57 protein-coding genes and 3 pseudogenes (2 of these 60 cut by a window edge) are annotated in these 56086 nt (G+C 68.7%); 37 read left to right on the top strand and 23 right to left on the bottom strand.

The genetic code is table 11. From position 1 onward, the window contains the following. The 5 genes from SLUN_RS30195 to SLUN_RS30175 all read right to left on the bottom strand — a co-directional run. Positions 1–370: the 5' portion of a cell division protein SepF gene (locus tag SLUN_RS30195; protein ID WP_108153123.1), read on the bottom strand. The gene continues 26 nt to the left of window position 1, outside the view; 370 of the gene's 396 nt are visible here — the first part of the coding sequence; the start codon lies at positions 368–370; the stop codon falls past the left edge of the window. A gap of 124 nt (positions 371–494) precedes the next feature. Next, positions 495–737, bottom strand: a complete 243-nt coding sequence (locus SLUN_RS30190) for a DUF5133 domain-containing protein (protein WP_108153122.1) — start codon at positions 735–737, stop codon at positions 495–497. A 67-nt stretch (positions 738–804) separates the two neighbouring features. Then, on the bottom strand, positions 805–2214 hold the full coding sequence (locus tag SLUN_RS30185; RefSeq protein WP_108153121.1) for an NADP-dependent succinic semialdehyde dehydrogenase: 1410 nt from the start codon (positions 2212–2214) through the stop codon (positions 805–807). Between the two features lie 127 nt (positions 2215–2341). Next, complete coding sequence (locus SLUN_RS30180; protein WP_108153120.1) at positions 2342–2716, bottom strand: hypothetical protein; 375 nt, start codon at positions 2714–2716, stop codon at positions 2342–2344. Positions 2717–2813: 97 nt separating this feature from the next. Beyond that, positions 2814–3005 carry a DUF6381 family protein gene (locus SLUN_RS30175; protein WP_108153119.1) on the bottom strand — a complete coding sequence of 64 codons (192 nt, stop codon included), beginning with the start codon at positions 3003–3005 and terminating at the stop codon, positions 2814–2816. A 430-nt stretch (positions 3006–3435) separates the two neighbouring features. On the opposite strand from SLUN_RS30175, the gene SLUN_RS30170 reads away from it, so the two are divergent. After that, positions 3436–4380: a DUF5996 family protein gene (locus SLUN_RS30170; protein ID WP_108153118.1), complete on the top strand. Its 945-nt coding sequence runs from the start codon at positions 3436–3438 to the stop codon at positions 4378–4380. 13 nt (positions 4381–4393) lie between these two features. Here the strand turns inward: SLUN_RS30170 and SLUN_RS30165 are convergent, their stop codons facing one another. Continuing rightward, a complete protein-coding gene (locus SLUN_RS30165; RefSeq protein ID WP_108153117.1) occupies positions 4394–4753 on the bottom strand; it encodes a UBP-type zinc finger domain-containing protein in 360 nt (119 codons plus the stop codon). A gap of 204 nt (positions 4754–4957) precedes the next feature. On the opposite strand from SLUN_RS30165, the gene SLUN_RS30160 reads away from it, so the two are divergent. Continuing rightward, on the top strand, positions 4958–6016 hold the full coding sequence (locus SLUN_RS30160) for a medium chain dehydrogenase/reductase family protein (protein ID WP_108153116.1): 1059 nt from the start codon (positions 4958–4960) through the stop codon (positions 6014–6016). A 177-nt stretch (positions 6017–6193) separates the two neighbouring features. Here the strand turns inward: SLUN_RS30160 and SLUN_RS30155 are convergent, their stop codons facing one another. The 5 genes from SLUN_RS30155 to SLUN_RS30130 all read right to left on the bottom strand — a co-directional run bounded on the left by SLUN_RS30155 (position 6194) and on the right by SLUN_RS30130 (position 12474). Then, on the bottom strand, positions 6194–6928 hold the full coding sequence (locus SLUN_RS30155) for a TetR/AcrR family transcriptional regulator (protein ID WP_108153115.1): 735 nt from the start codon (positions 6926–6928) through the stop codon (positions 6194–6196). Positions 6929–7356: 428 nt separating this feature from the next. Next, positions 7357–9456, bottom strand: coding sequence for an elongation factor G (gene fusA / locus SLUN_RS30150; protein WP_108153114.1), 2100 nt, complete (start codon positions 9454–9456; stop codon positions 7357–7359). 449 nt (positions 9457–9905) lie between these two features. Continuing rightward, positions 9906–10109, bottom strand: coding sequence for a hypothetical protein (locus SLUN_RS30145; RefSeq protein WP_108153113.1), 204 nt, complete (start codon positions 10107–10109; stop codon positions 9906–9908). 117 nt (positions 10110–10226) lie between these two features. After that, positions 10227–11414, bottom strand: coding sequence for a serine hydrolase domain-containing protein (locus SLUN_RS30135; protein ID WP_257153816.1), 1188 nt, complete (start codon positions 11412–11414; stop codon positions 10227–10229). A gap of 163 nt (positions 11415–11577) precedes the next feature. Beyond that, a complete protein-coding gene (locus SLUN_RS30130; protein WP_108155012.1) occupies positions 11578–12474 on the bottom strand; it encodes an alpha/beta hydrolase in 897 nt (298 codons plus the stop codon). 107 nt (positions 12475–12581) lie between these two features. Here SLUN_RS30130 and SLUN_RS30125 point away from each other — a divergent pair, with 107 nt between their 5' ends. From SLUN_RS30125 to SLUN_RS30105, 4 genes are all read left to right on the top strand, one after another. Next, positions 12582–13616: a PucR family transcriptional regulator gene (locus tag SLUN_RS30125; RefSeq protein ID WP_108153112.1), complete on the top strand. Its 1035-nt coding sequence runs from the start codon at positions 12582–12584 to the stop codon at positions 13614–13616. A 537-nt stretch (positions 13617–14153) separates the two neighbouring features. Continuing rightward, positions 14154–14693 (top strand): site-specific integrase, encoded by a 540-nt coding sequence (locus SLUN_RS30115; RefSeq protein ID WP_159100350.1) that lies wholly within the window; start codon positions 14154–14156, stop codon positions 14691–14693. Between the two features lie 34 nt (positions 14694–14727). Further along, entirely contained in the window at positions 14728–15735 is a 1008-nt protein-coding gene (locus SLUN_RS30110; RefSeq protein WP_108153110.1) for a hypothetical protein, read from the top strand. Positions 15736–15847: 112 nt separating this feature from the next. Continuing rightward, positions 15848–16051 carry a hypothetical protein gene (locus SLUN_RS30105; protein WP_108153109.1) on the top strand — a complete coding sequence of 68 codons (204 nt, stop codon included), beginning with the start codon at positions 15848–15850 and terminating at the stop codon, positions 16049–16051. Positions 16052–16065: 14 nt separating this feature from the next. Here the strand turns inward: SLUN_RS30105 and SLUN_RS30100 are convergent, their stop codons facing one another. Beyond that, positions 16066–16635, bottom strand: coding sequence for an NUDIX hydrolase (locus tag SLUN_RS30100; RefSeq protein ID WP_254708298.1), 570 nt, complete (start codon positions 16633–16635; stop codon positions 16066–16068). Positions 16636–16899: 264 nt separating this feature from the next. Between SLUN_RS30100 and SLUN_RS41610 the strand changes: the two genes are divergently transcribed. From SLUN_RS41610 to SLUN_RS30085, 3 genes are all read left to right on the top strand, one after another. Continuing rightward, positions 16900–17097 carry a hypothetical protein gene (locus tag SLUN_RS41610; RefSeq protein WP_254709912.1) on the top strand — a complete coding sequence of 66 codons (198 nt, stop codon included), beginning with the start codon at positions 16900–16902 and terminating at the stop codon, positions 17095–17097. 53 nt (positions 17098–17150) lie between these two features. After that, the gene (locus tag SLUN_RS30090; RefSeq protein WP_108153107.1) at positions 17151–17552 is read left to right on the top strand and encodes a hypothetical protein; all 402 of its coding nucleotides are present in this window, start codon (positions 17151–17153) and stop codon (positions 17550–17552) included. A gap of 72 nt (positions 17553–17624) precedes the next feature. After that, positions 17625–18542 (top strand): IS66 family transposase, encoded by a 918-nt coding sequence (locus tag SLUN_RS30085; RefSeq protein ID WP_159100349.1) that lies wholly within the window; start codon positions 17625–17627, stop codon positions 18540–18542. 74 nt (positions 18543–18616) lie between these two features. Here SLUN_RS30085 and SLUN_RS30080 read toward each other — a convergent pair whose 3' ends face one another. Further along, the gene (locus tag SLUN_RS30080) at positions 18617–19072 is read right to left on the bottom strand and encodes a DUF6326 family protein (RefSeq protein ID WP_217505176.1); all 456 of its coding nucleotides are present in this window, start codon (positions 19070–19072) and stop codon (positions 18617–18619) included. Positions 19073–19302: 230 nt separating this feature from the next. Here SLUN_RS30080 and SLUN_RS30075 point away from each other — a divergent pair, with 230 nt between their 5' ends. From SLUN_RS30075 to SLUN_RS30060, 4 genes are all read left to right on the top strand, one after another. Then, positions 19303–20448, top strand: coding sequence for a sensor histidine kinase (locus SLUN_RS30075; RefSeq protein ID WP_108153104.1), 1146 nt, complete (start codon positions 19303–19305; stop codon positions 20446–20448). After that, positions 20445–21092, top strand: a complete 648-nt coding sequence (locus tag SLUN_RS30070; RefSeq protein ID WP_108153103.1) for a response regulator — start codon at positions 20445–20447, stop codon at positions 21090–21092. The genes SLUN_RS30075 and SLUN_RS30070 overlap by 4 nt, the downstream gene beginning before the upstream one ends. Before the next feature lie 1212 nt (positions 21093–22304). Then, on the top strand, positions 22305–22883 hold the full coding sequence (locus SLUN_RS30065; protein ID WP_108153102.1) for a hypothetical protein: 579 nt from the start codon (positions 22305–22307) through the stop codon (positions 22881–22883). 189 nt (positions 22884–23072) lie between these two features. Continuing rightward, positions 23073–23378, top strand: coding sequence for a hypothetical protein (locus SLUN_RS30060; RefSeq protein WP_159100348.1), 306 nt, complete (start codon positions 23073–23075; stop codon positions 23376–23378). Between the two features lie 514 nt (positions 23379–23892). On the opposite strand, the gene SLUN_RS30055 is transcribed toward SLUN_RS30060, so the two are convergent. Beyond that, a complete protein-coding gene (locus SLUN_RS30055; protein WP_108153100.1) occupies positions 23893–24447 on the bottom strand; it encodes a GNAT family N-acetyltransferase in 555 nt (184 codons plus the stop codon). Then, positions 24444–25442: an NsdA family TPR-like regulatory protein gene (locus SLUN_RS30050; protein ID WP_108153099.1), complete on the bottom strand. Its 999-nt coding sequence runs from the start codon at positions 25440–25442 to the stop codon at positions 24444–24446. The genes SLUN_RS30055 and SLUN_RS30050 overlap by 4 nt, the downstream gene beginning before the upstream one ends. Before the next feature lie 29 nt (positions 25443–25471). Here SLUN_RS30050 and SLUN_RS39630 point away from each other — a divergent pair, with 29 nt between their 5' ends. Further along, complete coding sequence (locus SLUN_RS39630; protein WP_159100347.1) at positions 25472–25804, top strand: DUF6236 family protein; 333 nt, start codon at positions 25472–25474, stop codon at positions 25802–25804. Between the two features lie 78 nt (positions 25805–25882). Here the strand turns inward: SLUN_RS39630 and SLUN_RS41605 are convergent. After that, positions 25883–26136, bottom strand: a pseudogene (locus SLUN_RS41605) (DUF5655 domain-containing protein); the annotation flags it as partial. A 496-nt stretch (positions 26137–26632) separates the two neighbouring features. After that, positions 26633–28417 (bottom strand): sigma-54-dependent Fis family transcriptional regulator, encoded by a 1785-nt coding sequence (locus SLUN_RS30040; protein ID WP_108153098.1) that lies wholly within the window; start codon positions 28415–28417, stop codon positions 26633–26635. Between the two features lie 180 nt (positions 28418–28597). Between SLUN_RS30040 and SLUN_RS30035 the strand changes: the two genes are divergently transcribed. The 14 genes and pseudogenes from SLUN_RS30035 to SLUN_RS29970 all read left to right on the top strand — a co-directional run bounded on the left by SLUN_RS30035 (position 28598) and on the right by SLUN_RS29970 (position 42085). After that, entirely contained in the window at positions 28598–29623 is a 1026-nt protein-coding gene (locus SLUN_RS30035) for an NAD(P)-dependent alcohol dehydrogenase (RefSeq protein WP_108153097.1), read from the top strand. A gap of 17 nt (positions 29624–29640) precedes the next feature. Further along, positions 29641–31239, top strand: a complete 1599-nt coding sequence (locus SLUN_RS30030; protein WP_108153096.1) for an extracellular solute-binding protein — start codon at positions 29641–29643, stop codon at positions 31237–31239. A gap of 80 nt (positions 31240–31319) precedes the next feature. Beyond that, entirely contained in the window at positions 31320–32198 is an 879-nt protein-coding gene (locus SLUN_RS30025; RefSeq protein WP_108153095.1) for a carbohydrate ABC transporter permease, read from the top strand. Further along, positions 32195–33040 (top strand): carbohydrate ABC transporter permease, encoded by an 846-nt coding sequence (locus tag SLUN_RS30020; protein WP_108153094.1) that lies wholly within the window; start codon positions 32195–32197, stop codon positions 33038–33040. The genes SLUN_RS30025 and SLUN_RS30020 overlap by 4 nt, the downstream gene beginning before the upstream one ends. Beyond that, positions 33037–34125, top strand: coding sequence for an ABC transporter ATP-binding protein (locus SLUN_RS30015; RefSeq protein ID WP_108153093.1), 1089 nt, complete (start codon positions 33037–33039; stop codon positions 34123–34125). Before SLUN_RS30020 ends, SLUN_RS30015 begins: the two co-directional genes overlap by 4 nt. Position 34126: 1 nt before the next feature. Then, a complete protein-coding gene (locus SLUN_RS30010) occupies positions 34127–35206 on the top strand; it encodes an ABC transporter ATP-binding protein (RefSeq protein ID WP_108153092.1) in 1080 nt (359 codons plus the stop codon). Between the two features lie 153 nt (positions 35207–35359). Beyond that, on the top strand, positions 35360–36052 hold the full coding sequence (locus SLUN_RS41600; RefSeq protein ID WP_257153815.1) for a thiamine pyrophosphate-dependent enzyme: 693 nt from the start codon (positions 35360–35362) through the stop codon (positions 36050–36052). A 511-nt stretch (positions 36053–36563) separates the two neighbouring features. Continuing rightward, positions 36564–37052 (top strand): sensor histidine kinase, encoded by a 489-nt coding sequence (locus SLUN_RS29995; RefSeq protein WP_254709914.1) that lies wholly within the window; start codon positions 36564–36566, stop codon positions 37050–37052. Further along, positions 36952–37302 carry an ATP-binding protein gene (locus SLUN_RS41595; protein WP_306610720.1) on the top strand — a complete coding sequence of 117 codons (351 nt, stop codon included), beginning with the start codon at positions 36952–36954 and terminating at the stop codon, positions 37300–37302. The genes SLUN_RS29995 and SLUN_RS41595 overlap by 101 nt, the downstream gene beginning before the upstream one ends. A gap of 16 nt (positions 37303–37318) precedes the next feature. After that, positions 37319–37645: a rhodanese-like domain-containing protein gene (locus tag SLUN_RS29990; protein WP_108153091.1), complete on the top strand. Its 327-nt coding sequence runs from the start codon at positions 37319–37321 to the stop codon at positions 37643–37645. A gap of 47 nt (positions 37646–37692) precedes the next feature. After that, positions 37693–38921 (top strand): annotated as a pseudogene (locus SLUN_RS29985) (NAD(P)/FAD-dependent oxidoreductase). Between the two features lie 139 nt (positions 38922–39060). Then, entirely contained in the window at positions 39061–40446 is a 1386-nt protein-coding gene (locus tag SLUN_RS29980; RefSeq protein ID WP_108153090.1) for an MBL fold metallo-hydrolase, read from the top strand. A gap of 92 nt (positions 40447–40538) precedes the next feature. Continuing rightward, positions 40539–41120 carry a rhodanese-like domain-containing protein gene (locus SLUN_RS29975; protein ID WP_108153089.1) on the top strand — a complete coding sequence of 194 codons (582 nt, stop codon included), beginning with the start codon at positions 40539–40541 and terminating at the stop codon, positions 41118–41120. Further along, the gene (locus tag SLUN_RS29970) at positions 41117–42085 is read left to right on the top strand and encodes a sulfite exporter TauE/SafE family protein (RefSeq protein ID WP_254709915.1); all 969 of its coding nucleotides are present in this window, start codon (positions 41117–41119) and stop codon (positions 42083–42085) included. Before SLUN_RS29975 ends, SLUN_RS29970 begins: the two co-directional genes overlap by 4 nt. On the opposite strand, the gene SLUN_RS29965 is transcribed toward SLUN_RS29970, so the two are convergent. Then, on the bottom strand, positions 41987–42487 hold the full coding sequence (locus SLUN_RS29965) for a PIG-L deacetylase family protein (RefSeq protein WP_108153088.1): 501 nt from the start codon (positions 42485–42487) through the stop codon (positions 41987–41989). The genes SLUN_RS29970 and SLUN_RS29965 overlap by 99 nt on opposite strands. 127 nt (positions 42488–42614) lie before the next feature. After that, entirely contained in the window at positions 42615–43463 is an 849-nt protein-coding gene (locus SLUN_RS29960) for an NAD(P)/FAD-dependent oxidoreductase (protein WP_254709916.1), read from the bottom strand. A gap of 276 nt (positions 43464–43739) precedes the next feature. Here SLUN_RS29960 and SLUN_RS29955 point away from each other — a divergent pair, with 276 nt between their 5' ends. Genes SLUN_RS29955 through trxA form a run of 3 tightly spaced genes read left to right on the top strand, consistent with a single transcriptional unit; the run spans position 43740 to position 46301 of the window. Further along, entirely contained in the window at positions 43740–44192 is a 453-nt protein-coding gene (locus SLUN_RS29955) for an OsmC family protein (RefSeq protein WP_108153087.1), read from the top strand. Further along, positions 44189–45883, top strand: coding sequence for an aminotransferase class V-fold PLP-dependent enzyme (locus SLUN_RS29950; RefSeq protein WP_108153086.1), 1695 nt, complete (start codon positions 44189–44191; stop codon positions 45881–45883). The genes SLUN_RS29955 and SLUN_RS29950 overlap by 4 nt, the downstream gene beginning before the upstream one ends. A gap of 49 nt (positions 45884–45932) precedes the next feature. Then, positions 45933–46301 (top strand): thioredoxin, encoded by a 369-nt coding sequence (gene trxA, locus SLUN_RS29945; RefSeq protein WP_108153085.1) that lies wholly within the window; start codon positions 45933–45935, stop codon positions 46299–46301. Between the two features lie 47 nt (positions 46302–46348). Here the strand turns inward: trxA and SLUN_RS29940 are convergent, their stop codons facing one another. Next, the gene (locus tag SLUN_RS29940; RefSeq protein ID WP_108153084.1) at positions 46349–46927 is read right to left on the bottom strand and encodes a rhodanese-like domain-containing protein; all 579 of its coding nucleotides are present in this window, start codon (positions 46925–46927) and stop codon (positions 46349–46351) included. An 83-nt stretch (positions 46928–47010) separates the two neighbouring features. On the opposite strand from SLUN_RS29940, the gene SLUN_RS29935 reads away from it, so the two are divergent. Then, positions 47011–47298, top strand: coding sequence for a metal-sensitive transcriptional regulator (locus tag SLUN_RS29935; RefSeq protein ID WP_108153083.1), 288 nt, complete (start codon positions 47011–47013; stop codon positions 47296–47298). Positions 47299–47319: 21 nt separating this feature from the next. On the opposite strand, the gene SLUN_RS29930 is transcribed toward SLUN_RS29935, so the two are convergent. The 3 genes from SLUN_RS29930 to SLUN_RS29920 all read right to left on the bottom strand — a co-directional run bounded on the left by SLUN_RS29930 (position 47320) and on the right by SLUN_RS29920 (position 49886). Beyond that, on the bottom strand, positions 47320–48066 hold the full coding sequence (locus SLUN_RS29930; RefSeq protein ID WP_108153082.1) for a sulfite exporter TauE/SafE family protein: 747 nt from the start codon (positions 48064–48066) through the stop codon (positions 47320–47322). After that, the gene (locus SLUN_RS29925) at positions 48063–48449 is read right to left on the bottom strand and encodes a rhodanese-like domain-containing protein (RefSeq protein WP_108153081.1); all 387 of its coding nucleotides are present in this window, start codon (positions 48447–48449) and stop codon (positions 48063–48065) included. The genes SLUN_RS29930 and SLUN_RS29925 overlap by 4 nt, the downstream gene beginning before the upstream one ends. 69 nt (positions 48450–48518) lie before the next feature. Then, positions 48519–49886: an MBL fold metallo-hydrolase gene (locus SLUN_RS29920; protein ID WP_108153080.1), complete on the bottom strand. Its 1368-nt coding sequence runs from the start codon at positions 49884–49886 to the stop codon at positions 48519–48521. Positions 49887–50062: 176 nt separating this feature from the next. Here SLUN_RS29920 and SLUN_RS29915 point away from each other — a divergent pair, with 176 nt between their 5' ends. The 5 genes and pseudogenes from SLUN_RS29915 to SLUN_RS29895 all read left to right on the top strand — a co-directional run. Continuing rightward, on the top strand, positions 50063–50467 hold the full coding sequence (locus tag SLUN_RS29915) for a DUF302 domain-containing protein (RefSeq protein WP_108153079.1): 405 nt from the start codon (positions 50063–50065) through the stop codon (positions 50465–50467). Positions 50468–50564: 97 nt separating this feature from the next. Beyond that, positions 50565–51026, top strand: a pseudogene (locus SLUN_RS29910) (hypothetical protein); the annotation flags it as partial. A 1415-nt stretch (positions 51027–52441) separates the two neighbouring features. Continuing rightward, positions 52442–53167 (top strand): ABC transporter ATP-binding protein, encoded by a 726-nt coding sequence (locus tag SLUN_RS29905; RefSeq protein WP_217506055.1) that lies wholly within the window; start codon positions 52442–52444, stop codon positions 53165–53167. Then, positions 53164–54756 carry a sensor histidine kinase gene (locus tag SLUN_RS29900; RefSeq protein ID WP_159100346.1) on the top strand — a complete coding sequence of 531 codons (1593 nt, stop codon included), beginning with the start codon at positions 53164–53166 and terminating at the stop codon, positions 54754–54756. The genes SLUN_RS29905 and SLUN_RS29900 overlap by 4 nt, the downstream gene beginning before the upstream one ends. Before the next feature lies 1 nt (position 54757). After that, a protein-coding gene (locus SLUN_RS29895) for a hypothetical protein (protein WP_108153077.1) crosses the window boundary here: on the top strand, positions 54758–56086 show its 5' portion. 1017 nt of this gene lie beyond the right edge of the window; the window shows 1329 of its 2346 coding nt (coding positions 1–1329); its start codon is at positions 54758–54760; its stop codon lies beyond the right edge, outside the window.

Below are 56086 nucleotides of genomic sequence, written 5' to 3'. Positions count from 1 at the left end.
TCCCCTCGACCTCTGTGCCGACCGGGGCGAGCAGAAAGACATTACGGTCGACGCGGTGCATCCCGCTGCCGAGCCCGAAGACGACACCGCTGCTGAAGTCCAGGATCCGCTTGGCCACTTCGGTGTCGGCGCCGGTCAGGTCCAGCAGCACCGGGATCTGGGCGATGAGGTACTCGGCCACCTCGCGCGCGTCGGCGAAGACCTGCACCCGCAGCACCACGAAACGGCGCTGCTCGACCGCCGCGTAGTCCTGCGGGACCGTGCGGTGGTCGACGCGCGAAGGCCACTCGTTACGGCTGCGCAAGGGGACCACCTGAGCCAGGCCCTCCCACTGCTCGTCGGTGACGTCGTACCTCTCGTACCTACTCATGGGCCCATCCTCCCGCCCCTCACCCGTTCGGCCCAACAGCGACACGGGTGAGTCGCCCACGGAACTTCGGCCTTCGGCGGCCAGGGGCATGACGCGGAGCGCGGGTTCAGCGGTCTGCGCGGGTTCAGCGGTCCTGCGCCCATTCCGCGGCCGAGCCGTCCGACCGGGACAGCCCGAGGTGCAATTCGGCCGCGATGATCGCCTCGCGGGCGGTGCGCCGCCCCATCAGGACACACAGGGTGTACGCGAGGTCCTCCAGCCGACGACGCCTGGCCAGGTTGTTCGGCTGCGCGAGGACCAGACGCTCCCAGGTCCGGTATCGCTGCAACAGCCCTGCGAGCAGAGCCTTGTCCGGCAGAAGAAGCATGATTCCTACTCTCGACCTCCACCCGGTGACCGGGTGTGCGGCCCACCGTCCGGGTCCCCCGGAGGGGTCAGCTGTTGGCGTCCGGCTCGGCGCCGTGCCACACGGTGGTGACATTGCAGAACTCACGAATGCCGTGGCCCGACAACTCCCTGCCGTAGCCGGAGCGCTTGACGCCGCCGAAGGGCAGCGCGGGGTGGGAGGCCGTCATTCCGTTGAAGAAGACTCCACCCGCCTCCAGGTCGCGTACGAACCGCCGGACTTCCCCGTCGTCGCGCGTCCACACATTCGAACTCAGCCCGAAGGGCGAGTCGTTGGCGACGCTCACCGCCTCGTCCAGGTCCCCCACCAGGTAGACCGTGGCCACCGGTCCGAAGGCTTCCTCGTGGTGGATACGCATGCCGGTGGTGATTCCGGTGAGGACCGTGGGCTCGTAGTACCAGCCCCGGTCCAGCTTTTCGGGGCGCTGCCCTCCGCACCGTGCCGTCGCACCGAGGCGCACCGCGTCGTCGACGAGCTCTTCGAGGTCGGTGCGCCCCTGTTCGCTGGCGAGGGGACCGACATCGGTGGATTCCTGCATGGGGTCGCCGACGCTCAGTTGCCGCATCCCCTCGGCGAAGCGCTCGCAGAACGCGTCGTAGACATCGGTGTGGACGATGAACCGCTTGGCGGCGATGCAGGACTGGCCGTTGTTCTGCACACGGGCCGTCACCGCGGTGCGGGCCGCCCGCCCGATGTCGGCCGACGGCATCACGACGAAGGGGTCGCTGCCGCCGAGCTCCAGTACGGTCTTCTTCACCTCGTCGCCCGCGACGGCGGCGACGGAACGGCCGGCCGGCTCGCTGCCGGTGAGTGTCGCGGCGGCGACCCTGGGGTCGCGCAGGATGCTCTCGACGGCGCCGGATCCCACGAGCAGCGTCTGGAAGCAGCCCTCCGGGAAACCGGCGCGGCGGAAGAGATCCTCCAGGTACAGGGCGGTCTGCGGCACGTTCGACGCGTGCTTGAGCAAGCCGACGTTGCCGGCCATGAGGGCGGGGGCCGCGAACCGTACGACCTGCCAGAGCGGGAAGTTCCACGGCATCACGGCGAGAACGACGCCGAGCGGACGGTAGTGGACGCTCGCCCGGGAGGCACCGGCGTCCTTGATATCGGCGGCCGAGGGGTGCTCGTCGGCCAGGAGTTCCTCGGCGTGCCCGGCGTACCAGCGCATCGCCTTCGCGCACTTGGCCGCCTCCGCGCGGGCCGCCACGATCGGCTTGCCCATCTCGGTGGTCATGGTGCGGGCGATGTCCTGCTGGTCCTGTTCCAGCAGGTCCGCGGCGCGGTTCATGAGTTCCGCCCGCAGGCCGAACTCCGTGGTGCGGTGCTGCTCGAAGGCGGTCCGGGCGAGCGCCAGGCGCCGCTCGATCTCCTCAGCTCCGAGCGCATCGAATGTCTTGAGCGTCTCTCCCGTGGCGGGATTCACCGTGGCGATGGGCATGGAACTGTCCTCCTCGAGCTCGGTCCTTCGACACTTGCGCGGTACGGACGGCTTGGCAGCGTTGGTACTGGGCTTGGCAGCGTTGGTACGGGGACCCGCGGCGCGGGTCGGGAGTGTCCGGGCCGTACTACCGGCTTCCGCTCGCGAGCCGCAGCTGGATGTCCTTCTCCTGATCGCCGGCGGCCATGCCCTCTTCCCGGACGTCGAACGCGGCCGACAGCGCTTCCTGAAGCCGGTCCACCGCCCAGTAACCGCCCTGCACATCGGCCCGGACGGACGCGGACAGCGGCACCGGTTCGGCGGGGGCGTGCTCGGGAGACACGTCGAACGTCGCGGTCCACACCGTCGTGTCCGGGTGGGCCGAGTACTGCGGTGCGTCGTCGGCGTCCCGGTCCGAGGCGAACGTCTGCTTCAGGACGCGGAAGACGACGTGCGCGTCCTCTTTCGAGCACTCGCTGAGCGTTACGACGACCGGTGTCGTGTACTCCTGTGTGCTGTTCACGGAGATCTCCGCCTTTCCCAGGCGCCTGCGGACCGGCCCATGGCCTCCAGTCCGCGCCTGGGGACTGGAGGCCATCGGCTGGTGAAGGCCGGCTGCTTCACTCAGGGAGGCGCTGGTCCTGCGTGCCCATCGAGCCCTCTTGCTTCATCTGCTCCTGCAGCCGCTGCGCCTTCTCCTGGAGCTTCTGGCGCTGCTGCGGGTCAGTCGCGCGTTCCGCGGCCTCGGTCAGCTGCTGTGCCTTCTCGCGCATCTGCTGCGCTCGGCCTCGGGATTCGCCTGCGACGCTCATTGTCACTCCTTGGACTGTAGGGAGAGCGGGCTCCATCAGAGAACCAGGGCCGCGCCACGCTCGCACCTCGAAGCGTCACCGTCCGCTACCGCCCGACGAATCCGCAGGTCAGCGGTGCTCAAATATCGTTGAGCCGGCCAGGCAGATCACTGACACCGTCGTGGCGACCGGAGAGTGCCTGTGGCGAACCGTGTGCGCCGTATGACCGACGAGGAGGCTGTGTGACCGACGAGAAGTACGGCTCCCGCGTTCTGTACGTCTACGACTCCGTTCGGTGAACGGAACCTGGTCTCGGGCACCGCTGAGCGCACGACGCCGACAGTCGACCTGCCTGACGGCCGCGGGGTCCGGCGAGGTGCCGTACGTGCCGGGCCGTGGCCATCATGGAATGGCCCGGCCGGTACGAGCGCCGAGCAGGAAGGGGAACGCGATGGAGTTGTTCCCGCCCATACCGCTCGCGGAGTGGCAGGACACCAAAGAGACCCTGCACCGATTCACACAGGTCGTCGGCAAGATCCGCCTCGTCGCGAGTGCCCGGCGCAATCACTGGTGGAACGTGCCGTTCCATCTCACCGGACGCGGCATGACCACACGTCCGATGGGACAGCTCGACGGTAGTCCGGTCTTCACGATCGATTTCGATTTCGTCGACCACCGACTCGTCCTCGCGACGCTGGACGGCGGCGCGAGGTCCTTCCCGCTTGTGGGCCAGTCCGTGGCGTCCTTCTACAGAAACACCCTGGCCGCTCTGAACTCGCTGGGCGTCCAGGTGAAGTTGGACATTCCCAGCCCCTTCGACCTGCCCGATGCCGGCCGGCCGTTCGCCGAGGACACCGAGCATGCGGCCTACGATCCCGTACGGGCCGGCCGCTACTGGCAGGTCCTCAGCCAGGTGGCGCTGGTGCTGGAGGAATTCGCAGCCGGCTATTCGGGAAAGGCCAGCCCCGTACACCATTTCTGGCACAGCCTCGACATCGCCCACACCCGCTTCTCCGGGCGCCGGGTCGACCAGCCGCCGCAGGTCGATCCCGTATCGCGGGAGGCCTACTCCCGGGAGCTCATCAGCTTCGGATTCTGGTTCGGTGACGATACGTACGCCGAGCCGGCCTTCTACTCCTACACCGCCCCCGAGCCTGCGGCTCTGACCGGGGAGCCGCTCGAGCCCGCGTCGGCACTCTGGGTGGCGCGCAACAACACGCACCTGGCCGTGCTGCCCTACGACGCGGCCCGCGCCGCGAGCGATCCCCGGGCCGCCGTACTCGGCTTCTACGAGAGCGCGTACCAAGCCGGAGCCGGACTCGCCGGCTGGGACATCACCCGGCTCGCCTCTCCGGGCGGAATCACGGACCCGCAGCTGGCGGTCCCACGCGTCTGAGCCGACAGCACCGTCAGTTGAGGTGCCGCTCCCAGTCCGCGGGGACCGTGCCCAGCGGGCCCGGGGTCGGCTGGGAGACCGGGTGCGCGGTGGGTGGGGGCAGCTCAGGCCCGTCGTAGTACTGGTCGGTCTCGATATTCCAGAACCAGTTCTCTCCCGGCTCGAAGCTGGTCAGGAAGGGGTGTCCCGCCTCGCGTGCGTGCTTCGTGCCGTGCTGCGACGGTGAGGAATCGCAGCAGCCGATGTGCCCGCACGCGGCGCAGCGCCGCAGGTGGAACCACCATCCCGGCCCGTCGCCGGCCAGGCACTCCACGCAACCGTCTCCGCTCGGAGCCGCGGTGGGATCGATACCTGGGATCTGGTCTTGTGCCATGACATGCCTCGGTTCGGCCTGTTGAGGTCAGCGACCTGACTCTCTGCATCGTAACCGGCCGGGTAGCACGGAGCGCCTCGAGCGCCGCTGCCACGCACCGGGCGCAGCTCCGTTTCCCTGCTTGACCATCCAGCGCGATAGGTGCACACTTAAGTTAGAGCCGATAACCAACGAACCAATGGAAAACCAATCAGGGAGATTGCGATGACCAAGCAGCAGGCAACCGATCGGCTGACGGCGACCGAGGTGGTACTGCCGGGTGCCGTCGAGCCCGACGGCCTCGAGGTACGACGCGGTCCGGTGCCGGCGCCGGGCCGTGGCCGGGTGCTGCTGGCCATGGAGGCGACCGGGGTCTCCTTCGCCGAGCAGCAGATGCGCCGGGGCAAGTACTACGACCAGCCACCTTTCCCCTTCGTGCCCGGGTACGACCTGGTGGGCCGGGTGGCGGCCGTGGGCCCCGAGGCCGATCCCGGCCTCGTCGGCCACCGTTTCGCGGTGCTCACCAAGACCGGCGGGTGGGCCAGCCATGTCGTCGTGGAGGCCGCCGACCTGGTGGAGGTTCCGGACTCGGTCGCCTCCGCAGACGCCGAGACGCTCGTCGTCAACGGCATCACCGCCTGGCAGATGCTGCACCGCATCGCGGCGGTCGAGCCGGGACAGACCGTGCTCGTCCTCGGCGCGAACGGCGGGGTCGGCTCCACGCTCGTGCAGCTGGCTCGGCACGCGGGTGTACGGGTGATCGGCACGGCCTCTCCGCGCCACCACGACACCCTCCGGCAGCTGGGGGTCACGCCCGTCGACTACCGGGACCCCGGCCTCCACGCGCGCCTGCGGGAACTGGCGCCGAACGGGGTCGACGCCGTCTTCGACCACGTCGGCGGCGAGGGCATCGTCGACTCGTTCCGCATGCTCGCTCCCGGCGGCACGCTCGTCTCGTACGGCACCGCCTCCACCCGCGACGCCACCGGATCGTCCAAGGCACCCGTCCTCAAGCTGATCGGGCGCCTCATGCTCTGGAACCTGCTTCCCAACGCGCGGCGCGCGCACTTCTTCAACATCTGGGCCGGGAAGAGGCGGGCCGACGGCTTCCGTGCCCGGCTGCGTACGGACCTCGCGCAGGTCTTCGCGCTCCTCGCGGACGGGGTCATCGAGGCCCAGGTCGCCGCCCGAGTCCCGCTGTCCCAGGCCGCCGAAGCGATGCGGCTCGCCGAGTCCGGCACGGTGACGGGCAAGGTCGTGCTGGTGCCCGACCCGGCGGCCTGACCGCCGTGCGCGACACCGTTCAGTTCGAGGGCCCCGGCGGATGCGCCGGGGCCCTCGAACGTACTCAGGGTCCACTCGCCATGGGACGGCTCACCACATGAAGGGGCCGGGTGCCGGGCAGCAACTGCCCCGCACCCGGCCCCGGTTCGCGTCAGGCCGCCGTGTCAGGGGCGAGCGTCAACCCTTCCCCGCCATCCCCATGGAATCGGCGAGCGCACCCAACTCCGCATCGACCAGGGTCGCCACCCGGTGCCCCATGCCGCTGAACTGCCCTTGCACTTCAAGGCTGACGATGCCGTGGAGACGCGCCCAGACGATGATCGTCCCCGCGAGCGCCGTGGCCGGGTCCGGGTCCGCGTCCGCGTCCGCGTCCGGCATGTTGCTGCTGACCCACTCGACGACCGCCGGGGTCTCGTCGAGCCACCGCCGCATCTGCGCCCGGAGTTCCTCGGCGGCAGGAGGGCAGTGCCCGCCTCCGAGCACGGGAAGGAAGGGCCCGAGGACGGCCCTGGCCCGCTCGACCGTCTCCGCGGGGGCCTGGTAGGAGGGCGACGGCGTACCCGCGAGCAGCTGATAGAGGTGGGGAGCATCGACAGCCCACTGCCGGTACGCCGTACCGAGCGCATGAAGCCGCTCCCGGGGTGACCCGTCCGCCACGCGTACGGCCGCCCGTCGCATCGCCGAGGCGGCGTCGTCGTACGCGTCACAGATGAGCTCGGTGAGCAGGTCGTCGCGGTTCTTGAAGTACTTGTACAGGGCCGGGCCGGTGACGCCGAGCTGCTTGGCCACGGCGTTGAGACTCAGCGCGGGGGCGCCTCCGGTCCGGATCTGCTCCAGCGCGGCCTGCTTGATCTCTCCGCGCACCTGGTCCCGGTACCGCTGACGCGGTGTGGACTTTCCGCTGACCGCCATGCCGTTCGAACCTCCCCATTGCTTGAGTTATAGACACTAACTCAAGCAATAGCCATCGGGAACCTCGCGCGCCAGGTGATGCGACGACGCCGCCAGGCCGTCACGGCGGCGAGTTCCTCGCCTTCGCCGCCTCCGTACGGCAGGAGGCCGCCGACTGGGCGGGTGTGCAGCGCGCCGCACGGCCTCGTCACCGTGCATGAGATGACCGCCGCCGCGCCGGCGTCGTGGGCACGGCACTCGACCACGGACGTTTCACCGTTGCCTGGGGCTGAGTCGGCATGGCCAAGGCTGATCGCGACGGTGCTCGGCAGCGGCTGAGCGCCTGCGCGGGTCTGAGCGGTGGACGGCCCCGCCCACCACGGGCGAAGCCGGCAGCGGGGCCGTCCCGGCCGGGACGGCCCCGCCCGTGGGCGGGGCCGTCCCGGGCGCTACGACGACAGCGTCCCGCCGGACACCGATGCCGGTGCCGGCACGTACCCGGTGGCCCGGGTCGTGAACGTTCCCCGGCCCTGGGTGCGGCTGCGCAGCCGGGACGCGTAGCCGAACAGCTCAGCCAGCGGCACGGTCGCGGTGATCACCGCCGTGCCGGACCGCGCGGCCTGGCCGGCGACCCTGCCGCGCCGTGCCGCAAGGTCGCCGAGCACCGCGCCCACGGCGTCGTCGGGCACGGTGACCGTGACCTCGACCACCGGTTCCAGCAGTGCCATCACGCCGGCGCGCAGTGCCTCACGCAGCCCCAGCCGGCCGGCTGTCCTGAACGCCATCTCCGACGAGTCCTTGGAATGCGTGGCTCCGTCGGTCAGGGTCACCCGCACCCCGGTCACCGGGTGACCGCCGAGCGGGCCCTCGGCCAGGGCGTCCCGGCAGCCGGCCTCCACCGCGCGGATGTACTCCTGCGGCACTCGCCCGCCGGTGACAGTCGACAGGAACTCGAAGCCCTCGGCGCTGCCGCTGCCATCGGCTGCGGCAGGCTTCAGCGGTTCGACATCGAGGACGACATGCGCGAACTGCCCTGCACCGCCGTCCTGTTTGACGTGCCGGTACGCCAGCCCCGACACGCCGCGGGCAACAGTCTCGCGGTACGCCACCCGCGGCCGGCCGACGCCGACCTCCAGGCCGTGGGCACGACGGATCTTCTCCACCGCGACCTCAAGGTGCAACTCGCCCATGCCCGACAGCACCGTCTGGCCGGTCTCGGGATCGGTCCGGACCGCGAGGGACGGGTCCTCCTCGACCAGCCGAGCCAGCGCCGTCGCCAGCCGATCGGCATCGAGGCGGCTGCGTGCCTCGACCGCCACAGTGACCACCGGAGCGGCTGCGGTGGGCGGTTCGAGGAGCAACGGCGCGGCCGGCGCACACAGCGTCGCCCCGGAGCGGGCTGCCTTCAGCCCGACCACGGCGACGATGTCCCCGGCCACCGCCCGGTCCATCTCCGCATGCCGGTCGGCCTGTACGCGCAGGATCCGGCCGATCCGTTCCGAGCGGTGAGCGCCCGCATCCAGCACAGCGTCTCCCTTCTGAATCGTTCCTGCGTACACGCGCAGATACGTCAGCCGTCCCGTGGCGGTCGAGTTCACCTTGAACACCAGCCCCGCGAACGGCGCGGCAGGGTCGGCGGCCCGCTCCTGCACCGCGCCGTCCTGGGTGCCGCGTACCGGCGGCACGTCCAGCGGCGAGGGCAGATAGGCCACGACAGCCTCCAGCAGCGGCTCGATCCCACAGTTGCGGTACGCCGATCCGCACAGCACCACAACGCCCTCACCCGTGCGGGTCAGGTCGCGCAGAGCCCCTGCCAGCGTCTGTTCGGAGACCGCCGACCGCTCGCAGAACTCCTCCAAGGCGGCCGGATGGAGCTCGGCCACCGCCTCCTCCAGCACGCGGCGGCGCCGCAGCGCCTCTTCGCGCAGGGCAACCGGCACCGGGCCTTCCTCGTACGTGTCGCGGCCGGCTGTCCAGATCAGTGAACGCATGCGCAGCAGATCCACCACGCCGGTGAACTCGTCCTCCTGCCCGATCGGCAGCTGGACCACCAGCGGGACGGTGTGAAGTCGTTCGCCGATCGACCGGACCGCCGAGTCGAGGTCCGCTCCGGCCCGGTCCAGTTTGTTGACGAACGCGATCCGGGGCACCGCGTGTCGGTCGGCCTGCCGCCACACGGCCTCGCTCTGCGGTTCGACTCCCGCGACGGCGTCGAACACCGCGATCGCACCGTCGAGTACGCGCAGCGAGCGTTCCACCTCGTCGGAGAAGTCGACGTGGCCGGGTGTGTCGATCACGTTGATCCGGTGGCCGCCCCAGACACAACTCACCGCGGCGGCAAAGATGGTGATGCCACGATCCCGCTCCTGCGAGTCGAAGTCGGTGACGGTCGTGCCGTCATGGACCTCACCCCGCTTGTGGGTGGCGCCGGTGAGGTACAGGATCCGCTCGGTGACGGTGGTCTTGCCGGCGTCGACGTGGGCGAGGATGCCCAGATTCCGGACGCGGGTCAGTGGACTGGTGGATCGGTGTCGCAGGTCGGTGCGCACGGCCCAGGGCCTTTCAGGGTGTTGTGGAGCGGGGCAGCGCAATTCCCGGACGAAACGGCCTCGGTGACAGCGTCTGTCACGGCCTTGGCCTTGCGCCTGCCCGGTGCGCGCAAGCGGCACGGGCGCAGCAGGGCGCACCGGCCGGGTGACTCGGCGGTCGCCGAGGGCGGGCAGGGGTCAGGCGTTCGTCACGGACTTCCGGTGGCGGCCGCGCAGCCGGCACCGGGTGGACCTGGACACCAGGATCACGTCGTACCGTGACCGGGGAGGAACGAGCGCAGTGCGGCAACGCATGGTCGACTCCCCTCGACGGCAGGAACGCGCTGCGATGCCGTTCGCACCGAGCGAGCCGAGTCTAGGGAGACAGGACGGGCTCCCGACACCGGTTTAATGCCCCGCTGCCCTTTCTGCCGGCAGGTTCCTTCCAGTACGCAGCAGTTGCAGGTGAGTCACGCGTTCCATTCGGCTGCGATGGACAGGGCGGTGGCGACGTTCAGCGAGGCCGTCGCGGCTGCCTCACTGGGTTCGCCGAAGATCGCGTTCGCTTCGACGCGGTTATGTGGCTTGTCATGACCGGGCACGTGGCCGAGCTTGTCGTGGCCGGTCTGGCCGGCCGCGACGGCCTCACTTGGCCAGGACGCGGCGGGCTGCACTGAGTTCGGCGATCTGTCGCTGCGAGACCTCGGCGGACAGGATCGCCTGCGACCCGTGGAAGGTGCCGGGCCGCCGTTCATCCAGCGACCTTGGTCGGCGAGCGTGCGGCACTGCGGCTACGGGACGAACGCCGGGACCTGCGAGGCATTCTCGGCCTCGGCGTTTCCATCACCGCACATCGCTTGCCGGTACAGCGTCGACAGCGCGTAGTCGATGGGGTGGGGCTGCGGCTTCCCCGAGGAGTCCGGCTTGTTCCACCTCTGGAGGTTGACCGCGACGGACATCTGACGCTTGCCGTCGGCCCGGGTCAGGGACATCGTCCCGGCCCCCCAGACCGTGCCGTCGTGGCCCCAGAACGTGCCGCAGCCCGTGCCGACCTTGTGCAGGCCGAGACCGTAGTCGATCATCGTTCCGTCCAGGGCGCGGACCGGGACCGTGCGCTGCATCTGCGCCAGCGACGACCGGTTGACGATCTCGCCGTCGAGCAGCTTGGCGTAGAAACGGTTGAGATCCTCCATGGTCGATACGAGAGCGGCCCCCGTCCCCGTCCAGGACATGTTGTAGACGCTGTAGTCGCGCGGCGGGTCGATCAAGCCGTAGAAGGCCTCGTACATCCGCGAGTGCGGTCCCTTGATACGAGTCCCTGCCGGAAACTCGGTGTGCCGGAGCCGGGCACGCTCGATGACGTTCCGGGTGATGTACTCCTCGGCCGGGGTACCGGTCACCTGCTCCAGGAGTTGGCCGAGGAGAAGGTAATTGGTGTTGGAGTACACCCCTGTAGGGGCTCCGGGCTCGCTGGCGGGAGGTGCCGCGAGCCCCATCTGGATCAGCTCGGCCGGGCGGAACTGCCTGAACCGGTTGTCGTCCAGGCTCTTGGGCGAGACGTCCGGCAGGGAAGGGAACGCCTGGAGGGACGGGAATGCATAGGGGATGTAATCGGGGATGCCGCTGGTGTTGTTGAGCAGCATCCGGACCGTGATCTTCCTGCCGCGCTCCCCCGGCACCAGCTGCGGCAGATAGCCGCCGATCGGCGCATCGAGTTGGATCCGGCCCTGCTCGACCTGCTGCATGACGGCGGCGGCGGTGAAGGTCTTGGTGATGCTGCCGACGCGCTGCCGCATGTCGGGCGTGACGGGGCGGCCGGTCGTGACATCGGCGACCCCGGAAGCGCCCCGCCATGTCCGGCCGGCATCGCGCACCTCGGCGTACACCCCCGGTATCCCCGCGCGGTGGACACCGTCCAACGCGGACTTCAGATCCGCGGGATCGAAGCCGGTCGACGGGCTCGTACTGCCGGCCGGCACGTCCCTTGTCCCGTTGGGCGCGGGAGCTGCCGCCACCGTGCCCGCACAAACACTCAGCGCGGCTGCGCTTGCACAGAACACCAGTCGGAACTTCAAGACATCCGTCCTTTCATGATCGATGAGTGCGACGGGGACTCTCCCCGTGCCTTTCGGTATCCACGGGTCACTCGGCCAGGGCGCGGCGCAGGGCGGCGCCGAGTTCGAGGTTCTGCCGCTGCGAGACGTCGGCGGACAGGATCGCCTGCGATCCGTGGAAGGTGCCGGGCCACTGGTGGAGCTCGACCGACACGCCTGCCTGCATCAGGCCCAGTGCGTACGCGATGCCCTCGTCGCGGTTGGGACAGAATTCCGCGGTGGCGATGTAGGCCGATGGCAGGCCGGACAGATCGGTGGCCCGCGCGGGGGTGGCGTACGGTGTGGCGGGCTGGGAGCCCAGGTAGTGCCGCCACGCCGCGGCGAGCTTGTCGCGATTGAACCAGGGCGTGTCGGTGAAGTTCCGCGCCGACCACGTCTCCTGCCGGTCGTCGAGTCCGGGCTGGTTGAGGAGTTGGAAGCGGATCGCCGGCCCCTGCTGGTCGCGGGCCCGCAACGCCACCGCGGCCGCGAGGTTAGCGCCGGCACTGTGCCCTCCGACCGCGATCCGCGCCGGGTCGGTGCCGAGTTCGTCCGCGTGCTCGGCCGTCCAGGTCAGTACGGCGTAGGCGTCGTCCAGGGCGGCCGGGAACCGGTGCTCGGGCGCCAGGCGGTAGCCCACCGAGATCACCACCGCCCCGGAGAGGTCCGCGATCCGGGCGGCCCACGGATGTTCGGTGTCCAGGTCACCGAAGACTCCGCCGCCGCCGTGCAGCCAGACGACGGCACCTCGTGCCCGGTGCGGACGGTAGACCCGGACCGCCACGTCCGGATCGGCGGACACCGTGCGGTCCTCGACCTCCATGTTCGAGGTGTCCGGTGCCGGCGCGGCAGCGGCACGCTCGGCGAAGTCCTTGCGCGAGGTGACCGGGTCATTCATGTCCATGTGCGGGAGGAACGGGATGAACGCTTCGAGTTCGGGATCCATGACGACCATCCTCACGGTCGTCACCCAGGGGGTCATCCGCCATCCGTCGCGCATCCCGCCCCGATCACGCACCGACTGGCGCACCCCTGTCCTTCTATCCTTCTGCCATGGAGGCACTGGCAATACGGCTGTCGGGACTGGATCCGTACGTCGACGGTGCGATCCGCATCATCGCGTTCTACGACACGCTGATGCGCCGACGGGTGGATCTCCCGGCGCTCGTCCGGGCTTCGGCGGGCCTGGCCGAGTGCGTGGCCGGGTTTCGGCTCCACAGCACGGGGCGGGTGATCCGCGTCGCGCCCGACGGCAGGCAAGCGTCCTCCCCGCCGGCAACCGCGTCCACCACGGCGCCGATCACGCTCGACGAGGAGGAGGTCGGCACGGTGTGGCTGGAACGTCCCGGCCCGCCGAATCCGCTCGACGAAGTGCTCCTTGACCGGCTCGCCATCTCCGCCGCGGCGGTCGTCGAGCGGTACGGCCCGGCCCGCACCAGCATGGCCGACCCCGCCCTCGTCGAACTGGCGATCAGCTCCGACAGCGACGAGGCGGCCAGAGCACGGGCGCTACGCCTCTTGGGTTTCTCCGCCGACCTGCCCGTCCGCGTCGTCGCCGTACGCTCGCAGCTCCCGCTCGACCAGATCGGCGCCCTGGTCTGCCCGGCCGGCCCGGTGAAGGCGGCAGCGCTCGCCGACGTGGGCGTCATCCTGACTACGACCATCGACCCGACCCGGTTTCCAGCGGGCGTACGTGCGGGCATCGGCGCCGCCGACAGCCCCGACCGCTCCTGGCGGCAAGCCCGCACCGCCCTCCGCTTCACCAGCCCGCGCGAACCCGTCATCCGCTACGAAGACCTGGGCGCGCTGGCGCTCCTGGCCGAGATACCTCAGGACGCCACACGAGACAACACCGACGTAGCCGCCATCGCCCGAATCGCCGGCAACCCAGAAGACATGGAGACTCTGGACACCTACTGCGCCACCGGCTCCCTGCGCCGCGCCGCCGACCTCCTCCACCTGCACCACAGCAGCGTCGCCCGCCGAATCGAACAGCTCGCGAAGACCCTGGGCATCGAACTCACCGAACCCACCGGACTGATACGGGCCAGGCTCGCCCTCACTGCATGGCGGCTACTCGACCACTGAGGAAGATCCGCCTCGTCTCTCCAGTTACCCGTACACGGTGGTGCGCCTGACCCCGAGTTCGTCGGCGATCTGCTGCACGGTGTAGCGGCGACGGCCGTCGTCCGCGGTCTCGGCGTACAACTTGCGGGCCCGCTGGACGTGGCGCCCGGCGACGCTGCCCGCTGCGCCCTGGCCGTCCCCCGCCGGCGGGCCGCCTGCGGCACGGCCGTGCCCCCGGCGATGGACGCGACCGTCTCCAGGCCGAAGTCGGCGTCGCCGAAGCTCCGGTAGCGGACCAGGTCGATGGTCCGCCGGTGCTCGCGCACGGCGTGGATGTCATAACGGGTGAAGTCGCCAGTCACGCAAATCAGCCGCGGCGCACTCCACCGCACCCCCGCCGCAGCCTCCGCGCCGATCCGGTCACGCACGAGGCGCCGGAACGCGTCCTTATGGTCATGAGCGGGGCCATGTAGAGGAGGCCCCTGGTTGATGACCTGTTGACTGAACTACTGACGGAGTTTTCGCAGGTCAGTGACCTTTGACGTCGTTGAGTCGGCCATGGAGGTATCTCGAGACTTGGCGGCCCTGTCCGTCCCCCTGGTCGGGGAACTGGTGGCCATGGATGATCCGTGGGAGCCCTACCGGCTCATCGACCCGGCCAGAGAAGCGGTCGAGGGAGCCCGCGCCTTCCTACAGGACCTGCAGGGAGCCGGTCGTTCGGCGGCTACAGCCCGTTCCTACGGGATGGACATGCTGCGCTGGTTCCGCTTCCTGTGGGCTGTCGACGTGCCGTGGGACCGAGCGAGCCGAATCGAGGCGAGGGACTTCTCCCGCTGGCTTCAGGTCGCCGGACAGCCGAGGCGTCCGCACTGGCGACGCCCGGGCGAGGCGGGCAGGTGGGCCGCGGGCGGCAAGCCGTACGCACCGTCGGTGCGGGCGCACAGCGAGACAGTGCTGCGGAGTTTCTACGACTTCCACCGCGACATCGGCAGCGGGCCGGTCCTCAACCCATTTCCGCTGGACCGATCACGTCGCGGCCGGCGGGCTCACGCCCACCGCAACCCGGCTCACCGGCCTGCCCCGCTGCGGCGGCTGTGACAGGCGCCAAGCTCACTGCACCGTCTGCGGACGAATGCGTGGCATTCACTCCGGCACCGCCGACGCCCCCGTCTGCGGTCCCTGCACCACGCCGGACGCTGAGCTCTGGCGTCCGTGTCCGACCTGCGGACAAGCCGAGCGGCTGCACGCACCAGGACCGTACCCGCGCTGCACCCTCAAGCAGCGGCTCCGCGAGATCCTCGCCGATGACACCGGCGCCATACTCCCGAAGCTGCAGCCCCTCCATGACGCCCTGGCCGGCACCGAACGGGCCAGCACCGCGATGCGTTGGCTCTCCAAGGGAATCGTCTCCACCGTCCTGTCCGATCTCGGCTCCGGCCGCCGCCCCCTCACCCACGAGGCCCTGGACGAACTCCCCGAAGGCAAGGTCGTCGAGCACATCCGCAGCGTCCTCGTCGCCACCGGAGCCCTGCCCAAGCGGGACGAGCAGATGATCCGCCTCGAACGGCACGTGAAGGACCTCGTCACCTCCCATGCGACGGCCGAGGGACGGAAAATCCTGCACCGGTACGCGACTTGGCACCTCCTACGCCGGCTTCGCCGTCGCAGCCGCGGCAAGGAGATCACGCACTACCAACTCCAGGTCGCCCGGCAACATCTGCGGGCGGCCGTCTACCTCCTGAACTGGCTCGAGAGCCAAAACCTGACCCTTGCCACCTGTCGACAGGCCGACCTTGAACGCTGGATGACCAGCGACGACGTCCGCCTTCGCCAGGAGGCAGGCCACTTCGTGCGCTGGGCCCTCTCCCAGAAGATCACCCGCGATCTCAGCTTCCCGGCCGAGCGATGGACCGGCCCCTCACAGCCGATGGACGACGAAGCCCGCTGGGCCACCGCCCGACGCCTGCTGCACGACGACACCCTCAAGCCCGAAGACCGCCTCGCCGGCCTGCTGTTGCTCCTCTATGCCCAGTGGCCCGCGGCGATCTCGGCTCACCGTCGACCACATCCAGGAGACGGACGGAGCGGTCCGCATCCGCCTCGGCGCCGTCCCGGTCGAACTTCCCGCACCCGTCGCTGAACTGGCCCTCCAACAGGTCGATATTCGCCGCAGCCATGCCGTCCTCGGCCGGACAGACTCGCCCTGGCTCTTCCCCGGCGGCCAGCCCGGCCGCCCGATCAGTGCCTGGGCGATGGGCGAACGGCTCCGCAAACTCGGCATCCGGCTCGCCGAGGCCCGCTCGACCGCGCTGTTCCAGCTCGCCACCGAGCTGCCCGCTGCGGTCCTCGCCCGCACCCTCGGCATCGACATCACCGTCGCCGTCAAGTGGCAGCGAGCCTCCGCCGGAGACTGGGGCGCCTACGCAGCCGAGATCAGCCGAAGGCAAGGCTCCTGAGATGCGCCTTCCGGTCAGCTCTCGCTGACGGCCCCGTTGCGGACATAGCCAAGGTCGATGGGCGTCGCCGGGGCACCGTCTTTCCACACGTCGGCGAGCAATGCGGGCAGCTGCGGCGGCCACAACGGCTCGGAATCACCGGCCAGATCCTCGGGCGACCACCACCTCCATCGGAGGATTTTGTCTGCGGCATGCGAAGCAGCCAGATCGCCGACTGGATCTCGGCGGGGACCACGCGCGAGGAAGATCTGCTCGTGCTGACGAACCGGCACCCCGGCCCTGGTGAAGTCGTGTTCCCACAGGCACAGCACGGTGCCGTCGACCTCGATGTCGGTCCACCCGGTCTCCTCGCGCAACTCGCGCTCAGCCGCCTGCAGCGGTGACTCTCCCGGATCCAGCCCGCCGCCGGGCATCGCCCAGTGGACGCCGACTTCCTCGTTGTCATACCGGAACATGAAGACCGACCCCGCTGGGTCCAGGACCGCGACTCTGGCTGCTTGTCTGGGTATCCGCATCGCGCCAGCCTGCCAGCCCCGAACAACGCTGTCGATCATGTCAGCGGCCGGGCATTCGGGCAGTTCCAATACCCGACTCCACCATTAGCGGTGTATCCCGCTGAGACGATCGAAGCCCACCGGGCTTTCATCGCCCGCCGCCGGAATGCCCGTCCCAGCGAAGAGTACCGAACCCCCACCGACGAAGAGTGGGATGCTTTCCTCGCCCATTTTGAAAAACGAAAGGTATCCATCGGCACCTGCGCACGCGCCTTTGGAACACCTTGCATCCATGAACACGCTTGTGTCAGATGCTCACTCCTCCGACCAGACCCATTCCAGCGGGCGCGGTTGGTGGAGATCCGCGACAACCTGAAAGCGCGCATCAAGGAGGCAGAACGCGAGGGCTGGCTCGGCGAGGTCGAGGGACTGCGGGTCAGCCTCGCCGGCGCGGAGGAGAAGCTCGCCCAGCTCGACCGCCGCCCCGCCGGCCGTGGCGTCATCGACCTCGGAATTCTCACGATCACCAGCCGTCAACCACAGAACCGGTAGAAGATCGGCGCCCTCCCCTGACACACTGTTTGCCTCACGTGGATGGAGCAACGATGCCGTCGATCGCCCTGTACTACCCGTGGATGCACTTTCAGGACGACAATTGGCTGAAACTCGCCCTACTGACCTGGGATCGCATCGTCCGCATGCGCCCTGGGGTGGTGGAAGACCGGGATCGAGAGCTCGTCCGACAGCTCCGGACCGAGACTGACTTCATTGTGGAGGCCGCACCAAGTCCGACGGTGTTGAAGACGGTCGCGGAGACCTTCAATGAGATCCTCGACACGGCCCCGGATCGTATCGTCGAGCGATACGGACTGGATGAGTTTCTCGAAGAGACGGACGCAACAGATTGGCTCGGCTACGTACCTCCCCTTTCCCAGGGAACGTGGCAGGGTCGACGCGGGTGTGTCCATTCAGGGTGGGTCGTGACCTGTGGGGTTGAGCTGGCTTGATCTTCGTTCGGAACTCGTGGACGATCTTGGCTTGTGTCCGATCTTCGTGCGGTGAACGCTCGTCTGCGCCAGGTGGTGGCGGACAAGGATGAGCTGATCGCTTCGCAGGACACGCTGATTCGGTTGCAGCGGGATCAGTTGGCTGGTCAGGACGAGTTGCTGGTTGAGCAGGCCAGGTTGATCGCCCTGGTGGAGGAGCAGAACGCGGCGTTGCGGCGCCAGGTGGGGCTGGACTCGACGAATTCCTCCACGCCGCCCTCGGCTGATTCGATCGGGGCGAACGTCTACACCGCCCGCACCGACAATCTGATCTGGTACGGCGCGCACCAGACCCGCAGCCACGCCGCCGTGGACGGCTTCGACATCCTGCCGCGCTTCGCCGGAGTGCTCATCCGCGATGACTGGCACGGCTACCACAAATACAGCGACCCCACCCGTGGCGGGAAGGTCACCCAGGTGCAACTGTGCTGCGCTCACCTGCTGCGCGACCTCAAGGCCGTGTGGGAGTCCGACCCCGAACATCAGGCGTGGGCCGAGCAGATCCGCCAGACCTTGAAGAAGGCACGACGCACCGTCGACACCGCGATCACGCAGGGCGCGGCCGGCCTGTCCACGACCACGAGCCAGAGCCTGCGGGATCTGTATCTCAACACCGCGCAGCAGGGCATCGACGCGAACACCCCCGGGACCGCCGGCCGCAGCCACGACGCCTACAAGCTGGCGAAACGGATGCGTGAGCGAGTCGATCAAGTCCTCAACTTCACCCTGGACTTCCACGTCGAGTGGACCAACAACCCAGCCGAGCAGGCGATCAGGATGGCCAAGCTCCAAGCCAAGATCAGCGGGAGCTGGCGCAGCATGCGAGGACTCACCGCGTTCTGCCGCGTCCGTTCCTACATCGCCACGGCCAAAGCCCACGGCGTCGAGGTCTTCACAGCCCTACGCAACGCCTTTCTGGGCGATCCCTGGAGCATCGCCACACCGGCATGACCATCAGGTCACCGCTGAATGGACCGTGCCCGCGGGTGGCGCGAGCGAAGGATGGTCGGGCGCGGGGCGGGCAGTCACGCCTGCTGCGGCCTGCGGAGTGGCTCGCTGTCGAGGCTGGCTGCCAGGGTCGCCGGTGATGCGATGCGGCGTGGCCAGGTCCAGGCGGAGCGCAGGATGAAGGCCAGGAGCAGCACCTCGAGTCCGATGGAGAGGCCGTAGAAGTAGAAGTAGGTCCAAGACTCCCCTACCGCGTTGAACATCGAGACGGGGATGTAGAGCGTTGCTACGACGAGGTTGATGGTGCGGTTGACACGGGCGGGCAGTGTCGCGGAGAGCAGGATCATGAGGATCGGGATGGCCATGAGCGTGAGCGCAATGGCGACAAAGGTTGGACCGATGTCGAACTCGTGGACGATGCCGGCCAGGATGTCGTCGACGAAGCCGGGCTTGTACAGGGCGAGGTAGTCGACGTAGATGTAGAGGAACATGAAGCTGGTCCATGCTGCTGCGAGCTTGGCCTGCACGGGCATGCGCAGATCTTCCAGCGTGCTCTGGGACGGCGGATTCTCTAGTGGGGTATGGGATTGAGGCGTTCTCATCACAATGCTCCCTGGCTTGATTGGGTGGGTGCTTCCACCTTCACGGATGCCGGCGGCGGGCACATCAGCCGCGGAGCCTGATTCGACCTGGCCGTTGGCACAGCCGAGCTCTTGTACTTTCGGCGGATACACCGAGCACGCGGGCCGCCTAGGCTGATCAGATGGCCACCAACGCACTCCGCTCGCTGTGGGCCGAACCTCGACCCACGAATGCCCCGGACCGGAGGCCGCGGGACTGGGCCTTGGTCGCAGTACTGATCTGCTGGTCCCTGCTGGAAGTGGTGCTTCGCCAGGACCTGGCGCCACGCCCGCTGCTGCTACTCGCGGTGCTCGCGGTCCTCGGCCCCCTGCTGTGGCGACGCACGCACCCGCTCGTCGCGGTTGCGGTCTCCTTCGGCACGTTGACGACCGTCGACATCGTCAGAATCCTCACCGGGTCGCAAGGCGCCCTGCTGAACAGCATCTCCGCGGCGCTGATCCTGGCCTACGCCCTGTTCCGGTGGGGCTCCGGTCGGGAAGCCGCAAGCGGCCTCGGCGTCATCCTGCTCTGGCTGGCCATCACCAACGTCGCCGACACCACCAGCCTGGCGGATTCGGTCGCAGCATACGGGTTCTTCCTGCTCGCCGCCGCGCTCGGCGCCGCGATCCGCTATCACACGAAGATCCTCATCCGCGACATCGACCAAGCCAAGGCCCGCGAACGCGAACAGCTCGCTCGTGAACTCCACGACACCGTCGCCCACCACGTCTCGGGCATCGCCATCCAGGCCCAAGCAGGACGTGCCATCGCGGCCTCCCACCCCGAGCGTGCCATCGAGGCCCTGGCCATCATCGAGGACGCAGCGACCCGCACCCTCACCGAGCTGCGCGCCATCGTCGGCGTGCTCCGCGCCACACAGGACACCGAGTTCGCGCCGCAGCCCGGCGTGGCCGAGGTCGAGCAGCTCGCCACCGATGGCCAGACGCGTCCCTGCGTCGAGGTGACGCTATTCGGCGAGTTCGACGACCTCAGCCCGGCGGTCGGGGCCGCGATCTACCGCCTAGCCCAGGAGTCCATCACCAACGCTCGACGGCACGCCCGCCACGCGACCCAGGTCACCGTCGCCGTCACAGGCGACGCCGACCAGGTACGGCTGACCATCGACGACGACGGCTCCGCCGCTGGCGGCCGCGCCCCAGCAGGCTACGGCCTGGTGGGCATGCGGGAACGCGCCTCACTGCTCGGCGGCACATTCCACGCAGGCCCCGCCGCCGAGCGGGGCTGGCGGGTAGAGGCGGTCCTGCCCCGAACCGGGACGCCACGATGAGCATCAGGGTCCTCATCGCCGACGACCAGCCCATCGTGCGCACCGGGCTGACGATGCTGCTCGACGCCCAACCCGACATCGAAGTGGTCGGCGCGGCCGCCGACGGGCGCGAGGCAGTCCGCCTGGCGCTCCAGCTGCGCCCCGACGTCGGCCTGTTCGACATCCGAATGCCGCTGATGGACGGCATCGAAGCCACCCGACGCCTCGCCGGCCCCGACGTCACCGATCCCCTGCCGATCGTGGTCATCACCACCTTCGATCTCGACGAGTATGTCCACGGGGCGCTCAAAGCCGGCGCCCGCGGGTTCCTGCTCAAGGACGCCGGACCCGCCCTGCTGACCCAGGCCATCCACGCCGCCGCCGACGGAGACGCACTGATCGCACCCAGCGTGACTGTCCGACTGCTCGCAGCGTTCGCCCACGCACAGACCCCACCACCAAGGCAGCCGATAGAACCGCTCACCGCCCGCGAGGAGGAAGTCCTCGTGCCTGTAGCCCAAGGCCGCACCAACAATGAGATCGCCAACGAGCTCCATATCACCCCAAGCACCGTCAAAGCCCACCTCGCCAGCCTCATGCGAAAGCTCGGCGCCCGAAACCGCGTCGAGGTCGCCATGTGGGCCCACGAGACCGGCCGCATCTGACGCCGCAAAGGCTCCCGCCGCCGTTTGCCGCAACCCCCCACAGCGTCACAAAGCGGCTCGCGCGCATATCGACCAGCCTTGTAGTACGCCACTCCCCCGGTCCGTTGCTATTCGAGAGGCTCGGTCTGGAACACGCTGCAGGTTCGGGACCGTCTAGCATGGGGACACCGTCGGCGTCCCGTCAAAGAGGACGCTGGCATGGGAACTAGCTCCGTGGTGCGTGCCCCGCGCGTCCACCGGACTGTCGACGTAGCTCCTGCGAGACCAGTCGTCAAAGCAGCGGCTAGGCAGCTACCGGTTCGGGGGCAATACTCCGTAGGACGTGGGCTTGGATTCCAAGCGGGTCACCTGCTCGGGAATAGATGCCCTTTCGGCCATACTTTGCCGCGAGTAGTTTCCACATCAGCATTGGCTGTTCCGCATGGACAGTTACGGGCTCGGACTTCCTCCAGCCTCGTGCCGACAGTTGCTTGAATAGTGACAACTTGCATCGGTCGTCTATCAAACCCAAATGTGCGCCGCGCATGATAAGAGCCTGAATAGAAACAACTGGCCGAAGGTCACCTTCAACGGCATAGGTGGCGTCTTGGCAGCCGCTTTCGCGACTGCCTTTCCTTTCGCTGCTGGTGGAGGAGCGCTTGCTATGGGCCTCGGGGTGGGGGGTGGCCTCGAAGGTGTTGGCACGGCGGCCTACAACGCCACTGAGATACCGCGTTCTCCAAGATACGACCGACGCGCACCGCTCGTTTATGCCGCCCTGGCCCACGGGCTTTAGCTAACGGTGAGGAGATGTCACCCGTTTGGCCTAAAGAACAGGCGGCGCCGCGTGCTCAGATGCACAGTGGAGGCGAGAGGGAGAAGTGCCGCAGGCATAATTGATCGGCACATGGCCTCAGGCGGATCCCACGTTTCCAGCCCTTCCTTTTCACGCTAGGTTTGAAGGCAGCCAGATGATGAGGCCACAACTACGTGAGCGGCCTACCTGTGTTGTCGTCCCCTTAATCCAGGAACCTGCATCCTTGGCGCAATAACATCAAAGGGGAAACGTGAATACGCAACAGGGGTTGGAAAACTGCTCCGGGAGCCACCAAGTCATCGGCTGAGGCGGAGGGTCAACCTAACGACATCGTTGCGTGAGCGTGCAACCGGTCCGCCCTGCTTCCCCTCATGGGGAACTGGCGTTAGTGACCCACCAAGCAAGGAGGAAGCAACATGACCACGTATAACCACGTCCTGGCGCTCCAGACAAACGGAGTCTCAGCCGAGACCCAAATTCATGAGGGTTCCGTCGAGGAACTCATCGAAATCGTCGCAAAGGTCGACGAGGAAACCGCCAGGAAGATGAAGGCCACGGAGGATCGTCTCGCCGCTATCGCGGAAGCCACCAGTGACCCCAACAAGGCCGTGGAATATTACAGGCTTCAGTCCGCGCAGGCCGGGCTCGACGAGTTTCTCATGCGCGAACTGGAGAATCACACCCCTGAGGAACAGCAGAAGATGGTAGACGAGTGGCACCGGACTACCTCAGTTGGCACCATGATCATCTATCATGGCTACAACTACGCAGGCAGAGGAGTGCCCTTCACGCTGACGTGGCCCAACTTCGACTGGTGGCCCTTCGACTGCAACGACGCAGGTTCATCGGTCAAGACCTGGGGTGGAAACGTCCTGTTCGAGCACTCCTGGTACCGAGGTAGGCGCTTCTACGCAATAGGCACATACCTCGAGTACCCAGACCTGAGGCAAGCCGGGTTCGACAACATCACGAGCTCCTACGCCGCGATCGGTTAAACACCGACCGCAGGCGGAACGAACCGGGAACTCGCCGAGGACGGCGTCCACCAGGGAAAACATCCCATTAGACGCCAAGCTGTTCGCGCGACGGGCGGCTGGGCCCCGCCACCACCACGGTGGGCGGGGCGACCCCGTCTGGTAGTCCCGACGCAGCCCGATGTCGCTGGCCTCGAGCGCGCTTCCAGCATGCCTGTTGTGATCAGCCAGTACCTCGGCTCCGCCGACGGACAGCGCGGCTGGTGGCTCCACTACACCAGGCGGGAGGTCGGCTTCGGTGAAGACGGCGACCTGGTCCACGTCCTCACCCTCATCGCCCCTTGCGCCTGCGGTACCTACATCACGGTGGAACTGGTCGGCGAGGACGCGCTGATCGTGATGCTCGACGAACTCACCACCCCGCCCGGTGCGCCCGTCGACTGCGACTACCGGCTGCAAGTCCGAGGGGCCGGCTGGGCCGACACCCGGCACGACAGCACCGAGCCTCCCTTCTAGGTCCCGCGCGCATGCCCCGTGCGCAGCGAGACGCGGCCACTCGACAGCAAGGGAGCTCTGCGTGGCATCTTTGCGGGGCAGGGGCGCCCGTGCCTACATCGACGCGTCCGGTGGGAGCTTCGTCGTTCCGGGAAGGTCATGCGGAGCGGCGGACGCCTCGTCGCACACGCGAGCGTTGAAGGCCACCAAGCGCGGTGACTACCTCCGGCCGCAGACGGCCAACGAACGCGTGAAGCTTTGGTTCGCCGCGACCGGACTCAAAACCGACGGCCGCCCTCAGCCTCCCCGCCAGTGGCGCCCACCGATCTTGGCAATGAACGGCGCCACGGAGGAAGAGCCTAAGGAGGCCGGTCGCTGGAAGCCCGGCTCACCGATCCCCCGCACCGTGTACGTGCGCCCGGCCCAGGCCGGCAAGAAGGCCCGTTCACCAAGGTCCCCTTGCACGACCCGGCGGCGACCGGGGAGTGACGCGGCATCCGAGGCGCCACCGGCTGCGCTCGGATGCCGCTGTGGCCTATTCGCCCGGGGGCAGGCGGCGGACCATCGCTGTCAGCACCGGGGAGTCCGGGGTGGGCTGGCTGGTGCCGATGCTCCGGTACCCCCACGACTCGTAGAGCCTTTGCACCTTCCCCTCGCCTGCGGCCGGATTCACCATCAGCGACACGTACGGTTCGGCGACGTGATGCGCAAGCAGGGCCTCGTGCAGGCGGACGGACGTGCCAGTCTTCCGCCACGGCACACACACGCCGAGTTCCTTCAACGCCACGGTCGGCTGCTCGGTGTACTGGGCTGCCGGGGCGGGCGCTATCCGCTTCCACCAGCGGTTTTCCGAGTGGACGACGTTGCTGTACGCGTAGCCGACCGGCTCGCCGTTGTCCGCGTATGCGAGGACTGCCGCCCAGCCGTGGTCACTGCCGTGCCGGTCCAGACGCTCAGCGAACGCGGCGACCGCATAGTTCGGCAGGTGCAGCAGCTCGGCGCGGACATCGCTGTAGACGGCGATCAGGTCATCACGGACTGGAGCGAGCTGGCTGACGGTGCGCAGGGTGACGGCCTGTGCTGTCGTCATGCTGCCGCTCCCCAGGTGGTGCGCGCGTAGTCGGTCCACGTGCCTGCTGCGGTGCTGCGCGGGGCGATCTCGGTGAGCCTGGCGCCGAAGTCACGGAGCATCAGCGCCACGCGCGGGTGCTGGGTGGCGGCGTCGGTCGACACGGACATGGCGGTGTTCGTCGCGGGCTCGAGGGCTCCCTGCTCGAGCTGGGCGCGTGCGAGCCGGGTTGTGGTGATCGCCTTGGAGCGGCGCATGTAAGGCCGCAGACGCACCAGGCAGCGGTGGGCGTGGAACTCCGCCTTTTCATAGTCGTGCAGGGACAGGTACGCAGAGAGCGCGAGGGAGTCGAGCTCGGCCTGGTCGTAGAAGGCGTTCAGCCACACGGGCCGATACTCGCCCGAGTCGGCCCGGTCCATGGCGCCCTGCGCCTCGTCGTACGCGCGGCGGGTTCGGGTGGGGTCTCCTGCAGCGCCGTGAATGGCCATCTGACGGGCCAGGCCGAGGGAGGCGAACAGGGGATCGCGGCGGTTGATGTGTAGCCCGCGGGCGACGTTGTTGGCTGACAGGGCCTGCGCTGTGCGTCCCATGTGCCGGTACATCGTGCCGGCGTGACTCCAGATCCGGAACTTGATCGCGGGGTCCCCGGCCATCTCCGCCAGGGCCTGCGCCTCGCGCATATGCACGGCCGCGTCGTCGAACCGGCGGCCGTCGATCGCGGCCCACATGGCTGAGGACCGGAATGCGGCGGCGCACCCGTACAAGTAGCTGCGAACGCGCAGGGTGGCGTTGCCAGACTCCTGCAGGGCGAGTGCGCTGTCTGCGAGCGCGGCGGCTTTCTGCTCGATGCCTAGTTGGCCACCGTGGCGGTGGTCGCTGGCGATGACTTCGGCGAACCGCTGTTGCAGTCGCTCGACGTCGCTCATCCCGATTCGGCGGGGAGAGCTGTTCGCCGGGGCGGTGGCCGCGGCCAAGGCAGATGCGGTGACACCCGAGACGAAGAGGCGGCGTTTCATGGGGTCCTCCTGCGGTGAAGCTGGGGTCGTTGTACGAGAGCAAGACAAGACCGCAGCTCAACGAACTGCGCACAGCGTTGCGAGCACAGGGCATCGAGTCGTCAGCGGGAACATTGGTACAGAAGGTCAATCTCAACGCCGCTGCCGGGACTCTTCTGGGCAGTGTCGCCGCAGCAGGCGGACAACTCGCTGTGGCCAGCGCCGCAGTTGCCGTGACGCTCGTGCCATACATTGCCGGCAAGGTTGAGGCTCGACGCCAACAGGTGGGGGATTCGCCCGTGGCCTACCTGCTGGCCGCCGATCGCGAACTCTCCGGGCGGACACTGCTCGGCGCACTGCAGCGCCGCACCGGCGGACGGTAGGCCGAACCCTCGCAGCGTCTCCAACTGATGTCTTTCTCGCCACTGCCGCACGGCCGGGGACCTGAAGCCGTGTCGTAGTTCAGAGAACACGGCCGCATCGGTCGCCCGCTTGTACTCGACGATCACCGGGGCGCCGTTTTCGTCCACGCCCAGCGAGTCGATCCGACCGCTGTGCAGCGGCCCTGTGCTGTGCTCGCTCGCCAGGAACCCACTCCCAGCATTGCCTCCACGTGCGCCTCGACGAGGTCCTGCACATCAGCCTCTTCCTCCGCCAAGCGCGGCGCGACCTCCACCACGCCGCCCTTCGTGCTGAACAGCCTCAGACCCGACACCTCCCCCTTCGCATCGACCCCGGGCCCAACACGCAGCAGACGCCAACTATTTCCGGACCTCCGCCCGGACCCCAGAACCACAACAGAGCGTGATCGTGCGTGAGAGTGCGTTCGACGTAGGGGCGAGACGCCCCAACCTCCCCATCACACGCAGAAAGCCGCCTCCTTGGCCAGGATGCGATCCCGGCCCGAGAGGTGGCTTTCTGTGCTGACGACCCATCAGAAAATGCGTCAGGCGTGCGTCAGACCAGCGTCAAGATACCGCACATACCGCACATACCGCACACTGGCCAAAGATGCAGGTCTGACGCCCTGTGCGGCAGGCTCAAGGATCGCTACGCACTCCACGTGATGCGTCACTCGCAACACGTCCACGAAAAACATGTGACGAAAAACCGCAGTTCAGCGCCGTTCATGTTCGCGGCCAACGCGTCTGCTCCCATCCGGATGCGCGACAACTGAATGTGTACGCCACTGGGGAAAGCCGGTGGGAGTCCTAGGTGAGGCTCGAAGGGACGATCCCGTAACGGCGCATCTTGCGGTACATGGTGGCGCGGGAGATGCCGAGATCTTGTGCGGTGCGCTGGACGTTGGAGCTGCGGTCCATCAGCCCGCGGAGAATAGCGTCCCGTTCCAGCGCTTCGATGGTGGTCAGGACTTTGTGCGAGGACACCCGGCATTCCGGCGGGAGATCCTCCACCCGCAGGATCCGGACGGACTGCCGCCGCGCCAGGCCACGGATCACCGACTCGAGCTGCCGGACATTCTCCGGCCAGGGGCAGCGCTGCAGCATCGTCAGCGCATCCGGGGAGCAGCTGCTCTCTCCGCTCGGCCTGTATTTGAGCAGGAAGAACCGGACCAGGTGCTCGATGTCTCCATAGCGATGACGGAGGGGAGGCACCTCTACCGAGGCGACGCACAGACGGTCGAGCACGTCGTCGGTCGTGACCATGGACGGTTGGCTGGTCATGATCAGTTGTCCGGTGGCGGTCGTGTCCAGGTGTGTCAGGAGGCTTCGCAGCTGCTGGCGCAAGTGGGCGGCAAGTAGGTGGACATCGCGCAGGACGACCACGTTCGACGGCTCGGCCAGCAGCTCGCGGACGTTGCGCAGCCATTGCTCGGTGGCGTGCGTCGACTCCGACAGCGGCGCTTCCACCCTCTCGAGCCGGCGCCCGGCACCTTTTGCTCGGTGGAGGGCTTCGATCAGCGTCCCCTTCCCGGCCCCGGCTTCTCCCACGAGATGAAGCCAGGACCCGGCGACGAACGCCGCTTCGGTTTCGGCGACCGCGCTCAGCCATCGCGGGGAGGAGCCCACCAGGCCCAGGCCCGATCGTGTGGATCCAGCGGAAGCGACCGGTCCGGACTGGGGACGCCCGATGACCCGGACTCGGAAGATGGTGCCCGCGTCGCTGTCCTCGCGCCGGCTACGGCTCACCCGGAGCTCGGCGATGCGTCCGGAGGGGAGTGCGATGCTCCGGGTACCTTCGAACCGGAGGTCGTCGGCGATCTCACGTGCGTGGTCGAGCAGTGCGTAGTGATCCGTCCCTGTAACGGCCGATCTCAGCTGCTCGTTCATCATGACGACATCGCGATTGATGGCCAGAACAGGTCCGGGACGCACCGAGGAGCACGCGTCCATGTAGTCCTGGAACAGGGCCCGTTCCCGTCGCGAGCTGATCGCGGCGATCTCACTTTCGATCTGGCCCGCGACAGAGCGGGCCAGGGCCATGAGCATGCCGGCTGAGCCCTGACGGGCCGTGGTCAGGTTGAAGGCTCCCAGCAGGGTGCGCCGGGTGGGATGCAGGATCGGCACGGCCGCGCAGTAGAAGTCCCGCAGCGCCTCGACGTAGTGCTGACTTCCGGCGATCATGACCGGGCGGCCGCTGGCCAGTGCGGTCCCGATGCCGTTGGTGCCCACGTAGCGCTCGGCGAACACGTGGCCCGGGGCCAGCTGCACTCGGTTCAGCCGCGTCGTCAGAGCCTGGTGGGAGACCATGCGGGACAGCACCACGCCGTTGCGGTCGGTGACCATCGTGGACACCGGGTCATCGGCCAGTTGCTCGTGCAGCGCGTTCAGGATGGGTAGCGCCGCTTTGGCGAGCGGGCTGTCCAGATTGGGGTTCTCGAGGTAGGGAGCGTCGATGCAGCTCGACTTCACCTGGTACTCGATCGAGCGCTGCCAGGAGGCGACCACGAGCGGGCGGGCGCTCGGATCCTTGGTGATCTCCTGGTAAAGCTCTCTGGCTGCTGTCAGAGAGCTGCCAGGTTGATGTCGGGGCATTTAACACTCCCGTATCGCGCGCGTCATCCCTCGGTGGAGTGATTGGAGCAGCTCGATGGCGCCGCGCCTATGGCCTGTATCACATTGATACATCCGCGGACCGCTTCTGAGACATCGGCCTGCGCGCGGCGGGCTGTGTAATCGGCGCACCATCCACCCCGCCGATTCGCAGGGAGCGCCATGAAAGCCGTGCAGGTCATCGAGTACGACGAGCCGCCAGTGCTCGTGGATGTGCCGGACCCGCAGATCACCGGTCCGCTGGATGTGATCGTGAAGGTCGGGGGTGCGGGGGTCTGCCGCACCGATCTGCACATTCTCGAAGGACAGTGGAGCGACAAGAGCGGGGTTGTCCTGCCCTACACCATCGGTCATGAGAATGCCGGCTGGGTGCAGGAGGTGGGACAGGCCGTCACCAACGTCAAGGTCGGCGACCCGGTCATCCTGCACCCGCTCGTGACCTGCGGTCTGTGCCGTGCCTGCCGGGCCGGCGACGACGTGCACTGTATGAACTCGGCCTTCCCGGGCATCGACACCGACGGGGGCTATGCGGAGTACCTGAAGACCACCGCCCGCTCAGTGGTGGCACTCGACCCGTCCCTTGAGCCGGCCTCGGTTGCGGCCCTGGCCGATGCCGGGCTCACGGCGTACCACGCTGTCGCCAAGGCGGCCCGGGTCCTGCGACCGGGCGATCGGGCCGTGGTGATCGGCGCCGGAGGTCTCGGGCACATCGGCATCCAAGTGCTCCGGGCCCTGTCGCCGGTCGAGATGATCGTGATCGACCGAAGCCCGGACGCTCTTGCCCTCGCCAAGGAACTGGGCGCCGAACACACGCTGGTCGCGGACGGGAGTGAGAGCGGACGCGTCCTGGAACTCACCGGCGGGCACGGGGCCGAGGCGGTTCTGGACTTCGTGGGCGAGGGCGGTGCCGTCGAGACCGGCGTGGCCTGCCTGCGCCGCAACGGCAACTACTACGTCATCGGCTACGGCGGCCGTCTCGACGTTCCGACGATCGACGTCATCTCCACCGAGATCAACTTCATCGGCAACCTCGTGGGGTCCTACAACGACCTCTCCGAGCTGATGGTCCTGGCCGCCCAGGGCAAGGTCAGCCTGCACACCCAGCGGTACCCCCTGGCGTCCTTCCGTGACGCCCTCGAAGACTTGTCCGCCGGTGCCGTCCGCGGCCGAGCGATCTTGATCCCGTGAGTCGAAGGAGCAGACCCATGCGCAACAACTCGTACAAGGGCATGATCGCCGCCGCGGCCGTCGTGGCCCTCACCGCCACAGGATGTACCGGCCAGGACAAGGCGGAGAGCAAGCCCGACAAGCCGGCGCTGTTCAAGCAGGGTTCGGAGATCAGCTACAGAAAGTACGGCGAGGACTACCCGGCCACGAAGGTCAAGGACGTACCGGGTTCCTGCAGTTACGAGTCGATCAGCCGTAAGGACTACTCCGGGCAGACGCTGAAGATCATCAGCCATGCCGTCCCCGTCATCGGCGAGCCGACCAAGCTGCATGCCAGGCAGTTCGAGGAGATCACCGGGGCGAAGGTGGAGGTCGTCAACGTCCCGTTCGGGGAGCTGCACCAGAAGATCCTCACGCCCCTGCAAGCGAACCAGCCGGCCTACGACGTCATGTTCTACCCCTCCTTGTGGATCGGCGACATGGCCCCGTATCTGGCCCCGGTGCCGCAGGAGTACCTGGACACCCCCGGCATGAAGGACGTCACGAAGGCTTATATGGACGTGGCCACCTGGAACGGGCAGGTCGTGCAGTACCCCGTGGACGGTGACCGGCATTACCTCAAGGTCCGCACGGACGTACTGAAGGACCCGAAGCAGCAGGCGGCATACAAGGCGGCCACTGGCAAGGACCTGCGCACGCCCAAGACGTGGGCCGAATACCAGGAGGTCGCCAAGTTCTTCAGCGGCAAGGACGTCGACGGCGACGGCAAGCCCAACTTCGGCAGTGCCGAGGTGACCAAGCGTGACGACCTGACGTTCTCCGCCTTCATCAGCCGGGCGGCACCGTACGTGAAGAACCCGGACGTCAAGGGGGGCGTCTTCTTCGACCTGGACACCATGAAGCCTCTGATCAACACCCCCGGCTTCGTACGCGCTCTCGACGACATGGTGAAGGCCAAGTCGACCTGGGCACCCGGTGGCGCCAACTTCGGTCTGGGCGACGAGATCTTCTCCTTCGGAGGCGGCCAGACGCTGATGTCCTACTCATGGGACGACGCGTTCATCCAGGCCCAGCAGCCGGACAGCAGGATACGCAACAAGATCGAAGCGGCGGCGCTGCCCGGTTCCACCGAGGTCTACAACCGCACCACAAAGGCGTGGGACAAGAAGCCGAACCAGGCTCCGTACTTCACCTGGGGGTGGACCTCGGCGGTGTCCAAGGCCTCGGGGCACCAGAAGATGGCCTTCGACTACCTGTGCTTCTTCAGCAACGAGGCCAATACCGCCCTCGACCTGACCATCGGCCGCTTCGGCGTCAATCCCTACCGCAACGCCCACTTCGATGCGGCGTTCTGGGAGAAGCAGGGCTGGGACAAGGACGTCGCGAAGTCGTACGTGCAGACGCTCTCCGGCATGGAGAAGAGCACCAACCGCGTCTTCGACCTGCGTGTCCCCGGCGTCAACCAGTACATGTCCGCGCTGGCCAACGGCGTCGCCGCAGCTCTGGCGGGGCAGAAGACGCCGCAGCAGGCGCTGGACGAGGCGGCCAGGGAATGGGCCAAGATCACCGAGCAGATCGGCAAGGACACCGTCCACGACGCCTATCGCAACGTGGTCGCGCTCGAGGACTACCGCTGACCCGACCACAGGACGCCCCGGGTGGCCGGCCGGTCCGGCCGGCCACCCGGGGGCGACCGCCCCTTTCCACAAGGAGCACCATGTACGGCCTGCGCCGGCACAAGAGCATGTTCCTGCTCCCAGGACTGCTCACACTCCTACTGATCATCATCTTCCCCCTTCTGTTCACGATTCGCGTGAGCTTCTCCGGCTGGAACGTCAGCAGCCCTCAGATGGACTTCATCGCAGGGGCCAACTACGCCACGATGCTGCACGACAGCCGCTTCTGGTCGTCGATCATGCGCCTGATCCTGCTGGCCGGCGGCACCGTCCTGATCCAGTACGTCATCGGATTCGGCATGGCCCTGCTCGTCTGGCGCGACGTACGCGGCCGCAGGTTCTGGCGGGTGCTGTTCCTCGTCCCCATGATGACCACTCCCGTCGTGATGGCCGCCATCTGGCAGATGATCTTCCACGAGTCGCTGGGGCCGCTGAACGATCTCCTCGGGATGCTGGGCCTGACCAAGGTTGCCTGGCTCACCGAGTCCGGGCCGGCGCTGGTCGCGCTGATGACCGTCGAGGTCTGGCAGTGGACCCCGTTCATGTTCCTGCTGCTGCTGGCCGGCCTGCTGAGCCTTCCCAAGGAACCGTTCATGGCCGCCGCGATCGACGGCGCCGACGTGTGGCGCACCTTTTGGAAGGTGACCTTCCCGCTCATGGCGCCGGTGTCGGTCGCGGCGGTCATCATCCGGCTGATCGAGGCCTCGAAACTCTCCGACAGCGTCTACGTGCTGACCTCCGGGGGACCGGGCTCCTCCACGGAGACTCCGGGCTACTACCTCTACATCCAGGGGCTGCGGGATCAGCAGACCGGCTACAGCGGGGCGATGTCCCTGACCTACCTGGTCCTGATGATCGTCACGCTCACCGTTGTCGCCGCCTTGCTCACCAGGGCCCTCAAGCTGAAGGGGCACTCATGAGGCCGCGCCTTTACCCCGTATTCAAGTACACCGTGATCGCAGTGTGGGCCTGCTTCGTCGCGGGACCGTTCTTCTGGGCCATGACGACCAGTTTCAAGGACGCCAACGCAGTGCAGGGCGGCGCCACATATCTTCCCTGGATCCAGTACCAGCCCACCGCCACCGGCTGGCGCAACATCTTCGGCGGAGCCGGTGGCATCGATGTGATCCAGCCCTTCATCAACAGTGCCATCGTCACCATCGCCGCCTCGGCCATCAGCCTCGTTCTCGGATCCCTGGCCGCCTACGCGTTGTCCCGCTACCGGTTCAAGATCGGCTTCATCAAGAACAGCGACATCGTCTTCTTCTTCGTGTCACAACGGATCATGCCGCCCGTCGTCCTGGTGATCCCTTTCTTCTATCTGCTGCAGTGGGCGGGCCTCCTGGACAGCATCGCGGGACTGGTCATCGTGACGGTCGCCCTGCTGCTGCCGATCGCGGTGTGGGTGATGGTGGACTTCTTCAACGGCATCCCGCGTGAGATCGACGAGATGGCCATGCTCGACGGATGCGGGCCGTTGCAGACCTTCGTGCGGGCGATCCTGCCGAACTCCCTGCCCGGGCTGACCGTGGCCGCGATGTTCTGCGCGGTGTTCGGCTGGAACGACTTCTTCTTCGCCTTCAGGCTGACCTTCACCGAGGTCCAGACTCTGCCCCAGGCGGTCGTCGCCCTCAACTCGTCCATCCCGCCCTGGTGGACCCTGTCCGCGGCTGCCCTGTTCGGTGTGGCGCCGCTGGTCCTGCTCGCCATCTGGGTGGAGCGCTATCTGTCAAAAGGCAACCTGTCGGGAGCAGTCCGATGACCCTGAGTGCCACTGATCTGAGCCTGACCATCGATGGCGTCGACCATCTCAAGAGCGTGACCGCAATCTTTGAACCGGGACGGCTCCACACCGTCATCGGCCGGACCATGGCCGGAAAGACGACGCTGCTGCGGGCCCTGGCCGGACTGCAGGTGGTGGACTCCGGCTCCCTGACCAGGGACGGAGCCGATCTCCTGAGAACGCCGGTCTGGCGGCGCGACACCGCCATGGTCTACCAGCAGTTCATCAACTACCCACATCTCAGCGTGTTCGGCAACGTGGCCTTCCCGCTCCGCCGCCAGGGACTGTCACGGGACGAGATCCAACGACGGGTCAGCAAAAGCCTGGCGCTTGTCGGCCTGACCGGCTTCGAGCGGCGCAAGCCGTCACAGCTCTCCGGCGGACAGCAGCAGCGCGTCGCCGTGGCGCGCGCCCTCGCACGCGGCACGGGAATTCTCCTGCTCGACGAGCCACTGGCCAACCTCGACTACAAACTGCGCGAACAGCTGCGCGACGAGTTCAAGACCCTCTTCTCGGACCAGGGCGACACAATAGTGGTCTATACGACGACCGAGCCCGCCGAGGCGATGATGCTCGGTGACGTGGTGCTGGTCATGCACGAGGGACGGATCCTCCAGGTCGGCCCCCCGCAGGAGGTCTTCGAGCGCCCGGCGACAACCACCGTGGCATCCATCATCAACGACCCGCCCATGAACATCTTCCCTGGCCGGATCGAGGGCGGTCAGGTCACGGTGGCCGGCTTCCAGGCCACGCACGTATCCGCGCATCTCGCCGACCTGCCCGACGGCGCCTACCAGTTCGGCCTGCGGGCAACGGATGTCAGCCTGGCCTCCGCCGGTGTCGAGGGCGCGGTCACCTTCGTGGAGATCTCCGGCTCCGAGACCTTCGTTCACGCGGCAGTCGGCAAGACTCCGTTCGTCATACAGATCGAGGGCATCCATGACGTCGCTCTCGGTGATCTTGTGAAACTCCGGCTACGCCCCGAGCGGCTGTACGCCTTCGACGAGAAGGGCTCGCTCGTGCGGACACCTTCGTACGATCTTGTTTCAGTGGGAGGGCGTTGAGATGGCGCAGTTGGACATCGTCGACGTCGGGCACAGCTACACGCCCGGCGCCGGAGAGAAGCAGTGGGCCCTCAAGCCACTGAGGCTGACCTTCGAGGCCGGCAAGACGTACGCATTGGTGGGGCCGTCGGGCTGCGGCAAGACGACGCTGCTGAACATCCTGTCCGGGCTGGTCAAACCGTCACAGGGCCAGGTCCTGTTCGACGGCGCCGACGTGACGGCTCTGCCGACGAAGGCGCGCAACATCGCCCAGGTCTTCCAGTTCCCCGTCATCTACCACTCGATGACGGTGTACGAGAACCTCGCCTTCCCGCTGCAGTGCCGCCGGTGGGACAAGGCGAGGATCGATGCCAAGGTCCATCAGGTGGCCGAGGCGCTGGACCTGGACGACCGGCTGGGGCAGCCCGCCCGGCGGCTCACCGCGGACGACAAGCAGCTGATCTCGCTCGGCCGTGGCCTTGTCCGTGACGACGTGGCGGCCGTGCTGATGGACGAGCCCCTGACCGTCATCGATCCGCAGCTGAAACACTCTTTGAGGCGGAAGATCCGTGAGATCACCGAGCAGTTCCAGCCCACAGTTATCTACGTTACCCACGACCAGTACGAAGCCATGAGCATTGCGCAGGAAGTGCTGGTCATGAGGGACGGCCAGGCCATGCAGCAGGGCACTCCGGAGCAGCTCTTCGAGGCACCCTCATCAGCATACGTCGGCTACTTCATCGGATCACCGGCCATGAACTTCCTCACCCTGGACCGGGCGCACCAGGAGTTCACCCTCGGAGGCCGGACCTTGGCCGTGGCCTGGGACATCCCGGAGAGCACCAGCGAGGTCCAGGTGGGAATCCGGCCCGAGTACGTCAAGGTCGTCACGGAACCCGGGCCGAACACCTTTGCCGCCAGGCTTCGCGGTGTCCAGGATCACGGCCCTCAGCGCGTGCTCGAGATCGACGTGGCCGGCCAGCCCATAAAGGCGAAGGTGCCGCGAGAGGACGGGGTTCCTGCGATCGAGGAATTCCTGGTGCATCTACCGCGCGCGAAGGCGCTCCCCTATTCGGACGGTTACCTGGTTCTCCAGTCGTAGAGGGAGTGGCTGCCGACGGGAGGCCAGTTGCAGTCGGGGAAACAGCAGTCCCCGCTGTCGCTGCCGGCTCTCACGTCGGCGTGGACGGCATCATCCGCAGCGGACCGCGGGGCCGGTCGTACACGCGCGAACGACCGGTCTTGTGTAGCCGAGGTGCTGGAGCTCGAACTCGGACGCCACAGCCATACCCGCTTCACCAACCCGGACTTCGTCAACTACGCCGAGAGCTTCGGCGCACGCGGCCACTACATCAAGGCCGCCGGTGAACTGCTGCCGACACTGCGGCGCGCGCTGGACGACGACGGCGTGTCCGTGGTCGCCTGCCCTGTCAACTACTCCGAGAATCTGTGCCCTGACCGACCGGCTCGCCGAGCTCCACGGCCCCTTCCGACTCTGACCCTGTTGCCCGTGCCGCAACAGCTAAACGAACGTCAACTGCAGGTCCTGCGTTGGGTCGGCCAAGGCTGCCCGGAAGGCGTATGGGAAGGGACTACCCACAAGCTCAGCTGCCAGGCACTTCAGAGTCGAGGGCTGGTCAAAGTCTCCAAGCGGAAAGGGCAGTGGTCCGCCTCGCTGACCAACTCACGACCCAGGGCCAGAAATGCGATTTCCTTGCTTTCAGAGCCGCCACAGCGGGTCTCGCGTCACGGCCGCCCCTGCCATGGGCATGGGCGTCCATGGCAGCGACCAGTCAAGTTTCCGCAATGCCGGGCCTCGGTAGCCGGGCCATCCATCCTGCGTGAGCTGCAGGATCAGCGTGGTGACGACCCCTCAGAACGTGCGTCGAACGTGCGTCGAATATGCGTCAAGATATCGCCCGTAACGCCCACAATGCACAGCACCTAAAACCGCAGGTCAGACGCCCTTTGCGGCAGGTTCGAGGATGGCAACGCACTCCACATGATGCGTCATCGGAAAGATGTCGGCCTGATCGAGTTTCGGAAAAGGCCAGGTCAGGGCCCATTTTCTCGGCCCGCCGCGCCGCGTGCGGGCGCCCAGAGCGTCAAACGAGCGTCATGGCCTCAAGGCCGTCTTTGCTGTTCGGGCACTCCCGGGGCACGTCGCCGACATCAGCTCCACCTCCCCGGCCCTGCCGATCGCCGTCGGCGCCGGTCTGCTGACAACCGGCACGATGACCACCGTGTTCGTGCTGCGCCGCCGCAGCACGCGTGCGGGAACCCCGAGCGCCGGCCTCTCGCCGGCCAACACCCGACGGGCCGGGCAGGTACAGGCCGGGACTGTCTCCCTTTGCTCGTCCTACCCGTCTTGTCGCTCGTCCTACTCGTCGGCGATCCAGTGCTCGAATGCCGTCAGGTGCTTCTCGGAGGCGGCGAGCAGGTTGGCGTACACCTGGCGCGTGTCGGGGCTCGAGGAGCTGCGCGACGGCTACGCCGACCCGTCGGTCGAGCACCTGGCCTCCCTGCACGACCAGGCACTGCGGCTGGGCCGCATCGTCGGTGACCTCGGAGAACTCGGGGAGGCCGAGTCGGCCCGGCTGTCCCTGCACCTGGCCGAGGTGGATCTGACCGCCCTGGCCGGAGCCGCCGTGGCCGAGCGCGAGGCCGAGCTGCGCACCGCCGGGCTGACCGTACGCACCGTCCCCGGCCCCGCCGCCCTGCTGGTCCGCGCGGACGCCGACCGGCTGCATCAGGCCCTCTGCAACCTGCTGAGCAACGCCGCCCGCCACTGCCGTCCCGGCGACACCGTCACGGTCACCACCTCCACCACGCCCTTTCGAGGCGCTCGTGGAGGTGGCGGACACCGGTCCGGGCATCCCCGCCGAAGAGCTGCCGCACGTCTTCGACCGTCTGTGGCGCGGTGCCCGCGCTCGTGCCGGAGGTGGTAGCGGCATCGGCTTGGCCGTGGTCAAGGAGCTGGGTCACCGCCCACGGCGGCACGGTCACGGCGGACTCCGGACCGGGCGGCGGGACGCGCTTGACCCTCCGGCTGCCAAGGGCCGCACCCCATGGATCGCGGCTCGTTCCCGGCCCCGGTGTCGAGCCGCGACTTGCCTCCCCTGGAAAATACCCCTAGGGGTATTTGACGCTCCCCTCCGGGCCGCCGTACTCTCGCCGGAGAGATACCCCCGGGGGTAATTGAGGAGGCAACGAAGTGGCTCGTGAAGTGACACAGGAAGCGTTCGCGGCGGCCTGGGCCGACGGCGCACTCGTGGTCGACGTCCGGGAAGCGGACGAGTACGCCGCCGGACACGTCCCCGGCGCGCGGCTGATGGCGCTGCGCACCGTGCCCGCTCGGTGCGGCGAACTGCCCACCGACCGGCCGGTGTTCGTGATCTGCGCCAGCGGCAACCGCAGCAGGACCGCCGCCGACCGGATGAACTCCAACGGCATCGACGCCTACTCCGTGGCCGGCGGCACCTTCGCCTGGGCCCGCGCCGGACGTCCGGTCGCGGCCGGTTCGCACGAGCACGCCGCCTGACCCCCGTCCGGCACCCGCACAACGGCCAACTGGAAAGGAGCACCGCCTTGGCCACCACACCCTCCCCCGCCGACGCCCCGATCTCCGGCCGACACCGCGTCGCCGTCATCGGCGGCGGCAGCGCCGGCATCAGCGTCGCCGCCCGCCTGCGCCGCGCCGGCGCCAGCGACATCACACTGATCGAACCGTCCGACACCCACTGGTACCAACCGCTGTGGACCCTGGTCGGCGGCGGACAGGCCCCGTTGCGTGCCACCCGTCGCCCCGAAACCTCCGTCATACCCGACGGGGTGCGCTGGATCCGCCGGCGCGCCCAGACCGTCGACCCCGACAACCACACGGCGACCCTGTCCGGCGGCGACGCACTCACCTACGAACACCTGGTGCTGACGCCCGGCCTCCAGCTCGACTGGGACGGCGTGCCTGGCCTCGTCGAGGCCGTCGGCCACGGTCGGGTGAGCAGCAACTACGCACCCGAGTACGCCCCGCGCACCTGGGACCTGATCAAGAACATGCGCTCGGGCACGGCCGTCTTCACCCACCCCGCGACCCCGCTGAATGCGGCGGCGCCCCGCAGAAGATCGCCTACCTGGCCGCCGACCACTGGCGCAAGCAGAAGGTCCTGGACGACATCCGCATCATCTTTGTCATCCCGGACGCGGCGATGTTCAAGGTGCCCGCCTGGTCAGAGGTGCTGGAGAAGGTGGCCGCCCGGTACGGCATCAAGGTGCGGCTGCGCTCCGAGATGACCGCCGTCGACGGCGACGCCCGCGAGGTCACCGTCACCGACCATACGAACGGCACCAAGGAGACCATCGGCTACGACCTCCTGCACGCCGTCCCGCCGCAGAGCGCACCCGACTGGATCAAGACAGGGCCGCTCGCCGACCCCGCGAGCCCGCAGGGCTTCGTCGCCGCGGACAAGTACACGCTCCAACACCCGTCCTACGACCATGTCTTCGCGCTCGGCGACGTGGCGAACCTGCCTACGTCCAAGACCGGTGCCGCGGTGCGCAAGCAGGCCCCTGTCGTGGCCGGCAATCTGCTCGACGTCATGAACGGCCTGGCCCCCTCGCACCGGTATGACGGCTACACGTCCTGCCCGCTGGTGACCGCCCGCGACCGGATGCTGCTCGCCGAGTTCGACTACGACCTGAACCCCACACCCTCGTTCCCGCTGCTCAACCCTTTCAAGGAACGGCGCACGATGTGGGTGTTCAAGCGGTACGGGCTGCCGCCGGTGTACTGGCACGGCATGCTCACCGGCCGCCTCTGACCGGTCGGCCCGGGGCTTCCCCCGACCCGGGCCGGCCACCATTCCCGCCCTCCGACAAGGGCGGACCAGACCCGTTTACATACCCCCCGGGGTATCTGATCCGTATGTAATCCCCATCCGACATGGAGGTCACCCGACCATGTTCTTCGCCCAGTACTACCTCGACTGCCTCTCCCAGGCGTCCTACATGATCGCCGACGAGACCACCGGCAAGGCCGTCGTCGTCGACCCCCGCCGCGACGTCTCCGAGTACCTCACGGACGCCGCCGAGCACGGTTTCACCATCGAGACCGTCATCAACACCCACTTCCACGCCGACTTCCTCGCCGGCCACCTGGAGCTGGCCGACCGCACCGGCGCCTGGATCGGCTACGGGCAGCGCGCCGAGGCCGAATACCCCATCCACAAGCTGACCGACGGCGAGCGGATCAGCCTCGGCGACGTCACGCTGCAGATCCTCGAAACTCCCGGCCACACACCGGAGTCGATCAGCGTCCTGGTCTACGAGCACGCCGCCGACGCCGTCCCCTACGGCGTGCTGACCGGCGACGCGCTGTTCATCGGCGACGTGGGCCGGCCCGACCTGCTCGCCTCGATCGGCGTGACCGCCGACGAACTCGGCCGCATGCTCTACGACACCATCCAGAACAAACTGATGTCCCTCCCGGATGCCGTACGGGTCTTCCCCGCCCACGGCGCCGGATCCGCCTGCGGCAAGAACCTCTCCACCCAGCGCCAGTCCACCATCGGCGAACAGCGCGCCACCAACTACGCCTGCCGGCCCATGAGCGAGGAGAAGTTCGTCGCGCTGGTCACCGAGGGACAGTCGTCCGCGCCCGCCTACTTCGTCTACGACGCCATCCTCAACCGCAAGGAGCACGGCCTGTTCGACAAGGCCGCCGCGCCCCGGCCGCTGTCGGCCGCGGAGTTCATGGATCGGCGCGCGGCCGGAGCGGTCGTCCTCGACGCCCGTTCGCCGCAGGACTTCGCACCCGGGCATCTGCGCGGCTCGGTCAACGTGCCCGCGGACGGCCGCTTCGCCGAGCAGGCCGGCATGGTCGTCGCCCCCGAGCAGGACGTCGTCGTCATCGCGCCGCAGGACCGCGAGGAGGAAGTCGTCACCCGACTCGCCCTGATCGGCTTCGACAAGGTCGGCGGGTATCTCCGGGAGCCCGAGGGCGCGTTCCCCGCGCTGGCCGACGAGCTGGAACAGGCCAGCCGGCTGACCGCCGACGAACTGTGCCACCTGCTCGACGGCGACGAACCCCCGCTGGTCCTGGACGTGCGCAACATCGCCGAACGCGAAGAGGGCTTCATCGAGGGCTCCCTGCACGTCCCGCTGGCCGAACTCGCCCGCCGTATCGACGAGATCCCGGCTGACCGTCCCCTGGTCGTCCAGTGCGCGGGCGGCCACCGCTCATCCATCGCCGCCAGCCTGCTGCGCCACCAGGGCCGCACCGACGTCTCCGACCTGCTCGGCGGCTACGGCGCCTGGCTCGCCCTGCCTGCACCGGCCGACGTCTGATCCACACCGCTCCCGGGCGGCGGCCGAAACCGTCGGCCACCGCCCGGTCCCCCTCACAAGAAGAACGCTTCACGGACAGCAAGGAACCCCCGATGACCATCCACGCCGACAAGCCCCGACTCGATCCCGCCACCCTGCGCGACCTGACACGGAACGGCGAAGGCCCGCGCCTGCTGGACGTGCGCACGCCCGGCGAGTTCCGCACCGCCCACATCCCCGGCTCCTACAACGTCCCCCTCGACACCCTGCGCGAACACCGCACCGAACTGCTGCACCACCTCGACGAGGACGTCATCCTCATCTGCCGCTCCGGCGCCCGCGCCGCCCAGGCCGAACAAGCCCTGGCCGAGGCCGGACTGCCCAACCTGCGCGTCCTCGACGGCGGCGTCACGGCGTGGGAGACCGCAGGAGGCCCACTCACCCGCGGCCCCGAACGCTGGGACCTGGAACGCCAGGTGCGCCTGATCGCCGGATCCATCGTGGTGGTCACCGGCATCGCCGGCCTGTTCCTGCCCGGACTGCACCTGATCGGCACCGCCGTCGGCGCCGGACTGACCGTCGCCGCACTCACCAACACCTGCGCCATGGGCATGCTGCTGGCGAAGCTCCCCTACAACCGCGGCCCGCGCACCGACCTCGACACCGTCGTCGCCGCCCTGCGAGGCTCGTCATGATCGCCGTGATCATCGCAGCGTCGCTGCTCATCGGGGTCAGCCTCGGCATCCTGGGCGGCGGCGGGTCCATCCTGACCGTGCCCATCCTGGTCTACCTGGCCGGTATGGAAACCAAGGAGGCCATCGCCACCTCCCTGTTCGTCGTCGGCGTCACCAGCGCCGCCGGAGTGGTCTCGCATGCCCGTGCCGGACGCGTCCGCTGGCGGACCGGGCTGCTGTTCGGTCTGGCCGGCATGACGGGCGCCTACGCGGGCGGACGACTGGCCGAGTTCATCCCCGGCACCGTCCTGCTGCTCGCGTTCGCCCTCATGATGATCGCTACCGCCGTCGCCATGATCCGCGGCCGTCGCGGGGCGCCGAAGCGGGTCCACCACGAACTCCCCGTCCTCCACGTCCTGCTGGACGGCATCGTGGTGGGACTGGTCACCGGCCTGGTCGGCGCGGGCGGCGGCTTCCTGGTCGTCCCGGCCCTCGCGCTGCTCGGCGGGCTGCCGATGACCGTGGCCGTCGGCACCTCGCTGCTGGTCATCTCCATGAAGTCCTTCGCCGGGCTGGCCGGTTACCTCGCCAGCGTGCACATCGACTGGGGGTTCGCCGCGCTCGTGACGGCAACCGCTGTCGTCGGCAGCGTGATCGGCGGCTTCCTCGCCGGGCGCATCCCACAGGACGCGCTGCGCAAGTCCTTCGGCTGGTTCGTCGCCGTCATGGGCGTCTTCGTACTGAGCCAGCAGATCAGCTCCGACCTGCGCCACACCCTGCTGACCAGTCCGTGGACCTGGGCCTCCGTGGCCGCGGCGGCGGGGGTCGTATTCAGCTGGTACATGCTGCGCAACGCCGAGCGAACACGGAGCCTGACCAACGACGTATCAGCGCCGTCCATCGGGGAAGACGCACAGACGGTCCCCCACCCCACAGGTGAGGACACCATCCGCAGCGGCACCGCGCCATCGCCGCACGACGCGTAGCGGCACCTGCCGAACCTGCCAGTTCGTGGTCCCAGTGACGCCCTCCACGAGGAGGTGGCTGGGGCGCCCCTCGCCGATCAGTCGGGCCGTCTCCGAGGCGAGCCGATGCCGGGGGACGTCAGCGAGACCGCCGTCCGGGTGACCGGCCAGTTCCACCCGCTCGACGCCCAGTTCCCTTGCGGTGCAGGCGAGTTCGCCCGCGCGGAGGGTATGCAGGTCGCCGCGCCTGCCGTGCCGGGTGGACGCCTCACCATGGGTGAAGCAGAGCACCGCCGTGGGCACGCCGACGTCGGACAGCAGGGCCGGCAGTCCGCCCAGCCCGAACGACTCGTCGTCGGGATGGGCGACCACCGCCGGCACGCGCCGCACTCTGTCCGGCAGGCCGGGTACGGTACCGGCCATCTCAGGTGTAGATGATCTGGCCACCGGCCGCGACGGGCATGCCAACTGCTTCGTCGAAGTGGGCCACCGAGCCGGCCTTGGAGGCCGGCAGGCCCGCCGCGTCCCCGATCGCGAACACCTCGGAGAATTACGGGTGTTGAAGGGTGTGGGGGTCGACGGGGACGAAGCTCAGCTCGTCGCCGAGGCCCGGGGAGCGCTCGACGTATTCGGCGCCGCCGTGCAGCGGCACGACCACCGCCAGGTCGAAGGGCACCTCGCGTTCGTCGTACGACACCAGGCGGCCACCTTCGCCGTCAACTTCGCCGAGCGTGAACTCGGTGACCAGCTCGATGCCCTTGTCCGCCAGCAGACCGCCCAGCGCCTTGGCGGCGACCGGCTTGGTGAGGGCGCCGTCCAGCGGGGTGACGTAGGCCAGTTGGACCTTGTCGCGGATGCCGCGGCGCTGGAAGTACCAGTCGGCCAGGAAGGCGAACTCCAGGGGCGCGACGGGGCACTTGAGCGGCAGGTCTGCCACATCGATCACGACCCGGCCGCCCTCGAAGCGCTCCAGGGCGTGGTGCAGACCCACGGCGCCGGGCAGGTCATACAAGGTGAAGACGTTCTCGCCCCAGCCCGGGCCGGTCAGCCCTTCGGTCTCCTCCGGCAGCAGCGTCGCGCCGGTGGCGACCACGAGGACGTCGTAGCCCAGCCGGATGCCGCCGGCGAGGTGCACCGTCCGCGCGTCCAGGTCGACCCGCTCGATCCGCGCCTGCTTGTAGTCGACGGCGGTGTTCAGCTGCCGCGGACGGGACCGGATGAGGTGGTGCGGCTGGGCGAGCCCGAACGGCACGAACAGCAACCCCGGCTGGTAGAGGTGGTCGTCGTCCTGATCGACGACCGTGATCCGGTACTCGCCCGCGTCGTACGTGCGACGCAGGCGGTTGGCCGTCATGGTGCCGGCGGTTCCACCGCCGAGAATCACGATGTGTTTGCCCATGTCCCCACTGTCGTGCGGGAGATGAGGGCGGGGCATGGGCCGCAGGTCCCCATTCGAGTACCCACCCGGGTATGTCTTCGACCCACTCCGTCGACACCTGCGGCCCCTCGCCCGCCGCGAACCCCCTGGTAAAATACCTGGCAGGGTATATCACTACGCCAGCTCCCACGAGGGCCGAACGGCCCCCGGCGCACCCCGTCGGCCTCTCGATTCGTCGCACGGTGCGCGGTCGACTGGGATCCGTCAGCAGTCGACACCGGCGAGAAGGGCCCCGCCATGACCGGCAGCACACCACACACCCTGAGCACGAACCGGCCGCAGTCCATGGACGTGCACAGTTTCGAGGTCGCCCACGTCGAGCGGGATGCCTATACCGTGGACATCCGCGGGCATCGTTTCCAGGTCGACCAGCCCATCGAGGCCGGCGGTACGGACACCGCGCCCACCCCCACCGAACTGTTCGCCGCGTCCCTGGCCACCTGCGTCGCCTTCTACGCGGGCCGCTTCCTCCACCGGCACGGCCTCAGCCAGACAGGACTGCGCGTCCGTACGGAGTTCACCATGGCCAGCGACCGCCCCGCCCGCGTCACCTCCCTGCGCATCGTGGTCATGCCGCCGCCGGAGCTGCCCGAGCAGCGCCGGGCGGCCCTGCTGGCCGTGGCCTCGCACTGCACGGTGCACAACACCCTCCATCAGCCGCCCGAGATCGAGATCGAGCTGGAGCCATGAGCACGTCCCTGGCGCCGGCCGCGTCGGCCCTGCTGGAGCGCATCCGGGGCGGGCTCATCGGTGACGACGAGGTGCTGGACGGCCCGTACGGCCCGAAACGGATCGTCTACGCGGACTACACCGCCTCCGGACGCTCGCTGGACTTCGTCGAGGACTTCGTCCGCGAGCAGGTGCTGCCCCGCTACGGCAACACCCACACGGAGAGCTCCAGCACCGGCCTGCAGACGACCCGACTGCGCGAGGACGCCCGCCGGATCATCCGCGACGCGGTCGGCGGTACCGACGACGACCTCGTGATCTTCTGTGGTTCGGGCTCCACCGCGGCGGTCAACAAGCTGGTCGGCATCCTGGAGCTGCGCCGCCCGGCGAAGCCGCCCGAGGCCGAGCGCCCGGTGGTCTTCGTCGGGCCGTACGAGCACCACTCCAACGAACTGCCCTGGCGCGAGTCGATCGCCGACGTCGTGGTCATCGACGAGGACGCGGACGGGCACATCGACCTCGCCGGGCTCGAAACAGCCTTGCGGCGGTACGCCGACCGGCCGCTGCGCATCGGCAGCTTCTCCGCCGCCTCCAACGTCACCGGCATCCTCACCGACACCGACCGCATCACTGGACTGCTGCACGCGTACGGCGCCCTGTCGTTCTGGGACTACGCGGCGGCGGCACCGTACATCCCGCTCCGGATGGCGGAGAGCGCTCCGGGCGCCAGGGACCACAAGGACGCGCTGTTCCTGTCCCCGCACAAGTTCGTCGGCGGCCCGCAGACCCCGGGCGTGCTCGTCGTCCGCCGTGACCTGGTCCGTAACAAGGTGCCCACGGCGCCCGGCGGCGGAACCGTCGCTTTCGTCGACCCGCTCCACCACCGCTATCTCGACGACCCGGTCGCCCGCGAGGAGGGCGGCACCCCGGCCATCGTGGAATCCATCCGCGCGGGACTGGTCTTCGCCCTCAAACAGGCCGTCGGCACCGACACCATCCAGGCCGCCGAGGAACGCCACTGGCGGCACGCCCTCGCGCGCTGGGACACCAACCCGCGGATCGAGATCCTCGGCAACCACCACGCCCGCCGCCTGTCCATCATCTCGTTCCGCATCCGCCACGGCGACCATGCCTACCTGCACCACAACTACGTCGTCGCCCTGCTCAACGACCTGTTCGGCGTCCAGGCCCGCGGCGGCTGCTCCTGCGCCGGCCCCTATGGCCACCGCCTGCTCGCCATCGACACGGCCACCTCCCACGCCTTGCTCGACGAGGTCGTCCACGGCTGCGACGGCATCAAACCCGGCTGGACCCGCATCAACTTCAACTACTTCATCAGCGACACCGTCCGCGACTACCTCATCGACGCCGTCGACCTGATCGCCACGCACGGCCTCCGGCTCCTGCCCGACTACCGCTTCGATCCGCACACCGGACAGTGGCGCCACCACGCCGGTGCCGCCGATCCGCCGCTGCGCCTGACCGACGTGCGCTACACGGCGGACGGTCGGCTCAGCGCCCCGGCACCCCGTCACCGTCGGCTGGGTGAGGAGGCACTGGCAGGTCAACTCGACCGCGCCCGCGAGGTGTTCACCGCTTGTTCCGGCCGTCTCGACGACGGCCCCACCGGGCTGCCGGCCGACTTCGAGCGCATGCGCTGGTTCCCGCTTCCGCCCGTCTGCCTGGAACAAATCCGGACCGGCACCGGTTGAACCGTATACCCCAATACCCCACCGGGTATGCGAGAGGAGACCGGAAGCCATGCCCACCGTGGAATTGACCAAGGACAACTTCGAGGAAACCGTCACCGGTTCGGAGATCGTGCTGATCGACTTCTGGGCGGCCTGGTGCGGACCGTGCCGGATGTTCGGCCCCGTCTACGAGAAGGCGGCCGCGCGCCACTCGGACATCGTGTTCGGCAAGGTCGACACCGAGGCACAGCCCGAACTGGCGGGCGCCTTCCAGATCTCCTCCATCCCCACACTCATGGCCGTCCGCGACCGGACCGTCCTGTACTCGCAACCGGGCGCGCTGCCGCCGCAGGCCCTGGAAGACCTCATCGGCAGGATCCGGGCCGTCGACATGGACGACGTGCGCCGACAGGCCGCGGGCTCGAGGGGAGCGAAATGACGTCCGGGGCGCCCATGGAGTCTCCACGGGCGCCCCGGAACACGGGTTCAGCGGCTGCGCAGAGCGGCCAGCGTGGCGTCGAGATCGACCGCGCGCGGGCGGTTGTGCGGCAGCTTGCCGAGCACGACCGCCATGCCGCAGGTGTTCGTGAGGGCGGAGAAGACCAGGCCGCCCGCGACGCCGGCCGAGAGCAGCAGGAGGGCCGGGTGCACGAGCAGGCCGAGCAGGAGGCCGAGCAGGATTAGGCTGCCGGCGGTGAAGCGGACCTGGCGTTCCATGCTCCAGCCGGCCCGCGTGTCGCAGGCGGCCGGTGTGTGCAGGTCGTGCCCCTCGGCGGCCCAGGCGCCGGTGCCGCCGGCGAGCGTGGCCGTGGTGATGCCCTGCTCGGCCAGCAGCTTGCAGGCGTTCTCGGAACGGGCTCCGGAGGCACACACCACCAGGACGTCACGGCGTCCGGCGGCGTGCCGTATCTCCGGCAGGGCACGGCGGACGTGGTCGAGCGGAATGTTCAGGGCGCCGGGCAGGTGGCCGGAGGCGTACTCGGCGGGCGTGCGCACGTCGATGACGGTGAGTTCGTGCAGCCGGGTGCGGGCCTGCTCGGTGACGAGGGTGGAGGGGTTGGTCATGGCAGATGTGATCCTTAATGGTCGACGCCGTCCCGAACCGGGACGTACAGTACCCCTAGGGGTATTTTCTTGGAGGAGTGGTCGTGGAACTGGAGCTTGAGGGTGCGGACCTGAAGTCCGTGCTGAACCGGCTGCGCCGTGCGCAGGGTCAGATCTCCGGTGTGATCCGGATGATCGAGGAGGGACGTGACTGCGAGGACGTCGTCACGCAGCTCGCCGCGGCCTCCCGCGCGCTCGACCGCGCCGGTTTCGCGATCATCGCGACCGGCATGCAGCAGTGCATGACCGACATGGAAACCGGCCGCAAGAACGGCGAGGACGCCCAGCAGATGCGCACCCGTCTGGAGAAGCTGTTCCTGTCGCTGGCGTGAGGACTCTCGCCACGGCGGCCGTCACAGCGCCGCGTCGATCAGCATGAAGGCCGCCACCGCCAGCAGCACCAGCGCGAAGATCCGCTGAAGCGTGTGTCCCGAGATCTTCGCGGCCAGCCGCTTCCCGTCCCAGGCGCCGAGGATCGCGGCGCCGACGAACGGCCCGACGACCGCCCAGTCCAGCCCCTCGACCGTGCCGGCGCGCGTCGCCAGCGCGGCCAGCGAGTTGACGGTGATGACCAGCAGGCTGGTACCCACCGCGTTCCGCATCCGCAGGCCCAGCACGTTCACCAGGGCCGGTACGGCGAGGAAACCGCCGCCGACACCGAGGACACCGGTGACCGCGCCGAGTCCGCCACCGGCGGCCGCCACCCGCCCCGGCCGCACCGTCACGGCGCCCTCCGCAGCCGGCCGGGACCGCAGCATACGCAGGGCGGCCACTCCCGCGACCACGGCGAAGGCCGCCGTCAGTACGGCCGCCGGGATACGGGTGGAGAGCGCGCCGCCCAGCATCGCCGGGCCGATCCCGGCCGCCGAGAACAGCAGTCCCGTACGCCACCGGACGTGGCCGTCACGGGCGTGCGCGACCAGCGCGGTGACCGAGGTGAGCGTGACGATGACCAGACTCGCGGTCGTCGCCCCGACCGGACTGAAGCCGAGCAGGTAGATCAGGGCGGGAACGGCCAGCACACTGCCACCGCCCCCGAGCGCGCCGAGCGCCAGGCCGATCACCGCGCCGGCGGCCAGGGCGAGTATGACCGCGCTCACGCGACGGTGCCGTTCCCACCGCGTGCGCCCACCACCGGCAGACCCGCCCCCGCCCAGTCCCCCATCCCCCCGATCACGTCCACGGCCTGCGCGCCCCGGGCGACCAGCAGTTCCGCGGCCCGCCGGGACCGGTTGCCCGAGCGGCAGATCACGACCAGGGGCCGCGCCTGCACCTCGGCGGGCAGCCCCGCCCCGGCGGCCAGCGCGGACAACGGCAGATGAACGGCGCGCGGCGCATGCCCCGCCTGCCACTCGTACGGCTCACGCACATCCAGCAGCACGGCGTCACCGCCGCTGCCGACGGCGCCGCCGTGGCCGGTGCGCGCGGCCGCCTCCTGCACGGTCACGCGACCCGGACCGCCCCGGTCTCGTCGGATGCTCATACGGATTTCTCGCTCCTGTTTCCTCGTCGGTACGGAAGATCGGTGGGACGTCTGCAGCGTCCGACGCCGTCAGGGGGTCCGGACGGTGAGTCCCGCCTCCTCGGCCGCATCGAAGGAGTCATCCACCGCGACGACGTCCCGACCCGCGGCATCCAGCAGCGAGGCGGCGATGGCAGCCCGCATGCCGCCCGCACAGTGCACCCACACCTCACCGTCAGGAACCTCGCCGAGGCGGCGGTGCAGGGCGTGGACCGGGATGTGGACCGAGCCCTCGATGTATCCCGCCGCCCGCTCCGAGCCGCGCCGGACGTCGAGGACGACGACTCCCTCCGCCGGGTGCCGGCCGGCGAGATCGGCGAAGGTGGCGCGCGGGAAGGAAGCCTGGGCCTCCCCCTCCCGGACCCAGTCGCCGGGTTCGCCGGTGGCCGCGGCAGCGGGGCGGTCGATGCCCACGCGGACCAGCTCGCGCTGGGCGGTGGCGAGTTGCTCAGGTGACTCGGCGAGCAGCGCGACCGGCTTGCCCCACGGAATCAGCCAGGCCAGATACGTCGCGAGCTGCCCTTCGGCCTCGAAGTTGAACGAGCCGGAGACATGACCTTCGGCGAACGCGACGCGGTTGCGCAGGTCCACCACCCACTCCCCCGCCGCCAGCCGGACGGCGATCTCCTCGGCGTCGGCGACGGCGGGCGGGGTCAGATCGACGGGCGCGGGTCCTGCGGCATTGGCCGGGCCCATGTGCGTGTAGTAGGCGGGGATGTCGTCCAGGCCGGCCAGCAGGTCGGCGACGAAGGTGTCCACGTCCCGGACGAGGGCTTCGTTGGACGCCTTCTCCTTGCCGATGGTCGTGGCGCCGCCCTCGGCCTGGGAGGACGAGCAGAAGCTGCCGAATCCGTGCGTGGGCAGCACGGCCGTGTCGTCGGGCAGCTCGGCGGCCAGGCGGTGCGCGGAGGCGTGCTGTGCGCGGGCCAGTTGCTCCGTCAGCCGCGGCTCGACCAGGTCCGGGCGGCCCACCGTGCCGATCAGCAGCGAACCGCCGGTGAACACCGCGACCGCCGTGCCGTTCTCCTCCAGCGCATAGGAGGTGTGGTGCGGGGTGTGACCGGGGGTCGCCACGGCGCGCAGGGTCAGGCCCGCGTCCGAGTCGATCTCCGCGTGGTCGCCGTCGTGCACCGGCGCGCGCTCGAAGGAGACCCTGGCCCCGGCAGGGACGAGATAGGCCGCACCCGTGATCCGGGCCAGCTCCAGGCCGCCGGTGACGTAGTCGTTGTGGACGTGCGTCTCGACGACGTGCGAGATCCGCACCCCGCGCCGGGCGGCCACCGCGATCACCTGATCCACGTCACGGGGCGGGTCGACCGCCACCGCCGTCCGCTCGCCGCCCGCCAGGTAACTGCGGTTGCCGAGCCCGGCCACCTCGATCGTGTCGACGAAGAACACGAGGCACTCCCTTCCAATGAAGAATTACCCCAGGGGGTATGCTTACGACCGTAACACGAGTACCCCGGGGGGTATTTCCAAGCGCAGGGAAAGCCCGGGGGAACACCTCACGAGTACCTCGCACACGGCCGGACACCCGGTCCGCGCCGTGCGAGCCGACCGGAAGGACCCCTGCCATGCGCTACGACCGCACCGTGCACCTCGACACCGACTTCGCCACCACAGTCAGCCGCGTCCGCGAGGTCCTCGCCGAGCAGGGCTTCGGCGTCCTCACCGAGATCGACGTCACCGCCACCCTCAAGGCCAAGCTCGACCACGACATGGAGGACTACGTCATCCTCGGCGCCTGCAACCCGCCCCTCGCCCACCGCGCCCTGGAGACCGACCGCAGCATCGGCCTGCTGCTGCCCTGCAACGTCGTCGTCCGCCGAGACGGAGACCGCACCGCCGTACAGGCCCTCAACCCGAACACGATGGTCGCCCTCACCGAACTGGATGCCCTGCGCCCGGTCGCCGAGGAGGCCACCCGACGCCTCGACGCCGCCCTCGCCTCCCTCACCGCAGCCGGCGCGGACAGCTGACGGAACGCCGAGCGAGCGCACGCATCCGCTACCGACCGCGTGCCGACTGCGGGGTGCACGGGCGGTCGAGCCGTCTTCGCCCGGATGACCCGCGAGCTGGAAGGTGCACGCGCTGCAGACCGCCCTGCTGTCCGCCCGCTTCACCGTGACCGACCCGGTCACGGGACAGGACTGCGAAGTCGACATCCTCAAAGAGGTCTTCTGGCGGCCGGTCGCCCAGAGCCCGTCTGGACCTGTCCTCGCGGAGGAGGACGTGATCGGGACCAAAGTCCGCGCCCTCGCCGGCCGCGGAGCACCTCGCGACCTGATCGAGGTGTTCGCGGCCTCCCGCCACGGGACCAATGCCGAGCTCGAGGAGTTCGGCCGCCGCTACGCCCGTGGGCGCTTCGAGCGCGACCTGCAGGCGAACCTCACGGGCGCCGACTGGACCGACGATGAAGCCTTCGCCGCCTATGGACTCGATGACGCCACCATCGCCGCTCTGCGCACCTGGGCCGCAGATTGGGCCGACGACCTCGCGGCCCGTCTCCTCGAAGAGGCCCGTGATCTGGACATCGACTGTGGAGGTCGAGGGGACACCGGCCCAGGGCGCGGTGTTCGTCGAGCAGTTGGAGGGCGGCGCGTTCTGTCCAGAGGGCGTAATCAAGGCCCGGGACCAAGGCGGCGGGCCCGTCGTGTGCGGTGACGGCACGGAGTTGGCGGGCCGCCTCGGCCTCCAGGACGCCGGACTCGAACAGGATGAAGCCCCCGCCAGGCCGGCTCGGCGTGCACGATCCCGCCGTGCTCGAGCAGCCGCCGCCCGCCCGGTGTGCATCGCTAGAAGCATGCTGCTGCCCGACACTCCGATTGAGCCGCGCTGGCGAACCCGGGACGACCGCATGACGCTCCGTCAGAATCAGCGTCGAACGAGCGTCAAGACGTTTCCCCAACCGGCCCGCAGAAGTCGAGTCAACCTGCACCCCCCTTACGCGAAGCCGCAGGTCAGACAGGCGGCGGTAGCGTGCGCCATGCCTCACGTGGTGGACTTGGGGGAAACAGGTCGAGCGCCACCGACCACGCCCGACCGCCAAGGAGAACCCGCAGGTCAGAGGGCCTTTGAGGCAGGCTCAAGAATCGCCACGCACTCCACGTGCGAGGTCATCGGAAAGATGTCACAGGGAGCGAGCCAACAGAAACCGCAGGTCAGGGTCGGGTTCTCGGCTCGGTGGACGACATCTTGGGACCCTGAGCGTCAAACGAGCGTCACGGGGCGGGCCTGCCCGTCGTGATCAACCGGCGACTGGCTGGGGCGAAGGCTTGCCTCTTCTTTGCACTGACCTGCAGCCCAGCTCCCGGGGCGCATCGGCTAATTCGCCAGTGACAGAGTGACCGGTGCAACGGAGGTGCGTGAGGTTTCCGTGATGCCCACGATGTGCGCCCGGACAGCGTCTGCCCGCAGCCATCCTCGGGTGCGGGCGTCCTCCAACATCGCCGCCCATCGATCGGCCCAGTCGGGCGTGATCGGTTGGGGATCGACATGTACCAGTTCACGTAGCCTGTGAGTGTTCAGCCAGCGTGGCTAGTACCGACCACGTGCCCCAGGTTTGCATGTCGAAGGGCCGCCGAGACGTCCGCGATGCACCACCGCCGCGGTCACGGCGGCGGACGTGGGATTCATGTGCACACTCTCCTTCAGCGCCCGGCTCACTTCACTCGCCGCCGGGCCTCGTCGTGGATGGACTGTGCGGGCAAGTTACGTTGGAGCAGGACGCCGCGTACCGTGCGCAGGAACGGCAGAGGGCAGCCGGCCTCCGGCGCGTGATCGCCCGGCTCACGTCACGGGCTCGGAGTGACGCAGACAGCGGCCTCGTCGGGCGGGCGGTCCGTGAGCTCGTCGAGCGGTACGACTTCGGCGGCCGCGCCTGACAAGTCACCGCGTGCGGCAGATGCCATGGTTCCTGCACCTACCGACCCGTAGCTGTCTACGCTGGCCGTGTGCGGGCACGGGAGGGGAGCGATGCCCTCGTCACACGGGGACTGTTCAAGACCTACGAGACGGGAGCCGCATCGGTACGAGCATTGCGCGGAGTCGACTTCCGCGTGAGCATGGGCGACTTCGTCGCCATCATGGGGCCGTCAGGGTGTGGGAAGTCCACCTTGCTGAACCTTGTCGCGGCCCTCGACCAACCGGACGAGGGCGCCATCGCGGTGGCCGGCTCGCGGGTCGAGAGACTGTCGGCCGCGCAGAGTGCCAGGATGCGGCGCAGACACATCGGCATGATCTTCCAGTTCTTCGAACTGGTCCCCCAGATGTCCGCGTTGGAGAACGTGAAGCTCGCCGCACTCCTGAGTGGTGCCTCCGCCGCCGACAGCGAGCGGCGAGCGACCACTCTGCTGGACACCCTGGGGCTGCTCGGCAGAGCGGGGGACTTACCGCACACGCTGTCCGGTGGGCAACGCCAGAGGGTGGCCATCGCCCGGGCGCTCGCCAACCGGCCCACGCTCCTGCTGGCGGACGAGCCCACTGGAGCCCTCGACTCGGGCGGGACCAGGGAGATCATCGAGTTGCTGCAACGGCTTCACCGGGACGGGCAGACCATCGTGCTGGTCACGCACGATCCGGAGGTCGCCGCCGCGGCGCTCCGGGTCGTGCACATGCGGGACGGCTGCCTGGAGGCCGGGCCGGGGGAGGACATGGCGGACGGAGGCGGGCCGGCATGATCCCGACCGGACAGTCGAGTGCGGTGGCACTTCGAGCCCAGGTGTCATTGGCCGCCTCGGCCGTTGTGGTGGCGGCAGCCACGGGCAGTGCCCTGCTTCTCGTCCGGTGGGCGACCGGAGGGCCGTCATTGCCGGTGATGGTCCTGACCGTCGTCGTTCCCGCCGTCCTGTTGTGGCCGATCGCGGGCTTCGTCGCCGGCCCTCGACGGGTCAGTGGCCCCGCCACCGCAGTCGCCGCTTGGGTGGTGGCGACCGCCCTGGCCGTCATGGCCGGTGTCGCCGGGACCGTACTGCTGCTGGGACGTCTGCCCGACCACGGCGAGGGCGAACTGATGGGAGCGGCCACGGCCGGCATCGCACTGGCCGCCGTGCTCGCCGTCTCGTCGGCCGGGCGCGTGTCACCCGCACTGCGCCGGTGGGCACCTCCCCCGGCACGGCTTCCGGACGATCTCCTGGCCGTCTTCTCCTCCCGCTCCGCGCACGGTGCGGAGTTGGCAGATCTGCTGCGCGAGCTCGCCGAGGCGTTACGCCGTCACTGGCAGCTTTCGGCGGTCCACCTGTGGACCGCCGAGGAGGGTGCGTTGCGCTGCTCCGTATCCGTACCAAGGCCCGCTGAACCACCGGGTGACGTGGGGGCGACGGACATCCGCCTGCTCCGCAGGGTCTCGGTCGCGGGATCCGGCTGGCTGCACAGCTGGCTGCCGGATCTCCTCCAGGGCCGGACGGTCTGCGAGTTGCGCCTCGCACCCGCCGTCCACGGCCGGGACGTCCTCGCCCTCGTTGTCGTCGAGCGGGACGACGACGCGGACCGGTTCGGTGAGGCCGAGGAGCGGGCGTTGATGGAGGTCGCCCAGCGACTGGCGATGGTGCTGCGCAACAGGGAGCTCGACGAGCGGCTGGGAGACACCCTGCGCCATCTGCGGCGCATCAACCAGCAGTTGGAGGAGTCGAGCAGCCGCCTGGTCACCGCGGCGGACGCCGCCCGGGCCGCGATCGAGCGCGACCTCCACGACGGTGCGCAAGCACATATCACCGGACTCGTCGCCGCCATCGGCCGGGTCCGCGACTCGCTGTGCCGCGTGGCACGGTTTGGCGACCGGGAACGCGCGGCCTGTCTGGCGGACCTCGATGCACTGACCGAACGTGTCAAGGAGGCAGCAGACGCGCTGCGGGACCTGGCACACGGCATCTACCCCGCGGTGCTGACCGATTTCGGCCTGCGTGCGGCGCTGAAAGCGGTGGCGGCGCGCAGTGCCGCCCCGGTGACCGTGGATGTGCCGGACAGCACCCGCTACGCGCCCGGAGTGGAGGCGGCGGTCTACTTCTGCTGCGCGGAGGCGTTGCAGAACGCCGCCAAACATGCGCCGGGCGCCTCCGTGTCGGTCCGCCTGTGGGCGTCTGAGGGCCGGCTGCACCTCATGGTCCGGGACGACGGCCCGGGCTTCGACCCCGCGTCCGTTCACCGCGGCAGAGGTCTGCTGAACATGGAGGACCGGCTGCGGGCACTCGGCGGTGAGCTGACCTGTGAGTCGGCGCCAGGGGCCGGGACCACGGTGTGCGGATTCGTGCCACTCCGCAGGGAGGCGTGACGTGCAGTGGGGCGCCGTCCTGGCGGTCGCGAAGGCCGAATGGCGCAGCCGGTGGCGCGGCTCACTGGTCATCGGCTTGATATTCGGCCTGATCGGGGGGTGCGTGATGGCCATTATTACTGTCACCCAGCGCACCGACTCGGCCTTCCCCAGGCTGGTGGCAGCGGTGCACCGCCCGGACGCGGTCACGCATGTCGTGGGCGCGCAGGACGCGCTGCTCCAGCAGGTGGCGTCCCTGCCGGGGGTGGAGGAATCATGGGCGCCGCACATCTGGGTCGGCCGATTGGACAGTGGCCCCCTCACCTATCTGAGCGTCATGGCGGGGCCCGGCCGTCCCGCCGACCTCGTCCGGCCGGTGCTGCTCGAGGGCCGTGAGCCGCGGGAGGGCTCCCCGCATGAGGTCCTGCTCTCCGAGGACTACGCCCGGGCATCCGGCGTCTCGGCCGGCTCGACGATCGACATGACGCTGCTGACGGGCCAGCAGGTCGCCCGCTTCGGCGTCGGCTTCGGCAAGCCGGCCGGTCCGCGAGTGAGGTTGCACGTCGTCGGCATCGGAAGGATGCCGCTGTGGGGAAGCGATGCTGGCACCGCCATCGCCACTCCCGCGTTCGCCGACCGGTACGTGTCGTCCTCCGCCGGTCATGTCTCGTTTCTGCGGCTGGCTCCCGGTGACGAGCCCCGGCGGGACTTCGACCGGGCCTTCACCGCTCTCGCCGCGGCCAACCCGGCGCCCCCGGAGCTGGCGGAACTGGGGCCGCTGCAGGTGCGGTATCCGACGGCGACCGAGGACCCCTTGGTGGCCCCCGTGCGCCGGGTCCTGGTCGCCGGGCTCACCATGTCGGCGGGGGTCACAGCCGTGGCCGCGCTCCTGATCACGACACAGGCCCTCAACCGCCGGCACGCCCAGAGCCTCACCGCCCACCGCGTCGAGGCGGCTCTTGGGATGACACGCCTCGAACGGGCGGTGGCGAGAACGGCGGCCGCCCTACCCAGTGCGGCGGTCGCGGGCTCGACGAGTACCGCGACCGGTCTGGCCGCCGGACTGCTGGAGCCGCTCGGCGCGCTGCGGGCGTTCGAGCCCACGCCCGGCTACCTGCCAAACCCGGGGATCGCGCTCATCGGCGGGACGTCCATCGCCCTGATCCACCTCGCGCTCTCCGGTGCGACGGCCGCGGCGGTCCTGCGCAGCACGCCCGCGGGCGACGCAACGCCGCGGCGCGGGCCATGGCTTCCGCTCGTACGGCGTAGCCCGGTCCTCCTGGCCGGGCTACGCATGGCCTGGGGGCCCGGACAGGGCCGTGGCACCGGTATGGCCAACCAGGTCCTCGGA

It is taken from the genome of Streptomyces lunaelactis (assembly GCF_003054555.1).
Taxonomy (GTDB): Bacteria; Actinomycetota; Actinomycetes; order Streptomycetales; family Streptomycetaceae; genus Streptomyces; species Streptomyces lunaelactis.
The sequence above is the reverse complement of the archived record's forward strand: the minus strand, read 5'-3'. Positions and strand labels throughout refer to the sequence as shown.

Coding starts and splice junctions, on each gene's coding strand:
- SLUN_RS30190 (WP_108153122.1), bottom strand. CDS start 737: ATGCTTCTTCTGCCGGACAAGGCTCTGCTCGCAGGGCTGTTGCAGCGA.
- SLUN_RS30185 (WP_108153121.1), bottom strand. CDS start 2,214: ATGCCCATCGCCACGGTGAATCCCGCCACGGGAGAGACGCTCAAGACA.
- SLUN_RS30175 (WP_108153119.1), bottom strand. CDS start 3,005: ATGAGCGTCGCAGGCGAATCCCGAGGCCGAGCGCAGCAGATGCGCGAG.
- SLUN_RS30170 (WP_108153118.1), top strand. CDS start 3,436: ATGGAGTTGTTCCCGCCCATACCGCTCGCGGAGTGGCAGGACACCAAA.
- SLUN_RS30165 (WP_108153117.1), bottom strand. CDS start 4,753: ATGGCACAAGACCAGATCCCAGGTATCGATCCCACCGCGGCTCCGAGC.
- SLUN_RS30160 (WP_108153116.1), top strand. CDS start 4,958: ATGACCAAGCAGCAGGCAACCGATCGGCTGACGGCGACCGAGGTGGTA.
- SLUN_RS30155 (WP_108153115.1), bottom strand. CDS start 6,928: ATGGCGGTCAGCGGAAAGTCCACACCGCGTCAGCGGTACCGGGACCAG.
- SLUN_RS30130 (WP_108155012.1), bottom strand. CDS start 12,474: ATGGATCCCGAACTCGAAGCGTTCATCCCGTTCCTCCCGCACATGGAC.
- SLUN_RS30125 (WP_108153112.1), top strand. CDS start 12,582: ATGGAGGCACTGGCAATACGGCTGTCGGGACTGGATCCGTACGTCGAC.
- SLUN_RS30115 (WP_159100350.1), top strand. CDS start 14,154: ATGGAGGTATCTCGAGACTTGGCGGCCCTGTCCGTCCCCCTGGTCGGG.
- SLUN_RS30110 (WP_108153110.1), top strand. CDS start 14,728: ATGCGTGGCATTCACTCCGGCACCGCCGACGCCCCCGTCTGCGGTCCC.
- SLUN_RS30105 (WP_108153109.1), top strand. CDS start 15,848: ATGGGCGAACGGCTCCGCAAACTCGGCATCCGGCTCGCCGAGGCCCGC.
- SLUN_RS30090 (WP_108153107.1), top strand. CDS start 17,151: ATGCCGTCGATCGCCCTGTACTACCCGTGGATGCACTTTCAGGACGAC.
- SLUN_RS30080 (WP_217505176.1), bottom strand. CDS start 19,072: ATGCCCGTGCAGGCCAAGCTCGCAGCAGCATGGACCAGCTTCATGTTC.
- SLUN_RS30075 (WP_108153104.1), top strand. CDS start 19,303: ATGGCCACCAACGCACTCCGCTCGCTGTGGGCCGAACCTCGACCCACG.
- SLUN_RS30070 (WP_108153103.1), top strand. CDS start 20,445: ATGAGCATCAGGGTCCTCATCGCCGACGACCAGCCCATCGTGCGCACC.
- SLUN_RS30065 (WP_108153102.1), top strand. CDS start 22,305: ATGACCACGTATAACCACGTCCTGGCGCTCCAGACAAACGGAGTCTCA.
- SLUN_RS30060 (WP_159100348.1), top strand. CDS start 23,073: ATGCCTGTTGTGATCAGCCAGTACCTCGGCTCCGCCGACGGACAGCGC.
- SLUN_RS30055 (WP_108153100.1), bottom strand. CDS start 24,447: ATGACGACAGCACAGGCCGTCACCCTGCGCACCGTCAGCCAGCTCGCT.
- SLUN_RS30050 (WP_108153099.1), bottom strand. CDS start 25,442: ATGAAACGCCGCCTCTTCGTCTCGGGTGTCACCGCATCTGCCTTGGCC.
- SLUN_RS30040 (WP_108153098.1), bottom strand. CDS start 28,417: ATGCCCCGACATCAACCTGGCAGCTCTCTGACAGCAGCCAGAGAGCTT.
- SLUN_RS30035 (WP_108153097.1), top strand. CDS start 28,598: ATGAAAGCCGTGCAGGTCATCGAGTACGACGAGCCGCCAGTGCTCGTG.
- SLUN_RS30030 (WP_108153096.1), top strand. CDS start 29,641: ATGCGCAACAACTCGTACAAGGGCATGATCGCCGCCGCGGCCGTCGTG.
- SLUN_RS30025 (WP_108153095.1), top strand. CDS start 31,320: ATGTACGGCCTGCGCCGGCACAAGAGCATGTTCCTGCTCCCAGGACTG.
- SLUN_RS30020 (WP_108153094.1), top strand. CDS start 32,195: ATGAGGCCGCGCCTTTACCCCGTATTCAAGTACACCGTGATCGCAGTG.
- SLUN_RS30015 (WP_108153093.1), top strand. CDS start 33,037: ATGACCCTGAGTGCCACTGATCTGAGCCTGACCATCGATGGCGTCGAC.
- SLUN_RS30010 (WP_108153092.1), top strand. CDS start 34,127: ATGGCGCAGTTGGACATCGTCGACGTCGGGCACAGCTACACGCCCGGC.
- SLUN_RS29980 (WP_108153090.1), top strand. CDS start 39,061: ATGTTCTTCGCCCAGTACTACCTCGACTGCCTCTCCCAGGCGTCCTAC.
- SLUN_RS29975 (WP_108153089.1), top strand. CDS start 40,539: ATGACCATCCACGCCGACAAGCCCCGACTCGATCCCGCCACCCTGCGC.
- SLUN_RS29970 (WP_254709915.1), top strand. CDS start 41,117: ATGATCGCCGTGATCATCGCAGCGTCGCTGCTCATCGGGGTCAGCCTC.
- SLUN_RS29965 (WP_108153088.1), bottom strand. CDS start 42,487: ATGGCCGGTACCGTACCCGGCCTGCCGGACAGAGTGCGGCGCGTGCCG.
- SLUN_RS29960 (WP_254709916.1), bottom strand. CDS start 43,463: ATGGGCAAACACATCGTGATTCTCGGCGGTGGAACCGCCGGCACCATG.
- SLUN_RS29955 (WP_108153087.1), top strand. CDS start 43,740: ATGACCGGCAGCACACCACACACCCTGAGCACGAACCGGCCGCAGTCC.
- SLUN_RS29950 (WP_108153086.1), top strand. CDS start 44,189: ATGAGCACGTCCCTGGCGCCGGCCGCGTCGGCCCTGCTGGAGCGCATC.
- trxA (WP_108153085.1), top strand. CDS start 45,933: ATGCCCACCGTGGAATTGACCAAGGACAACTTCGAGGAAACCGTCACC.
- SLUN_RS29940 (WP_108153084.1), bottom strand. CDS start 46,927: ATGACCAACCCCTCCACCCTCGTCACCGAGCAGGCCCGCACCCGGCTG.
- SLUN_RS29925 (WP_108153081.1), bottom strand. CDS start 48,449: ATGAGCATCCGACGAGACCGGGGCGGTCCGGGTCGCGTGACCGTGCAG.
- SLUN_RS29915 (WP_108153079.1), top strand. CDS start 50,063: ATGCGCTACGACCGCACCGTGCACCTCGACACCGACTTCGCCACCACA.
- SLUN_RS29900 (WP_159100346.1), top strand. CDS start 53,164: ATGATCCCGACCGGACAGTCGAGTGCGGTGGCACTTCGAGCCCAGGTG.